The sequence below is a fragment of the Streptacidiphilus fuscans genome (assembly GCF_015690355.1).
In the GTDB taxonomy this organism is placed as follows: Bacteria; Actinomycetota; Actinomycetes; order Streptomycetales; family Streptomycetaceae; genus Streptacidiphilus; species Streptacidiphilus fuscans.
This window is the reverse complement of record NZ_JADPRT010000009.1, coordinates 304,374-361,889: the sequence shown is the minus strand read 5'-3', so window position 1 is coordinate 361,889 and position 57,516 is coordinate 304,374. Positions and strand designations below refer to the sequence as shown.

The following is a 57,516-nucleotide window of genomic DNA, read 5'->3' as shown; positions in this document are numbered from 1 at the left end:
GTCGGGGGCGGGGGTACCGGCGCGACACCCCACCGTGTGTGGTGTGTCGCTGAACGAGCAGGGCCATCCCGACGGGGTGGTTGCTCGCGCAGTTCCCCGCGCCCCTTGGTAGTGCGTGCTTGCTCGCCTGCAGAAGCTCCGCGCCCCTAAAGGTGGTGCAACCTCAGGCTGACGGGGACGCTGAGGGCGCGGCGCCCGGGGAGCGGGTGGGGATCAGGACCTTGCAGATGTTGAAGGCCGCGGACGTCTTCGGGTCCGCCGTGTTCAGGGCGCGCACGCCGCCCGTCGCGGGGAGGGTGACGCCGTGGTCCTTCATGCAGCTGGTGAACGCCGCCATCGCGGTCGAGTTGAACCCGCCGCGGCCGCCCTTGCCGCCGCCGCCGAACTTCGGGCGGAGCGAGGCGCAGGCCTGCATCGCCGCCGCCATCGTCGGGTTGGCCGACGCGCCGCCGCCGAAGCCGAAGCCCCCGCCACCGTTGCCGCCGCCGTAGCCGCCACCGCCGCCGCTCGGGCGGGCGGTCGGGCGGCCGGAGGGCATGGTCACGCCGTGCTGGCTGAGGCACTGCCGGTACGCAGCCATCGCCGCACCTCCGCGGCCGCCCGTCGAGGAGGCGGAGGCCTGGGAGGACGCGGAGGAACTGCTGGTGCTGCCCGAGGAGGCGCAGCCGGACAGCAGCAGCGCGCCGAGGCTGAGCAGACCTGCTGCGCAGGCCGTGCGAGGGCTGAGTGTCGTCATGGGTCAAGAAGGAACCGCACGGGGGTGTTGGTGCCCTGGGTGAATCCTTCGAATCCGCTGGGACCGGATTCGCCCGCAGGGGTGCCGGAACCGATGCGGAGTGCCACAAAAGACGGCAATGATGCCATCTGCCCGGAATGTCACATCAGCGAACTCCAAGGTTTCTCCCAGAGCCCGCCTTGAGCGCACGGCCAAGGTGTGCGGCATGAAGGTGCTTCCACGACGGCGCAAGTCCGTCCTGTTGAACTCCGTGCTCGCCGCGGTGGTGCTGGCGGTCGCCGGCGGTGCGTGGGCGACCGTGGCCGAGGGCTCAAGCAGCACCACGACGTCCACGACGACGCGCACCGCGACGGTCGCGCGCGGCAATGTCCTTGCGACGGTCTCCGGGTCGGGCACGCTGGCCTCGCCGTCGGACGCCGGGGTGAGCTTCACCACCGGCGGCACGCTCACCGAAGTCGATGTGACGGCTGGTCAGAAGGTTTCCGCCGGGCAGGTCCTGGCCAAGGTCGACCCCACCTCCGCACAGGAGACGCTGACCGCCGCCCAGTCGCAGCTGACCGCCGCGCAGGCCAACCTCACCCAGGTCGAGCAGGGACAGTCGTCCACCAGCTCCGGCTCGGGTGGCGGCAACTCAGGCTCCGGCGCGGGCACAGGCGGTGGCTCCGGCAGCGGTGCCGGCAGCGGCCAGGCCGCGTCGGCGCCCTCGTCGACCCCGACCGTCAACCCGGCCCAGCTGGCCAGCGCCCAGAACCAGGTCACCACCGCGCAGAACGCCGTCGACGCCGCCCAGCGCGCGCTCGACGGCACGGTGCTGAAGGCCCCCGTCTCCGGCACCGTCGCCTCCGTCGCCGGCAAGGTCGGTCAGTCGGTCTCCGGCACCGGCGGCAGCAGCTCCGGCGCAGGCGGCGGTTCGGGCAGCGGGTCCGGCGGTAGTGGGTCCGGCTCCGGCTCCAGCAGTTCCTCGTCCAACTCGTCCACCCTGTCCGGCTTCGCGGTGATCACCAACCCCACCGGGATGGAGGTCAACGCCGACTTCTCCGAGGGCGACGCCCTCAAGCTCAAGGCCGGTCAGGGTGCCACGGTGACCCTGAACGCGGACACCACCCAGGTGTTCAACGCCAAGGTGCTCTCCATCAGCTCGCTGCCGGTCTCCAGCTCCGGCTCGGGCGGCGGCAACTCCTCCAGCGCGGTGCAGTACGCCGCGGTGCTGGCGATCCTCGGCGACACGGCCAACCTGCGCACCGGCCTCAGCGCCAGCGTCCAGGTCTCGGTCGGTGACGCCTCCGACGCGCTCTACCTGCCGACCTCGGCGATCACCGGGACCGGCTCCAGCGCCAGCGTCCAGGTGGTCAACGCGAACGGCACCACCACGCGCACCCCGGTGACCCTGGGCGTCCAGGGCGACACCGACGACCAGATCCTCTCCGGCGTGACCCTCGGCCAGAAGGTCCAGATCACGGTGGTCTCCACCAGCGGCAGCAACGGCTTCCCGAGCACCGGATTCCCCGGCGGCTTCGGCGGTGGCGGTGGCGGCTTCGGGGGTGGCGGCGGTGGCCGTGGCGGCCGTGGTGGAGCGGGTGGCGGGGGTGGACTCGGATGAGCCCCGCTCCCGTCATCGCGGCCCGCAGCCTGGTGAAGACCTACGGCATGGGCGACGCGGTCGTACACGCCCTGGCCGGCGTCGACCTGACGGTCCATCAGGGCGACTACGTCGCCATCATGGGCAGCTCGGGGTCGGGCAAGTCGACCCTGATGAACATCCTCGGCTGCCTGGACGTGCCGACCACCGGCCGCTACCTGCTGGACGGGATCGACGTGGGCGGGCTGGACGAGCGGCAGCTGTCGCTGGTCCGCAACCGCAAGATCGGCTTCATCTTCCAGTCCTTCAACCTGGTCCCGCGCACCTCGGCGGTGGCCCAGGTCGAGCTGCCGCTCGCCTACGCGGGCGTCAAGGCCGCCGAGCGGCGTCGCCGCGCGATGGCCGCGCTGACCATGGTCGGCCTCGCCGAGCGTGCCGACCACAAGCCCAACGAGCTCTCCGGCGGCCAGCAGCAGCGCGTCGCCGTGGCCCGCGCGCTGGTCACCGCGCCGGCGATGCTGCTGGCCGACGAGCCCACCGGAAACCTGGACAGCCACAGCACCAAGGAGGTCCTCGGCATCGTGGACCGCCTCAACGCGACCGGTCGCACGGTCGTGCTGATCACCCACGAGGACGAGGTGGCCCACCACGCCAAGCGCGTGATCCGGCTGGTCGACGGCGTGATCGTGAGCGACGTCCGGCAGGCGCCGGTCGACGGCCCGCCGCCCGCGATGGCAGCGGCGGCGGAATCGTTCGGACAGGTGGCGGCCGAGGCGGAGACCTTGACCCAGGAGGCGATCCGGTGAACCCCTTGGAGACACTCCGCTTCGCCGTCCACGGCCTCTCCGCCAACAAGGTCCGCTCCGGGCTGACCATGTTGGGCATCCTGATCGGTGTGGCCGCGGTCATCCTGCTGCTGGCCGTCGGCAACGGCTCCTCGCAGGCGGTCACCAACTCGATCGACGCGCTCGGCACCAACTCGCTGACGATCTCGTCCGGTGCGGGCTTCGGCGCGCAGTCGACCGCGACCAGCACCAAGCCGCTGACCCTCACCGACGCCAAGGCGCTGGCCAACACGACGCAGGCCCCGGACATCAAGGGCGTCGCCCCCGAGGTGCAGACCTCGCAGACGGCGCTCTACGACGGAACCTCGCACACGGTCAGCTCGGTGATCGGCACCTACCCGGCCTACTTCGAGGCGTCCAACAGCAAGGTCGCCGAGGGCGACTACTTCAGCGACGACGACGTGCTGGCCTCACGCAAGGTCGCGGTGATCGGCTCGACCACGGCGTCGGACCTGTTCGGCACCGCGTCCCCGATCGGCAAGCAGATCATCCTGGGCGGCACGCCGCTCACGGTGGTCGGCGAGCTCGCCACCAAGGGGACCAGCACCAGCAGCTTCAACGACCCGGACGACGTGATCATCGCGCCGCTGCCGACGGTGCAGAACGCCTACACCGGTTTCGGTTCGCTGAGCCAGATCCTGGTCGAGGCGACCTCCGCCAACAGCACGACGCCGGCGCAGAACGAGATCACCACGGTCCTGATGGGCACTCACGGGATCAAGAGCGCGTCGGCGGTCGACTTCCGGGTCAGCAGCCAGGCCTCGCTGCTGAGCACGCGGAGCTCGACCACACAGACCTTCACCGTGCTGCTCGGCGCGGTGGCGGCGATCTCGCTGCTGGTCGGCGGCATCGGCATCACCAACATCATGCTGGTCACGGTCGCCGAGCGGACCCGTGAGATCGGCATCCGCAAGGCGATCGGGGCGCCCAAGGGCGTCATCCTCGGCCAGTTCCTGGCCGAGTCGACGCTGCTGTCCCTGGTCGGAGCAGGACTGGGTGTGGTGATCGCGCTGATCGGCGCGCACTTCACCATCGTCGGCATCAAGCCGGTGGTGATCCCGGCGTCGGTGTACGGAGCGTTCGGCATCGCGGTGGCCATCGGGCTGTTCTTCGGCAGCTACCCGGCGAGCCGGGCGGCCAGCCTGCGTCCGATCGAGGCGCTGCGCCATGAGTGATCTGCAGAAGGAGGACGTGCGCGTGGAACTCGTGGACGTGAACATGGACGGCGAGCCGACCGAGCAGCTGTCCCCCGAGGACATCCTGGCCGAGCCGCCGGACGCGCTGGACATCAGCGCGGAGCTGGCGGCCCCGCCACGGCGGAAGCTGCCGTGGCTGACGCTGGTGCTCGGCGCCGCGGTGATCGCCGGGCTCGGCTTCATCGGCGGCGTCCAGGTCGAGAAGGGCCAGGCCCCCACGGGCGGGGGCGGTGGCGGCTTCGGCGGTCGCAACTTCGCTGCGGCGGGGGCGTCCGGCTCCGGCGCGACGGGTTCCGGCCGGACCGGTGCGGGCGGCAGTGGCTTCGGCGGCGGCGGATTCGGTGGCGGTGGCGGCTTCGGCGGTGGTGGTGCGGGCGGCGGAGCGACCGTCGGTACGGTCAAGCTCGTCGACGGCAGCACGATCTACGTCTCCGACACGTCGGGCAACATCGTCAAGGTCACGACCAGCGGCAGCACCAAGGTCAGCCTCTCCGCGACGGGCACCGTCACTGACCTGAAGCCGGGCTCGACGGTCACCGTCCGCGGCACGACCGACTCCTCCGGCGACGTCTCCGCCTCCACGGTCACCCAGGTCGGCGGCTGACCCGCACTCTCAGACGAGGGGAAGTTGCACATTCCAGGGGCGCGGGGAACTGCGCGAGACACCACCGGCGTGCGGATGGCCCTGCGCGTTCGGTCTGCCACCTGCGTGAGTGGCTTGTCGCGCAGTTCCTCGCGCCCCTGAGGTAGTGCAACATCCCCCTTCGGAAAGAAAACTCTCACAGCGTTCACTCATGAAGTCCTCATCTAGTCCCGTTACTCTGCCGCAGCCAGACCTGAACTCACCGGGGGCGCCCATGGACACCGCCGAAGCAAGCCTGCTCGTCGTCGACGACGAGCCGAACATCCGCGAGCTGCTCTCTGCCTCGCTGCGGTTCGCAGGCTTCCGTGTGGCCTCCGCCGCGTCCGGCGCGGAGGCGGTCGCGCATGTGCAGCAGTCGCGGCCGGACCTCGTCGTGCTCGACGTGATGCTGCCGGACGTGGACGGCTTCTCCCTGGTGCGGCGGCTGCGGGACGACAGTGACCGGGACAAGATCCCGGTGATCTTCCTGACCGCCAAGGACGGCGTCGACGACAAGATCAACGGGCTGACCGCCGGTGGCGACGACTACGTCACCAAGCCGTTCAGCCTGGAGGAGCTGATCGCCCGGATCCGGGCCATTCTGCGCCGGACCGGTGGGCCCGCCGAGGACGGGCGGCTGGTGGTCGCGGACCTGGAGCTGGACCCGATCGGGCACCAGGTGACCCGTGGCGGACGCCCGGTCTCCCTGTCCCCGACCGAGTTCAAGCTGCTCGAGTACCTGATGACCAACACCGGCCGGGTCGTCTCCAAGATGCAGATCCTGGACCACGTCTGGGCCTACGACTTCGGCGGCGACCTCAGCATCGTCGAGTCCTACATCTCCTACCTGCGCCGCAAGATGGACTCCGGCGCGGACGGTGCGCCCAAGCTGATCCACACGGTGCGCGGGATCGGCTATGTCCTTCGTCGGCCGACTGCGTAGCCGGCTCGCCCTGCGGCGGCGGGCGCGGCAGCATCTGGTCGGCCGGATCTCGCTGCGGCTGCGGCTGCTGGCGCTGCTGGTGGCGCTGGTCGCGCTCGGGCTGACGGTCAGCGACACGCTCGTGCTGGGCAGCGTCCGCGACAACCAGATGCAGCGCGTCGACAGCCAACTCGCCCGGTTCGGGCAGCAGATGGAGCGAGTGGCGCTCAACCCGGTCCGGCGTCCGCTCACGCCCGGCATCCGACGCGGGGCCTGGCTGCCCAGCCAGTACGTGACGGTCCCGGTCGATGCGGACGGGTCCTACGGGCAGCTCCAGGCCCAGCAGTTGGACGCGGGGGACCCGAAGCCGGTGCTGCCGACGCTCGACCCGACGTCGCTGGCCGCCGCCATGGGCTCGCCGTTCACCGTGGGGGCGGACCACGGCGGTGGCCAGTGGCGGGTGCTGATCCTGCCGGTGGCCAAGCGACCGGGCTCGGGTGTGCTGGTCGCGACCTCGCTGGACGACACCGACGCGATGATCACCCGGCTCAACGAGGGCTTCCTCGCCGTCGGCGCCGCCGTCCTGCTGCTGCTGACGGTCGCGGGTTTCTTCGCGGTGCGGACCGGACTCAAGCCGCTGCGCCGGATCGAGGAGACCGCCGAGGCGATCGCCGCCGGGCATCCGCTCTCCCACCGCGTCCCCGACTCCGAGGCCGAACAGCACACCGAGGTCGGCCGGTTGGCCCGCTCGCTCAACTCGATGCTGGCGCAGATCGAGTCCGCCTTCGCGGAGCGGACCCGCTCCGAGGACCGGATGCGCCGCTTCGTCGCCGACGCCAGCCACGAGCTGCGTACACCGCTGGCGGGCATCCGCGGCTTCGCCGAGCTCTACCGGATGGGCGCGCTGGCCACCGACGCCGACGTCAAGCGGACGATGGAGCGGATCGAGTCCGAGGCGGTCCGGATGAGCGGACTGGTCGAGGACCTGCTGATGCTGGCGCGCCTCGACGAGCAGCGTCCGTTGCAGCTCGCGCCGATGGACCTGCGCACGCTGGCGATCGACGCGCTGCACGACACCACCGCGCTCGACCCGACCCGCGAGGTCAGCCTGACCGGCCCTGCCGGTGTGCCGACGCCCGGCGCGGCGCTGGTGCTGGGGGACGAGGCGCGGCTGCGCCAGGTGGTCACCAACCTGGTCGGCAACGCGGTCAAGCACACCCCGGCCGGAACCGCGGTGCGGATCGGCGTCGGCACGATCGACGGCGAGGGCGTGCTGGAGGTCGGCGACCAGGGACCGGGTCTGACGGAAGAACAGGCCGCCAAGGTCTTCGAGCGGTTCTACCGGGTGGACGCCTCGCGCAGCCGTCGTGACGGCGGGGGAGCGGGTCTCGGGCTGGCCATCGTCTCGGCCCTGACGACCGCCCACGGGGGACGCGTCGAACTCATGACCGCCCCTGGCGCGGGCGCCACCTTCCGGGTCTCCCTGCCCGGTGCCCCCGCCCCTGTCAGCCACCCCTGAGCCGCGGTGGGTTCGACCCGTCCGTCGAACCCACCGCCTGCCCCCGCTGACCCCGCCTGCCCCTATTTCTGAGCGTCTCTGAGTCGCACATCACATCTGACGGAGAGTGTGCGCGGCGACACATCCGGCAGGCCCCGACAACTGCCGAAGTGGCTTGTCTGCCCAGGTCAGCCTGTACGTAGTGGCTCTCACGACTCACCCCACCCCCCTGTCAGTCTCTGCGGAAACCCGTGGTGATAATAGCTTGTGATCGTGTTCACGTTCACAAGCTCACTAACATTCCGTGTTCAGTGGGGACGTCCCACCTATGTCGGATTAACCGTGCATAGATGGACATGATGCTCGGACGATCTGGAGGCAACCGCAGTGGATCTCGCGCTCGCGCACGAGACGATGGCGCGATGGCAGTTCGGTATCACCACCGTCTACCACTTCCTGTTCGTCCCCCTGACGATCGCTCTGTCGGCGCTGACGGCCGGCCTGCAGACCGCCTGGGTGCGGACCGGTCGTGAGAAGTACTTCAGGGCCACCAAGTTCTGGGGCAAGCTGTTCCTGATCAACATGGCCATGGGCGTGGTCACCGGCATCGTCCAGGAGTTCCAGTTCGGGATGAGCTGGTCGAACTACTCCCGGTTCGTCGGCGACATCTTCGGAGCGCCGTTGGCCTTCGAGGCGTTGATCGCCTTCTTCTTCGAGTCGACCTTCATCGGACTCTGGATCTTCGGCTGGGACCGGCTCCCCAAGAAGCTGCACCTGGCGGCGATCTGGATGGTCGCCATCGGCACCACCCTCTCCGCGTACTTCATCCTGGCCGCCAACTCCTGGATGCAGCACCCGGTCGGCTACAAGGTCGTCAACGGGCGCGCCACACTGACCGACTTCCCCAAGGTGCTCTTCCAGAACACCACGCTGGTGGTCGTCTTCCACACGCTGACCGCGGCCTTCCTGGTGGGCGGAGCGTTCATGATCGGCATCGCCGCCTACCAGTTGCGCAAGGCGTCCAAGCTGGCGCGCGGTGAGCAGGACCGGGTCAACGTCGCGGCGATGAAGACCTCGCTCCGTCTCGGTCTGGTGGTCTGCCTGATAGCAGGCCTCGGCACCGCGATCAGTGGTGACGCACTGGGCAAGGTCATGTTCGAGCAGCAGCCGATGAAGATGGCCGCCGCCGAAGCCCTGTGGAACACCGAGGCGCCCGCGCCCTTCTCGGTCTTCGCCTACGGCGACGTCTCCAAGGGCCACAACACCGTCGAGATCACCATCCCCGGCCTGCTCTCCTTCCTGGCCAAGGGCGACTTCTCCTCGCCGGTGCCCGGCATCAACAACACCAACGCCGCCGAGAAGGCCAAGTACGGCGACAAGGCGCCCGACTACAAGCCCAACATCCCGACGACCTTCTGGGCGTTCCGCTGGATGATCGGCTTCGGGATGACCTCGTTCGTCATCGCCGTCATCGGCCTGTGGCTGACCCGGCGCAGGTTCTGGCTGGCGCCGGAGTTCCGGCGGGCCGGTGACGAGGTGCCGCTCTTCATGCTGACGAAGAACAAGGAGCTCGGGCCCTTCCTCAACAAGTGGATGTGGCGCGGGTTCGTCTGGACCATGCTCTTCCCGCTGATCGCCTGCTCATGGGGCTGGATCTTCACCGAGATGGGCCGTCAGCCGTGGGTGGTCTACGGCCTGATGACCACCGCCGACGCGGTCTCCCCCGGCGTCTCCGTCGGCGAGCAGTGGACCTCGCTGATCGTCTTCACCCTGCTCTACGGAATCCTCGCCGTGATCGAGGTCAAGCTCATGGTCAAGTACGCCAAGGCCGGTCCCCAGGACGAGGAACCGCCGCGCCACGACCCGACCCTCGGCGGCCCTCCGGCCGGTTCCGAGGACGCCGACAAGCCGTTCGCGTTCGCGTACTGAGGGGACCTCGACCATGCATCTCCACGACGTCTGGTTCGTGATCATCGCGGTCCTGTGGATCGGTTACTTCTTCCTGGAGGGCTTCGACTTCGGGGTCGGCATCCTCACCAAGGTGCTGGCCAAGGACGAGCGGGAACGCCGCGTCCTGATCAACACCATCGGCCCGGTCTGGGACGGCAACGAGGTCTGGCTGCTGACCGCCGGCGGCGCGACCTTCGCGGCGTTCCCCGAGTGGTACGCGACCCTGTTCAGCGGCTTCTACCTGGCGCTGCTGCTCATCCTGGTCTGCCTGATCGTCCGCGGTGTGGCCTTCGAGTACCGCGGCAAGCGCCCCGACGCGCGCTGGAAGCGCAACTGGGACCACGCGATCTTCTGGTCCTCGCTGTTCCCGGCCTTCCTGTGGGGCGTGGCCTTCGGCAACATCGTCCACGGCACGAAGATCGGCGCCAACTTCGAGTACGTCGGCAACTTCCTCGACCTGCTCAACGGTTACGCGATTCTCGGCGGCCTGGTGACGCTCTTCCTGTTCACCTTCCACGGCGCGGTCTTCACCGCGCTGAAGACCGCCGGGGACATCCGGGAGCGCGCCCGTGCGCTGGCCCTGAAGCTGGGTGCGGTGACCGTGGTGCTGGCGCTGGCGTTCCTGATCTGGACCCAGGCGCACCACGGCGACAACTGGAGCCTGGCCGCCATGGTCGTGGCCGCGCTGGCACTGGTCGGCGCGATCGGCATGAACCAGGCCGGCCGCGAGGGCTGGGCGTTCCTGCTGTCCGGGGTGACCATCGTCGCCGCGGTGGCGATGCTCTTCCTGACCCTCTTCCCGGACGTCATGCCCTCCTCGATCAACCCGGCGCTGTCGCTGACCGTCAGCAACGCGTCGTCGTCGGCGTACACGCTGGGGATCATGACCTGGCTCGCCGGGATCGCCACCCCGGTCGTCCTGCTCTACCAGGGCTGGACCTACTGGGTGTTCCGCCGCCGCATCAGCGTCGCGAACATCCCGGCGTAGCACGCGCTCTGTCGTAACCCGCAGTATCCGCAGTACGAGCAGTTCGAGGAGTACCGCCGTGAAGCCCGTCGACCCGCGCCTGCTGCGGCACGCCCGTGCCACCCGGATGTTCCTGCTGGCCTCGGTCGGGCTGGGCGTGGTCGGCGCGGGGCTGGTGGTCGCGCAGGCGACGCTGGTGGCCGCGATCGTCGTCGGCTGCTTCCAGCACGGCCAGGGGCTGGGCCGGTTGGCCGGTCCGCTGGTCGGGCTGGCCGCAGTCTCGCTCGGCCGCGGCGTCGTCGCCTGGGCGACGGAGACGGTGGCGCACCGGGCCTCGGCGCGGGTCAAGTCCGAGCTGCGCGAGCAACTGCTGGAGCGGGCCGCGGCGTTGGGACCGTCCCGGCTGACGCCGCAGCGCAGCGGTGAGCTGGTCACCCTGGCCACCCGCGGCGTGGACGCGCTGGACGACTACTTCGCCCGCTACGTCCCGCAGTTGGCGCTGGCCGTGGTGGTCCCGGTCGCGGTGCTGGCCAGGATCGTCTTCGCCGACTGGGTCTCCGCCGCGATCATCGTCGCGACGCTGCCGCTGATCCCGGTCTTCATGGTGCTGATCGGGATGGCCACCCAGAGCCGGATGGACCGTCAGTGGCGGACGCTGGGACGGCTCTCGCACCACTTCCTCGACGTGGTCGCGGGCCTGCCGACGCTCAAGGTCTTCGGCCGGGCCAAGGCGCAGGCCGAGTCGATCAGGAAGATCACCGACCAGTACCGTCGCGCCACGCTGCGGACGCTGCGGGTCGCGTTCGTCTCCTCCTTCGCGCTGGAGCTGCTCTCCACGCTGTCGGTGGCGCTGGTCGCCGTCAGCATTGGCATGCGGCTGGTCAACGGCGACATGCCGCTCGAAACCGGCCTGGTGGTGCTGGTGCTGGCCCCGGAGGCGTACCTGCCGATTCGCCAGGTCGGCACCCACTACCACGCCAGCGTCGAGGGGCTGGCGGCGGCGGAGCAGATCTTCGAGGTGCTGGAGACGCCCGCGTCGCAGTCGGCCGTCCGCCCGTCCGAGGACGGCGGCGTCGAGGTGCGCGACCTGACGGTCCGCTACGAAGGCAGGGAGCGCCCGGCGTTGGACGGGCTGTCGCTGCGGGTCGCGCCGGGGGAGACCGTCGCGGTCACCGGCCCGTCGGGCGCGGGCAAGTCCTCGCTGCTGGGCGTGCTGCTCGGCTTCGTGCCGGTCGCCTCGGGCGAGGTGACCGCCCCCGCGCACGACCGGATCGCCTGGGTCCCGCAGCACCCCTACCTCTTCGCCGGGACCGTCGCCGACAACCTGAAGTTGGCGCGTCCCGACGCCAGCGACGCCGAGCTGTGCGCGGCGCTGACCGCCGCGCAGGCCTGGGAGTTCGTGACAGCACTCCCCCTCGGCACGCAGACCGTCCTCGGCGAGGACGGCAGCGGACTCTCCGCCGGACAGCGGCAGCGCCTGGCGCTGGCCCGCGCCTTCCTGGCCGACCGCCCGCTGGTCCTGCTGGACGAGCCGACGGCGGGGCTGGACAACGAGAACGAGGCGGCGGTCGTCGCCGCCATCCGCGAACTGGCCGTCGGCCGCACGGTCATCCTGACCGCACACCGCCCGGCGCTGCTGGCGCTGGCGGACCGCCGCGTCGACCTCGGTGCGGCGTCGGCGGCTCCGGATGAGGCGGTCGACGCGGTCGATACGCCTCTCGTTCCGGAGGCGCGCACCGCCGCCGCCACTCCCGAGCCCGTCAGTGAAGCTGCTGCCTCCCCCGACTCCCCCGCCGGCTCCGTAGGCAACTGGTCGCACTGGCCCAAGCCCAAGCTCGGCCTCGCCATCCTGCTCGGCGCGCTCGCGCTGGTCTGCGCCACCGCGCTGATGGGCACGTCCGGTTGGCTGATCTCGCGGGCCTCGCAGCAGCCTCCGGTGCTCTACCTGATGGTCGCCGTCACCGCCGTCCGCACCTTCGGCATCGGGCGCTCGGTGCTCCGCTACGGGGAGCGGCTGGTCAGCCACGACGCGGTGTTCCGCAGCCTCGGCGCGCTGCGCACCACCGTCTACACCCGGCTGGAGCGCCTCGCGCCTGCCGGGCTCGGGGCGACGTTCCGGCGCGGCGACCTGCTCTCCCGGATGGTCGCCGATGTCGACGCGATGCAGGACCACTGGCTGCGCTATCGCCTCCCGGTCGCGGTGGCCGCACTGGCCGGTGTGCTGACGGTGGGCGTGGTCGCGTGGCTGCTGCCGCTCGCCGGAGTGGTGCTCGCGTTCGGGCTGCTGCTCGCCGGGCTGCTGGTGCCGCGCCTCGCGCTGCTGCTCTCGCTCCGCGCCGAGCGCGCCCAGGCCGCCGCGCGTGGTCGGCTCAGCGGGGAGGTCGTCGGACTGCTCGACGGCGCCGCCGAACTGACCGTCAGCGGCGCGCTCCCCGCCCGGCTCACCGCGCTGCGCGCGACGGACGCCGAACTGACCGGCCTGCAACGGCGTTCCGCCGCCGGGCTCGGCCTCGGCGTCGGCCTGACCACCGCGCTGACCGGCCTGACCGCCGTGGCCTGCGGCGCGGTCGGCATCGCGGCCGTCGCCTCGGGGCAGCTCCACGGCGTCTATCTGGCGGTGCTGCTGCTCACGCCGCTGGCGGCGTTCGAGGGCGTCACCGGCCTGACCGCCGCCGCCCAGATCCGGCACCGCAGCGCGCGCTCGGCCGCGCGGCTCGCGGAGCTCTTCGACGCGCCCGAGCCGGTCCGCGAGCCGGAACACCCGGCCGCCGCGCCCACCGACCCGCTGCCGCTTCGGGTCCGCGGCCTGACCGCGACCTGGCCGGGGCGGACCAACCCCGCGCTGGCCGATGTCGACCTGGACCTGACGCCGGGCCGCCGCATCGCTGTCGTCGGCCCGAGCGGCTCGGGCAAGACCACGCTGGCCAACGTCCTGCTCCGGTTCCTGGACCCGGCGTCGGGCAGCGTCACCCTGGGCGGCACCGACGCCACCGCGCTGACCGGCGAGGACGTCCGCCGCGCGGTCGGTCTCTGCGCGCAGGACGCCCACGTCTTCGACAGCTCGCTGCGCGAGAACCTCCGGCTGGCCCGCCCGGACGCCTCCGACGCCGAGCTCTTCGCGGCCCTCGACGCCGCCCGGCTGGGCGCGTTCGTCCGCGAGCTGCCGGACGGCCTTGCCACCATGGTCGGCGAGCACGGCGCGAACCTCTCCGGCGGTCAGCGTCAACGGCTCGCGCTGGCACGGGCGTTGCTGGCGGATTTCCCGGTGCTGATCCTCGACGAGCCCGCCGAGCACCTCGACCTCCCGACGGCGGACGCCCTCACCGCAGACCTGCTGGCGGCGACCGAAGGCCGGGCGACGCTGCTGATCACCCACCGGCTGACCGGACTCGCCGCGGTCGACGAGGTGCTCGTGCTGGACCACGGCCGTGTGGTGCAGCGCGGCGCGTGGGACGAACTGGTCGCGGTGGAAGGCCCGTTGCGTGCGCTGTGGGCGCACGAGCAGGAGGCCGCGCCCGTCGCTGTTGGCTGAGCGGCGACCACGTCAGCAGCGTCCCCACTTCTTCGTCTTCTGGCCCTCGCGAACCGGCTGACCGCCGCCGTGCGGGTCGCGGCTGACTCAGCCGCCCAGCGTGGTGTTGCTGGTGATGGTTCCCGACGTGCCGTCGACGGTGACCAGGTGGCTGACGCCGTCCGGGCCGAGGACGACGGCCTGCCAGGCGCTGCCGCCGCCCTGCTCGGGAACGGACGTCAGGGACTCGACCTTGCCGCCGGTGACCGCCGCCGCGGCCTTGTCCGCGGCCTGGTCCGCCGGGAGGGACGGCAGCGGAGCCGGAGCCAGACCCTGAACCCCACCCGCCTGAGCCGCACCCGGCACCGCGACCGCCTGGCCGCCCTTGACCACGACGGCCTCCGAACCGGCGTCCCCGGCCGCTCCGCCGAGGACGACCTTGCCGGGGAGGCCGCCGGGGATGCCGGGGAGCCCGATCCCGCCCGGGGCGACTGAGACGGCCCGCACTGCGAAGCCACGATCGCCGTGGTTGACTACCGCCGCCGTCACCGCGGCAGTGCCGCCGACCAGCACGACGATCCCGACGCCGGTCAGCACCCAGCGGGCCGGGCGTCCGCCCATCCGCCGACGAACCCCGGACCCGGACCCGGAGCCGGACCCGGCGGACGCCGGCTCGGCAGCGGCAGCAGCAGGCGCATCGGCGGTGGGCGCGGGCTCCTTGGCCAGGTTCGGGGCCGGCTCGTGGTCCGGCTCCTGGCTCGGGGTGGGGTCCGGCTCGGGCGCGGACGAGGCGGGGAAGAAGGGGTCCACGGGGTCGGTCATCTCGGCTCCACAGGTCGCAGCAGGTCGTGTCGGGCCAGCCGAGAATGCCCGAGCACCGCTGAAGGGCTGCTGAAGATCTTGAAGATCTCTTCAGCTTCCCCGCAGAGCGCCGTGTCACCCTGAACCCGTGCGCGTACTGGTGGTGGAGGACGAACGGCGGCTGGCCGCCGCGCTGCAGCGTGGGCTGGAGACGGAGGGCTTCTCCGTCGACGTCGCCCACGACGGCCTCGCCGGACTGCGGCAGGCCACCCGTCAGCCCTACGACCTCATCGTGCTCGACATCATGCTGCCCGGTCTGAACGGCTACCGGGTCTGCTCCCGGCTCCGCGCCGCCGGGAACGACGCGGGCATCCTCATGCTCACCGCCAAGGACGGCGAGTGGGACGAGGCGGAGGCGCTCGACACCGGCGCGGACGACTTCCTCTCCAAGCCGTTCTCCTTCGTCGTCCTGGTCGCCAGGCTGCGCGCGCTCACGCGCCGGCTCGGCAGCAGGCCGCCGCAGGTGGTCCGGCTCGGGGACCTGGTCGTCGACATCGCCGCCCGGATCTGCTCCCGCGCGGGCACCCCGCTGCGGCTGACCGCCCGCGAGTTCGCCGTGCTGGAGCAACTCGCGCTGCGGGCAGGCGAGGTGGTCTCCAAGCGGGAGATCCTCGACCACGTCTGGGACGAGTTCTACGACGGCGACCCGAACGTCGTCGAGGTCCATGTCAGCGCACTGCGGCGGAAGATCGACGCGCCGTTCGGCCGGGCGGCCGTGCAGACGGTCCGCGGCTCCGGGTACCGGCTGGCGGTGGACGGTGGCTGAACCTCCCGCACAGGCATCACCTGCCACGCGGACACCGCTGCTGCGTCTGGTCCGCCGTCGTGCCCGCGCGTTCCGGGAGCGGGTGACGCCCGGTTCGGTGCGCGCTCGGGCCACCTTCGCGGCCTGCGCGGTGGTGGCCGTCGCGCTGACGGTCGCCTCGCTGTCGATGCTGTCCATGCTCCGCGCTGACCTGCACGGACGGGCGGCGACCAGCGCCCGCGCGCAGGCTGACGTGGTGGCGAGGCAGGTGACGAACGGCAAGCTGGGCCGACTGCTGCCGCTCGGCGACGGCACCGATTTCATCCAGGTGGTCGACGCCAACGGCGCGGTGGTGGCCGCCAGCCAGAACGTGGCCGGCCTCCCCGCGTTGAGTCCGCTCCCGCAGGTCAAGCAGCTCCCCGGCATGGGCGGCGCGGTGGAGGCCGTGCCCGGGCCGGACGGAGGGCTGGTCACCCCGCTCACCCGGTGGGACCTGAAGGTGCTCGGCCTGGAGGAGAACCAGCAGGTCACCAGCGTCGCCGCGATGACGCCCAAGGGCGACGAGGTCGTCATCCACACCGGCGTCTCGCTCGTCGCCGCCGACGCCGCCGAGTCGACCACCGCGCTCACCCTCGCGGTGGGCTGCCCGCTGCTGCTGCTCCTGGTCGCCTTCGTCACCTGGCGGGTGACCGGCCGGGCACTGCGCCCGGTGGAGGCGATCCGTACCGAGGTCGCCGCGATCGGCGAACAGGCGCTGCACCGCCGCGTCCCGATCCCGCGCGGGGGAGACGAGATCGCCAAGCTGGCGACGACGATGAACGCGATGCTGGACCGGCTCGACGTGGCCGGTCAGCGGCAGCGGCAGTTCATCGCCGACGCCTCCCACGAGCTGCGCAGCCCGATCGCGGTGCTGCGCACCCAGTTGGAGGTGGCGCTGGCCCACCCGGACCCGGACGTCAGGGTCGAGCTGGTCGAGGGCGCCCTGGAGGACACCGAGCGCCTCCAAGCCCTCGCCACCGACCTGCTCTTCCTGGCCCGGCTCAGCAGCAGCACCGGCCCGGGCATCGGCATCGGCTCCGGCGGGGTCGACCGGCCCGGCGACCCGGTCGACCTCGGCGAGCTGGTCGCCGCCACGGTGCGCACCCGCGGCACCGAACGCTGTCCCGTCGACCTGGACCTCGCCGATGAGGTCGTGGTCCCGGGGAATCACTTGTGGCTGACCCGGCTGGTGACCAACCTGCTGGACAACGCCCAGCGTCACGCCCGCAGTTCGGTCCATATCCGGGTCAGGCTGAGCGCGGCGGAGGACGAGGCGGTGCTGGAGGTCCGCAACGACGGTGCGGCGATCGACCCCGCCGACCGGGAGCGGATCTTCGAACGGTTCACCCGCCTCGACGACGCCCGCAGCCGCGACCACGGTGGCGCGGGCCTGGGCCTGCCGATCGCCCGCGACATCGCCCACCACCACGGCGGAACCCTCGCCGTCGTCGAATCCGAAATCGACGCGGAAGGAGCAACCTTCCAGGCGCGCCTGCCCCTCTGACCGATCCCCTCTGGCCAATCCGGAGCAGGTCAATCCGGACAAACTAGGCTCTGACCATGGCCATGGAACAGAGCGAGGGACACTTCAGCCCCGATCTCGGCTCGCTGGAGGTCGACGCCCTGGTGTCGGAGGTCGCCGAACGGCTGCACGCCGTCGCCGCCGTCAACGACCGGATGCGCGAGCTGCTGGAGGCCGTCGTCGCGGTCAGCTCCGGGCTGGACCTGCACGCGACGCTGCAGCGGATCGCCTCCGCCGCCGCGGATCTCGTCGACGCCGAGTACGCGGCCGTCGGCGTGCTCGCGCCGCACACCCACGGCCTGTCGGACTTCATCCAGGTGGGCATCAGCGCCGAGGAGGAGCTGGAGATCGGCGGACCGCCGTGCGGGCTCGGCCTGCTCGGCTACGTCACCGACCACCGCGAGCCGTTGCGGCTGGAGGACCTGACCCAGCACCCCAGCGCTGCGGGCTTCCCGCACGGCCATCCGCCGATGCACACCTTCCTCAGCGTGCCGATCCGGGTCCGCAACGACTTCTTCGGCACGCTCTACCTGACCGAGAAGCACCACGGACGGCACTTCAGCTCCGCCGACCAGCAGGTGGTCGAGGCGCTGGCGGCCGCGGCCGGCGTCGCCATCGAGAACGCCCGCCTCTACGAGGAGGGTCTGCGCCGCGAGCGCTGGATCGCCGCGTCCCGCGAGGTGACCACGGTGATGCTGACCGCCGAGGACGCGCAGATCGCGCTGATCACCACCGCGGAGCTGCTGCGCGACCTGGCCGACGCGGCGATCGGCATGATCCTGCTGCCGACCGGCGACGGCGGACTGCGGATCTCCCACGCCTCCGGCGAGGCCTCGGACTTCGTCACCGGCGAGCTGATCCCGCCGAGCGAGCGCACGGCCCGGCTGCTGGCCGGGGACAGCGTCATCATCGAGGACATGCGCGAGGACTCCGAGGTCCGCTCGACGGTCCGGGAGGCGTTCGGGCCGAGCATGACGCTGCCGCTGCGCAGCGCGGGCCGGGTGCTCGGCGCGGTCAGCGTCTGGCGTCGACGCGACCTGCCGCCGTTCACGGCGGACGAGCAGGCGTTGGCGGAGGGCTTCGCCGCCCAGGCCGCGCTGGCGCTTCGGCTGGCCGAGGGCCAGCACGACCAGCAGCGCCTCGCCGTCTACCAGGACCGCGACCGGATCGCCCGGGACCTGCACGACCTGGTCATCCAACGCCTCTTCGCCACCGGCATGATGCTGGAGAGCGCGGCCCGGCTGGCCGAGGTCCCCGAGGTGCGGACCCGGATCGGCAAAGCGGTCGACGAACTCGACGCCACCATCCAGGAGGTGCGCACCACCATCTACGCCCTCCAGCACGACGACACCCCGGAGGGTGACGAGGACCTGCGCAGCAAGCTGCTGCGCGAGGGCGCACAGGCGGTGGGACCGCTCGGATTCCGTCCGTCGATCGCGTTCGTGGGACCGATCGAGTCGATGATCGGCGAGACGACGGGTCGTCAGTTGACGGCAGCACTACGGGAGATGCTCTCCAACGCGGCACGCCACGCGCGGGCGTCGAAGGTCGAGGTCTGTGTGGACAGCACCGTCCACATCGACGCCGAGGGGCGTCTGACGCACAGCCCGGTCGCGGTGGAGACCGCCGTCGACAGCAAGGACTCCGACTCGGCCCTGCGCGCGGCCGGTCGGCCCGCGGTGCTGCTCACGGTGACCGACGACGGCGTCGGCATCCCGGAGGGTGGTCGCCGCAGCGGGCTGCGCAACCTGCGTCAGCGGGCCGAGGCCCTCGCCGGCTCCGCCTGGCACGAGCCGGGCCCGAACGGCAAGGGCACCACGGTCTCCTGGACCGCCGTGCTCTGAGCGTTGCGATCCGTTGCGGTCCGTCGCGGTCCGTCGCGGTCCGGCGCGGACCGTGCGGACCGGCCCGGCCGACGACCACCAGTCTCAGGCGCTGCCGTCCAGCAGCAGTTCCACGACCCGGGCCACGCCGTCCTCGTCGTGGTCGGCGGCATGTCGCGGGGTCGCGGCCAGCACCTCGGGGTGGGCGTTGGCGACCGCGTAGGACGTGCCCGCCCAGGCGAGCATCGGCAGGTCGTTGGGCATGTCGCCGAAGGCCACCACCCGCTCGGCGGGGATGTCGCGCTCCGCGCACCAGCGGGCCAGCGCGGTGGCCTTGCTGACGCCAACCGCGCCGATCTCCAGCATCGCCACCGACGCCGAACGCGTCACCTCGCCGAAGCCGCCGACCGCCTCGCGGCCCAGGCGCAGGAAGGCGTCCGGGTCCAGGGTCGGGTGCTTGGCCAGCAGCTTGAAGACCTGGTCCCCGGCCGGACCGGCCAGGATCTCTTCCGCCGGGGCGACCTGCTCGGCCGCGTCCATGTCCCACAGGGTGCGCGGATACTGCGGCTCGTGCGAGAAGCCCGCCGGGTACTCGAAGGCGAAGCTGACCTCGGGCAGCGCCGCGCGCAGCGCCGCCACCGTGGCCAGCGCGTCCTCGCGGCGCATCGGGGAGGTGGACAGCAGCTCCTTGCGCCGGACGTCGTAGAGCGCGCCGCCGTTCGAGCAGATGGCCACGCCGTGCGGGCCGATGGCGGAGCTGACCCCGCCCATCCAGCGCGGTGGGCGGCCGGTGACGAAGACGATGCAGATCCCCGCCTCCTCGGCGCGACGCAGCGCGTCCTCGGTGCGGGCCGAGACCGTGCCGTCGCTGCGCAGCAGGGTGCCGTCGAGATCGGTGGCGATGAGGGAGGGGATCACCCCTCCATCCTCACATCCTCCGATGTGGGTCTTCCGCCGGAACCTCGCTCCCGACACTCCTGGCGCTCCCGAGCTGTGGCCGATGCGACAGAATCACCGGGTGAGGTTCGGCATTCTCGGCACGACCGCGGCGTGGACCGGCGACGGCGCAGAACTCGCGCTCGGCGGTCCCGGCCGGCGCGCGCTGCTCGCGCTGCTGTTGCTGGACGCCGGACGGACGGTCGGCACCGACCGGCTGGTCGACGGCCTCTACGGCGAGGCGCCGCCGAACAACGTCGCCAACGCGCTGCAGTCGCAGGTCTCCCGGCTGCGCGGGGTGCTCGCGCAGGTCGGGGCCACGGTCGAGGGCGGGCCCGGCGGCTACCGGCTGTCGGTGTCGCCGGACGAGGTGGACGCGCACGTCTTCGAGCGGCTGGCGGCCGAGGGCCGGTCGGCGTTGGCCGCCGGAGCGGCGGCGGAGGCGCATGCGGCGCTCACCGAGGCGCTCGGGCTGTGGCGTGGCGAGCCGCTCTCCGACGTCGGCGGCGCGCCTTTCGCCGCCGGACAGGTGGTCCGGCTGACCGAACTGCGGCTGGGCGCGGTCGAGACCCGGGCCGAGGCCGCGCTGGCCCTGGGTCGCCATGCCGAGGTGATCGCCGGGCTGCGTCAGGCCGTCGCGGCGGACCCGCTGCGCGAGCGGCTGACCACGCTGCTGATGCGCGCCCTCTACGCCGCCGGACGCCAGGCCGACGCGCTCGCGGCGTACGCGGCACTGCGCGCGGCCCTGGCGGACGCGCTGGGCGCGGACCCCGGTCCGGAGACGGCCGAGCTGCACCTGGCCATCCTCCGCGCGGACCCGGCGCTGCGGCAGGCTTCGGCTGCGGCCGAACCCGCAGGCCCGGCCGCGGTGGCCGCTGCGCCTGCACCCGCACCCGCGCCCGAACCCGTACCCGCGTCCGTTCTGCCGCTGCCGCCCGTCCCGCGTCCGCTGACCACCTTCGTCGGTCGCGAACCCGAGCTGGCCGCGCTCGACGCCACGCTCCGCGCCGCGCGCCTGGTGACCCTGACCGGCCCCGGTGGGACCGGCAAGACCCGGCTCGCCCTCGAACTCGCCGCACGTAGGTCCGCCTCCGAGGAGGAGGGCGGCGCGTGCTTCGCCGACCTCTCCCGGGTCGGCGACGGCAGCGGGCTCGCGCAGGCGCTGCTGGGCGCGCTCGGGGTGCGCGAGGCGGGCGTTCTCGGTCCCACCGCGCCGACTGGCGACGCCGTCGCGCGACTCGCTCCCGCGCTCGCCCGGCGCGGGGACCTGCTGCTGGTGCTGGACAACTGCGAGCAGATCGTCGCCGAGGTGGCCCAGCTCGCCGAGAGCCTGCTGAACGCCTGCCCGGAGCTGCGGATCCTCGCCACCAGCCGGGAGCCCCTGGCCGTCCCCGGCGAGCACGTCCGCCCGCTGGAGCCGCTGCCGGACGCCGAGGCGCTGCGCCTCTTCGCCGAGCGCGCCGCTGCTGTCCGCCCCGGCTTCGCGCTGGAGGGGCTGCCCGCCGCCGACGCGTCGGCCGTCGCGGAGATCTGCCGCCGCCTCGACGGCCTGCCGCTCGCCATCGAGCTGGCCGCCGCCCGGCTGCGAATGTTGACGCCTCGTCAGATCGCGGACCGGCTCGACGACCGGTTCCGTCTGCTCACCGGCGGCAGCCGCACCGCCCAGCCCCGTCAGCAGACCCTGCGCGCGGTGGTGGACTGGAGTTGGGACCTGCTCCCGGAGCCGGAGCGCGAACTCCTGCGCCGGGTCTCGGTCTTCAGCGGCGGCTGGACCTTGGACGCCGCCGAGGCCGTCTGCGGCGGTGGCGAGGTCGCCGCTGACCACACGCTGGACCTGCTGGGCGCGCTGGTCGACAAGTCCCTGGTCGTGGCCCACCAGGCCCCGGATTCCGGCGGCATGCGCTACCGGATGCTGGAGACCGTCCGCGCCTACGCCGCCGAGCGGCTCGACGCGGCCGACGAACAGCGGCACTACGCCGACGCGCACCTGGCCCACTTCGCCGCGCTCGCCCTGAAGGCGGAACCGCAGCTCCGCACCGCCGCCCAACTCGACTGGCTGGCACGCCTGGCCGCCGACCACAGCAACCTCACGGCCGCTCTGCGGCACGCCGTCGCCACCGACCCCGAGCAGCAGGCGCTGGACCTGCTTGCCGCGCTCTCGGGCTACTGGATGCTGCGTGGCCTCCGCACCGAGGGCCGCGCCCTGGCCGTCCGGCTGCTCGACGCGCTCGGCGGCGCGATCCCGCCGGGCCGGGAGGAACAGTTCGTGCTGGCCGTGATGACGGCGATCTCCGGCGGCATGGACACCCCGGAGCTCGTCGCCGCGGTCGACCTGTGCCGCCCGGTCATGGACCGGCTGATGTTCGCGCATCCGCTGCGTTTCCCGTTCCTGATCGTGCAGTGGGCGCCCTTCGTCGGCGTCCCGGACGACGTCTCGACGGCCGCGCAGAACGCGGCCATCGCGAGCCTGGCCGACGACCCCTGGTACCGCGGCCTGCTGCACACCGGGATGGGGTTCCAGCACTGGTACCTCCGCGCCGATCTGGCCGAGACGGAGCGCGAGTTCGGCGAGGCGCTGGACTGCTTCGAGCAGCAGGGCGAACGCTGGGGCATGGTGATGGCCCTGATGGAGCTCGCCCGCGCGCGGGGACGGCGCGGCGACCGGGCCGCGTCCGCGGCCTGCACCGACCGCGCGCTGTCCCTCGCGGGCGAGCTCCAGTCGGTCGAGGACATGGCCGAACTACTGTGGAGCCGCGCTGACTTCAGCATCCGCGCGGACGACCTGGACGCGGCCGAGGCTGACCTGCTGCGCGCCGTCCGCCTGGTCGAGCCGCTCGGCGTCAGCGACAACCTGGCCCAGGCCCGCCTCGGCCTGGCCGAGGTGGCTCTCAGCCGGGGCGAGACCGCGCGGGCCCGCGAGCTGTGCGCATCGGCCATGGCCAGCAGGCTTGTCGGGTGGACGAGTGGCGAACTCATGGAGTCGGCCGTCCATATGACGGAGGCTCGGATCGCCCTCCACGAGGGCGACCGCGAAGCTGCGGCGGCTGGACTTCGGGCCGCTTTCTCTGTCGTCTCCCGGACCCGCAACCTGCCTGCGTACGGCGAACTCGCGGGGACGGCAGCCGCGTTGGAGTCGGTCTCGGGACGGCCCGGCACGGCGGCCGAACTCTGCGGGGTGGCCGAGTCGTTGTCGCTCCCTGGCACCCGACGGCACCCCGCCGGGCTCACCGAGTCGCTCCGGGAGGCGCTGGGCGCGACCGCCTACGAGGCCGCGTTCGCGCGCGGCCAGGCCGGAGCGCGACGCGACCCGAAGGACGCGGTGGCGTTCCTGGCGGGGCTACTCCGCACCGACTGACTGCGCAGACTCCCGCACAGCCTCCTGCGCGGCCTCCTCGTCGCGGCGTCGTTGCACCGCGCGGACGAGGTCCTCACCTGTGTGCTGGAGGAAGACCGCGGCCGTGTCGAGCCGTGCTCCGGCCGGTGTGGCGGGACCCAGCAACTCGGCGCCGTTGCGCGCGAACTCGGCAAGCATCGCGTTGCGGCGGGCGCTGGCCAGCATCGCCTGGTACCAGATGTCGTCGTCGATGACGTAGCGCTCGCGGCGTCCGTGCTCGCCCTGCTCGAACCGCTCCCGTCGTACCAGCGCCTGGCCCTCCAGATAGCCGATGGCCTTGGACACCGACGCCGGGCTGACCTGCAGTCGCTGCACCAGCTCGGCGGAGGTCAGGCTGCCGCTGTCGGTGACGTAGAGGCAGGTCAGCACCCGGGCCACCATCCGTGGCAGGCCGGTGTGCACCAGCAGCTCCGCGAGTTGGGCCGCGAACTCCTGGACGGCTGCCGGGTCGCGGCCGTCCGCCTGGCTCACGCCGCCGTCGCGGGTCCGCTGCGGTGCGGGCCTGCCGCGTCGCGAGCGCTGTGTGGTGGCGCGCTGAGCGCTCTCCGCGCGGTAGCCGGACGGGCCGCCGTTGCGGGCGATCTCGCGGGTGACCGTCGAGGTGGGGCGCGCCAACTGGCGGGCGATCTCCCCGTAGCCGAGGCCCTCGGCCATCCCGACGGCGATCCTGCGGCGCTCCTCCTGGGTCAGCCGGGCTCCTGGCATTCGACGCTCCTTCTCCTGCATCTCGCTCCGGCCGAGTATGCGTTCAGCTTCAGGCCATTGCAACAGTTGCACGGAATCCATTGCATTAATCGGCAGGCTCATTGCAAGGATTGTGCGTCATCTACCTGCAATAACAGCCATGTTGGGCATGCGGCTGATTGCCGGATCGGCGAAGACCGGTCTACCGTTTTTCCCAGAACGCGAAGCAAAACCACACATCAGGGGGAACCACCATGAAGAACACGGTCCGCGCCGCCGTCACGGCCGTCGTCGCCGGAGCCATGCTCGCGACCGCTCCCGCGGCCTTCGCCCAGGGGACGTCGGACACCTCGCACGCCGGAGTCCAGTCCGTGCTCGCACGCGCCGTCACCGAGGGCGGTCTGCCCGGTGCGACGGCCCAGATCCAGGACGGTGACTCGACCTGGTTCGGTCAGGCGGGCAGCGCGGACCTGGCCACCGGCCGCATGTTCCAGCCGCAGGACCGGTTCCGGATCGGCAGCACCACCAAGACCTTCATCGCCACCCTCGTCCTCCAGTTGGAGGCCGAGCACAAGCTCAGCCTGAACGACACGGTCGAGCACTGGCTGCCGGGTCTGGTGGACGGCAACGGCTACGACGGCTCCGCGATCACGCTCCGCGAGCTGCTGAACATGACGAGCGGCATCGCCAACTACGCCGACTCGCCGCTGCTGTATGACGAGTTCGTCGGGCCGGCGTTCCTGACGAACCGTTTCGACAGCTTCACCCCGCAGCAACTCGTCGGGATCGCCCTCGCGGCGAAGCCGAGCTTCGCCCCCGGGGCCGGCTGGGAGTACTCCGACACCAACTACGTGCTGGCCGGGCTGATCGTGGAGAAGGCCACCGGGCACACCCTGGCCCAGGAGCTCGCCGAGCGCATCACCGAGCCGCTGCACCTGAAGAGCACCTACGAGCCGACGGGCGACGACACGGGCATCCACGGCCCGCACGGCCGCTTCTACTCCAAGCTGATGGAGCAGGACCCCAGCGCCCCGTTCTACGACGTGACGGACCTCAACCCCTCCTGGGGCTTCGGCGCGGGAGACATGATCTCCACTGACGGCGACCTGATCACCTTCTTCCGCGCCCTGCTTCAGGGGCGGCTGCTGCCGCCCACCCAGCAGCGCGAGATGTTCACCATGCTGTACCCGGGGGACAAGAAGTGGATCCCGGCCGCCGACTACGGCCTGGGTGTCGCCTCGGTGAAGCTTTCCTGCGGCACGGTGTGGGGCATGGGCGGCGCGATCGACGGCTCGTGGTCCTACACCTTCGGGACCCGCGACGGCCGCCACCTCCTCTCGACCGAGGTCAACGGCGACTGGGCGAACGGCTCCTTCGCCACCCCGGTCGGCGTCTTCACCGCCGAGCTCGAATCGGAGTTCTGCGCGCCCGCGCCGACAGCAACCGCGCACTGACCGCCACGGACAGCCTCTTCCTGCGCGCCGCCCGGGAAGTGCTGGGCCTTGACCGGGAAGCCTCCAGAGCCCTCTGGCGATGGCTCACCGGGCAGACCACCGACGCCGAGCTCCGGGCGGCTCTCGCTGCTCGGCCGGGTTGAAGCGCACACCACCCTTATGGGTGACGCCACGCCGGTCGGCGGTAGCAGCAGATCGCCGAGCACTGCGATCGGGCCGTGGCCTTACGGCGGGACGCCGACCGCGGCGGCCTGCGCGACGGAGCGGCTGCGGCTCGGGACGCTCGTGAGCTCAGCCAAGCCTCGTTCACTCATCTGAGTGTGATCTGCGGCGGAATCCCGCCTCCCGGGGATATATGCATTACGCGCACGATATTCTGCGGCCAATGAAGATTTCTGCGCCGTCGCTGCTCCCGCTCTTCCGGTCCCGGTTGCAGGGGGACCTGCTGGCGCTCGTTCTTCTGCACCCGGACCATCGATGGACGCTCACCGCCCTCGCCCAGGAGCTCGGAGTTTCCCACACCGCTGTTCTACGAGAAGCGGACCGGCTGGTTGGTGCGGAGATCCTCTCCGAGGAGCGGGTCGGTCGGACCCGAGTCGTTTCCGCTCGGACTGACACCGTCCTGTATCGACCGCTGTGCGACCTGCTGTTGGTGACGTATGGGCCGATGCCTCGCCTGAGTGCCCTGCTGTCCGACCTGGGTGGTGTTCAGGAGGCGTACATCTACGGATCGTGGGCAGCGCGCTACCAGGGAGAGCCTGGTCCGATCCCGGCCGACATCGATGTGCTGGTGATCGGACGACCCGATCCGGACGAACTCTTCGACCTTGCCGAGCGCGCGTCCCGGGAACTGCACCGGGAGGTCAATGCCCATCGGGTCACTCCGGAGGTTTGGGCGTCGCCGAGTGACGAACCGTTCCTCGTCTCGGTCCGCGAGCGACCCCTGGTTCGCCTGTCCCTGCACGAGGAGAAGGACCAATGAACCGTTGGAACCAGGGTCGGACCGTAGTGGATGAGCTGATCCAGCGACGGGACATTGAGAGGGTCCCGGCGTCGGCGGAGCACGCCGAGGCGGAACTGGCGCAGGCGCGCCAGCACTTGGCCTCCGCAGGGCTGGTCCTCGATCTTGACCCGGTTGGTGCGTACAGCCTTGCGTATGACGCCGCACGCAAGGCGCTCGCGGCCATCCTGATGAACCAGGGGCTCCGTGCCACGAGCAGAGGAGGCCATGTCGCGGTCTACGAGACCGTCAGAGCCCAGTTGGACCCGCCACTCGGGAACGTCCTGCGCCCGTTCAGTCGCATGCGCGCCAGGCGGAACGAGAGCGAGTACCGGTCAGCGGAAGCGCCGCCGGTGACCCCCGATGAGGTCAGGGACGATCTGCTGAAGGCACAGGCGATCATCGAGCTGGCGGAGAAGACGATCCCTCACATGAGCCGGTACTGACCAGATGCGGGGCGAGTCGGCACCAGGCGTTCGGCGTGCTGGAACCGGCCCAGCTGTGACGTCCTGCCTTGTCATCTCGATCACCGAGCCGGTCGCGCCAGTGGCTCTCGTTCTCTGCGCAACTACGCCGAGGGTCGCTGGCTTCGCTTGGTGGACGGGTGGGAAGCCGTCCGAGACCGCCTGTCCCGTCGTGGCTGGCCCGGTCCTTCGCGGGCGACAACTGGGCCCGGCCTCCACGATGGGCAACGGCGGCACGCCCCTGCGGCCGCAGCCTCCCGTAAGGTCGGGGACATGCGTCTGAGCACGGTGATCCTCCCCATCCACCGGTGGAGCGAGGGACAGAAGATCTGGCGTCGGGCCGAGGAACTCGGATTCCACGCCGCGTACACCTACGACCACCTGTCGTGGCGGTCGTTCCGTGACGAGCCCTGGTTCGGGGCCGTTCCGACGCTGACCGCGGCGGCCTGCGCGACGGAGCGGCTGCGGCTCGGGACGCTCGTGACCTCGCCCAACTTCCGGCATCCGGTGACGTTGGCCAAGGAGCTGATGTCGGTCGACGACATCTCCGGTGGCCGGCTCACCGTCGGCATCGGGGTCGGTGGCGCCGGGTTCGACGCCACCGCGTTCGGCCAGGAGGAGTGGACGCCGAAGGAGCGGGCGGACCGGTTCGACGAGTTCCTGCCGCTGCTGGACAAGCTGCTGACGCAGGACGCGACCACCGACGAGGGCCGCTTCTACTCCGCGGTCGAGGCGCGCAACATCCCCGGCTGCGTCCAGCGGCCGCGCGTGCCGTTCTACGTCGCCGCGACCGGGCCGCGCGGGCTCAAGCTGGCCGCGAAGTACGGCCAGGGCTGGGTCACCTACGGGGACCCGCGTGGGCCCGGCGACGTGCCGGTGGAGCAGGCGCCGGCCGTGATCGAGGCACAGCTCGGCAAGCTCCGCGCCGCGTGCGAGGCGCAGGGGCGCGACTTCGGCAGCATCGACAAGATGCTGCTCCAGGGTTCGACGGCGGAGCGGCCGCTCGCCTCCGTCGACGCGTTCGTCGACTGGGCGGGCACCTACCGCGACCTTGGCATCGACGAGGTCGTCGTGCACTGGCCGGTGCCGGACTCGATCTTCGAGAACGACCTCGCGGTCTTCGAGCGCATCGCCACCGACGGTCTGGCGCAGCTCGGCTGATCGCAGCCCCTCGTACGCGGGCCCCGCTTTTCGGCGGGGCCCGCGTTTTTGTTCTCCCAACGTCAAAGAAGGGACTGCTGCGGATAATTGGGACGTATCCGGGAGAGCAGCTGCACGGCCGGTATCGATCGCATAAAGAAGTTGGGCAGCTCCTGTGCGGCGCGGCATACTCGCAGCTCGCAAGGGTCGTGGCGCCAGCCTCCGTGACGTGACGGGAGGTGCGCCGCTCCGACCCGACTGCCCCGTATCGCATCGTTGGGGAATTTCCTTGGGACCTGAAAGCCAGCCGTCCGGATATCCGACGGTTCCACCTGCTCCGGTGCCGACCGGGTCGTCCGGGAAGAAGACCTCGCGACGCGGCGCGTACATCGCGCTGGGTGTCGCGGGCTGGTTGGTGCTCGCCGCTGGTACGGCGGGTGCGGTCGTCGCTGCCGGAGGCAGCGGTAGCGGTAGCGGTGGGACTACGGCCGCCGCGGCGAGTCCCAGCCCGGTCGCCTCCGCCGACGCCAAGGCGACCCCGTCGCCCAAGGCCGCCCCCACCACGGCCGCTCCGGCCTCCCCGACGCCGACCCCCGGCCCGACGGTCAAGGGCTCCGTCAGCGGCAGCGTCCACAGCGGCGACCTGCGCTACTTCCTGCTGCCCGTCCCCGACGGCGCGCAGGTCTACAACGACGTGAACGGCGCGAGCGAGAGCTGCGGCGACATCGCCAAGGTGATGAGCGACCCCTCCACCAGCCGTTCCGTCCTCGACCAGCTCGGCTGCCAGGGCGGCGCCACGCGCAGCTTCCTGACCAACGACGGGGTCTGGACCGTCAAGGTCGAGCTCATCCACTTCGACGGTCCGGGGCACGCCTCCGACTGGGTCAGCGGGCTGTCCTTCAGCCAGGGCGACTCCTTCAGCGTCTCCGGGATCTCGGATGCCAAGGGCCAGTCGTTCGCGCCGAGCAGCAGCACCGGCGGCAACGGTCAGGTCATCGGCGTCTCGCATGTCGGCGACGTGGAGTACGAGATCGACATCACCGGCTCGGGCACGCCCAGCCGATCCCTTCTGACGCAGTTGATGCAGCGTCAGGAGCAGCGCCTGAGCACGGGCCAGTGAGTCAGTCACCGACGACGACGCATCGACCAGGAGAAGAAGTGAGCACTCCCGTGCCCGGGCCGTCGGCCGTCGACCCCGACGACGTCCCTGCCGTCCCTGCCAGTACCCCCAGTGAGGTCACCGGCGCGGCCGAACCGCCGAAGCCGCCCAAGCAGCGCCGTCGTTGGACGCGCGGGCAGCTCGCCGCGCTGATCACGGGCGCGCTGGTGCTGGGCATCGCCGGAGGCGGCGGCATCGGCTACGCGATCCAGGCGGGTCGTCCCGCGACGCCGCTGCCGCCGCTGGTCGGCGCCGCACCCCAGTACCCCGCCGCGCGCGGCGCCGCGCCCGCCCTTTCCGCGAGCGAGGACGACGCGGTGCGGACCGACGGCGACCTGACCGCCCTGCTGGTTCCGCCGCCTTCCGGCAGCAAGCCGTGGGACGTCCCGGACACTCCGGACGGCTGGCTGTCCCTCAGCTCCTACGCGATCAACTACACGAACCCTGGAAGCGAGTTCCGCTACCTGATCACCAACGGCTTCCGCCGCGCGGCGGAGGTGCAGTGGGTCCAGAACGGCGACCAGAACGTCAGCGTCCGGCTGATGCAGTTCCAGAAGAGCGACGAGGCCCAGCTCAAGACCGCCATGGAAGGCCAGTTGAGCTACTCCACGACCGACACCGGGGTGAGCGCCGCGATCGTGCCCGGCACGTCCGACAGCGGCGTGTATGCCGGGACGAAGTCCCACAGCGACGGGAACGGCGGCAGCTACTACCAGGGCGTGGGCTACGCCATCCACGGCGACATCATGGTCGAGATCTTCGCGGACAGCCCGAACTCCGTCCCGCAGTCGGTGGTCATGTCCATCATGCAGAGCCAGTTGGAGCGCCTGTGAGCACCGAGGCATTCCCCCCGCCCGCCGAGACGGCCGCGTCCGCGGGGCCCGTCGTGCCCGCCGTGCCCGGCGAGCCCGGCCCGGCCGGCGCGGTCGGCGCGACCGACGGGCAGCCGCGCCGCCGTGGGCGGCTGGTGGCGCTGGCCGCCGCGTTCGTGCTGTCCGCGGTCGCGGTCGGCGGCGGCACAGGCGCGCTGATCCTGGCGACCAGGTCGTCGTCCACCACGTCCTCGGCGGCGGCGTCCTCCGCCGCCTCCCCCGCCGCGCCGACCTACGGCGTCCGCGCGGACGGCAGCCACTTCGGCACGCTCGACCAGCTGTTGCTGCCGGTGCCGACCTCCGACCAGCCGGGGCCCGACGACCGGACCTTCGGCAACGACACCGTGCTGACGCCGTCCCAGTACGCGTCTGCGTTCACCGCCGAGTACCGGTTCCTGAGCGCGGGCAACCGCAGCACCCTCGGCTCGGAGCTCGGCCTGTCCGGCCTCCAGGGCTACGCGCTGCGCAGCTACGCGGACCCGGACGACGGGCTGTCCGCCGAGATCACCCTGATCCAGGAGAAGCCGGGCAGCAGCGCCGCGTCCACGGCGCTGACCACCCTGCGCGGCGCCACCGCCGGTGACGGCGGCGGCCCGAGCGTGTCCGGCTTCCCGCACGCGCACTGCTATCTGCCGCCCGACCCGTACGGCTCCTCGTTCGGCGTGCTGCGCTGCGACGATGCCGAGGGCGACCTGCTGATCACCATGCAGGTCGAGGGCGTGGCCCCGCTGGCCCAGGCGGCGGCAGCGGACCTCTTCCGCCAGCAACTGTCCCGACTCGCGACCCCGGCGGCCCAGGTATGACGACGACCGATCCCGACGAGCTCCACCAGCCCGAGACCGAGCCCGAGACCGAGCCCCAGCCCGAGGCAGAGGTGGCGGACGCAAAGGCACCGGCGGAGCCCGACGTTGCGCAGACGGAGCAGCCTGCCGACGCGCCGACGGCTCCGCACCCGCAGCCGCCCGCGCCGACCCCGCCGCCCGCGCTCCACCCCGGCGTCGCCGCGCCGCTGCCGCTGCCGCAACCGCTGCCGCAGCCGCTGCCCGCCACTGCATGGGCGCTGCCCGCCGAGCTCGCGCCCAAGCCGCGCAAGGAGCGGCCGTGGCTGCGGACCCTGGCGCGGTGGAGCAGTGCGACCGCCGTGCTGCTGGTGGCCGGTGCGGTGACCGCCGCGCTGGTGACGGTGCCGGCGCGGACCGACCTCCCGGGACTGCGGACCCCCGCCGACGGTCGCTGGACCTTCCCGGCGCTGAGCCTGCCGGAGCTGCCCTCGGGAGCCCCGGCCCCGGCCGGGAACGGCCACGTCCACAGCGTCGACCTGCGTGAACTGCTGGTGCCCGCACCGGACGGCGCGAGCCCGGACGCCACCCTCCCCGGCCGGAACGGCTGGTACCCGACCGCGTCGTTCCTGAAGCTGTACACCACCAGCGCCTCGCTGCTCGGCGCGTTCGACGACGCGGGCCTGCGGCACATCGCGGCGACCGGCTGGTCCATGCCCGACGGCACGCACACGCAGATCTACCTGCAGCAGTTCCGCTCCAACAGCACCGCGAGCAACGTCGACTCGGCCGAGGCCGACGGGGTGTACCTGACCTCGGCCGCGGACGCGCAGGACGCCACCGGGGTGGACCTCGGGTCGATCACCGCGACCGTGCGCTCGCTCGACGCGGGCGGCGGGCACGGTGCCGTGATCTACGCCTACCTCACCGTGGGCGACACGGAGGCGCTGATCGAGATGACCAACCCCCGGCAGATCCCCACGGTCGACTTTCGCCAGGTCGTGGAGCTGCAGAACCAGTTGCTCTCCGCCTGAGCGGTCCCGCGGTGCCACGGAACGGGGTCGTCCCCTAGGGGACGACCCCCGCCGCGTACATCCCAGGGCTAAGGGCAGGACCAGGGAAAAGTCAGCCGTCGACCTGATGTGACGGGGCCGACATTCTGACTAGCCTCATCCTGTGTCTGTCATCACTACGGACAACCTCACCAAGAGGTTCCCCCGGGTCACTGCTCTGGACCACCTCACCGTCGAGGTGCAGTCCGGAGTGGTCGGGCTGGTCGGAGCGAACGGCGCGGGTAAGTCCACACTCATCAAGATCCTGCTGGGCCTCTCCCCGGCCACCGAGGGCACCGCGCGCGTGCTCGGGCTGGACGTCGCCACGGAGGGCGGCGCCATCCGCGAGCGCGTCGGCTACATGCCGGAGCACGACTGCCTCCCCCCTGACGTCACCGCGACCGAGTTCGTCGTCCACATGGCCCGGATGTCCGGCCTACCGGCCACGGCGGCGCGTGAGCGCACCGCCGACATCCTGCGCCACGTCGGGCTGTACGAGGAGCGCTACCGCCCGATCGGCACCTACTCGACGGGCATGAAGCAGCGCGTCAAGCTGGCCCAGGCGCTGGTCCACGACCCGCAGTTGGTGCTGCTCGACGAGCCGACCAACGGCCTCGACCCGGTCGGCCGCGACGACATGCTCGGGCTGATCCGCCGCGTGCACAGCGAGTTCGGCATCTCGGTGCTGGTCACCTCGCACCTGCTCGGCGAGCTGGAGCGCACCTGCGACCACGTCGTCGTCATCGACGGCGGCAAGCTGCTGCGCAGCTCCTCGACCGCCGACATGACGGCCTACACGGCCATGCTCGCCGTCGAGGTGACGGAGCGTCAGGGCGAGCCGGAGTTCGACGCGGACGCCGCGCTGCTGGCGCGGCTCGCCGAGGCGGGCCTGACCGCCACGGTCGACGGCGGCCACGTCGTGCTGGTCGAGCTGACCGGCGACGAGGTCTACGACGTGATCCGCGATGCCGTCGCGGACCTGGGCGTCGGCCTGGTCCGGCTGGAGCAGCGCCGCCACCACATCTCCGAGGTCTTCGCCGTGAACCCCGCCGTCGAGGAGGAGGTGGCCCATGTCTGACACCCTCAACCACGCCCCGAACGGCGCCCCCGAGGGCGCGCGCGCCGACGTCATCCACGACATCGGCTACCGCCACTACGAGGGCCCGCGCCTCGGCCCCGGCTACGCCACCCGCTCGCTCTACACCTCCAGCCTGCGCGGCGCGTTCGGCCTGGGGCGGTCCGGCAAGTCGAAGATCCTGCCGATGGCCATGTGCGTGATCATGGCGCTGCCCGCGGTGATCATGGTCGCGGTCTCGGTCTACCTCAAGTCCGGCAAGCTGCCGATCGAGTACACCTACTACCTCACGATCATGCAGTTCGTGATCGCCGTCTTCACCGCCGCACAGGCGCCGGTCCTCTTCTCCAGAGACCTGCGCTTCATGACGGTGCCGCTCTACTTCTCCCGCCCGCTGCGCTCCTCCGACTACGTGCGGGCCAAGTTCGCGGCGATGGCCTCGGCGGTCTTCATCCTGACCATGCTGCCGATGCTGATCATGTGGATCGGCTCGCTGCTGGGCTCGATGGCGTTCACCTACAACCTGGAGCACTTCAGCTACGGCGTGCTGGCCGCCGCGTTCTACGCCCTGGTCTACGCCGGCATCGGCTCGCTGCTCGCCTCGCTGACACCGCGTCGCGGCTTCGGCGTCGCGGCGATCATCGCCACCTTCATGGTCTCCCAGGGCCTGGCCCAGGCGATCTTCGGCGTGATGCGCTTCAAGGGCCATGTGACGTCCGGCCACTGGGTGGCGATGCTCAACCCGGGCATGCTGATCGACTCCACGGTCCAGTGGATCTTCAACGTGCCCAACGACCGCCCGAACATCGGCGTGCCGAGCACGCTGGGCGGCGTGGTCTTCCTGGTGTGGATCGGCGTCCTCGTCGTCGGCACCTTCGCCCTGCTGGTCCGTCGCTACCGGAAGATCTGAGGAGGCAGAACCATGACCACCATCAGCATCGACCGGGCGTCCCGCTGGTTCGGCAACGTCGTCGCGGTCAACGACGTCACCATGACGATCGAGCCGGGCGTCACCGGCCTGCTCGGGCCGAACGGCGCGGGCAAGTCCACGCTGATCCACATGATGAGCGGCTTCCTGCCGCCGTCCTCGGGCAGCGTCGTCCTCGACGGCAAGCCGATCTGGAAGAACCAGGAGGCCTACCGGCAGATCGGCCTGGTGCCCGAGCGCGAGGCCATGTACGACTTCCTCACCGGCTGGGAGTTCGTGCTGGCCAACGCCGAGCTCCACGGCCTGCCCTCTCCGGGCGAGGCGGCCAAGCGCGCGCTGGCCACCGTCGAGATGGAGTACGCGCAGGACCGCCAGGTCTCCACGTACAGCAAGGGCATGAAGCAGCGCGTCAAGATGGCCTCGGCCCTGGTCCACGACCCGGCCGTGCTGCTCCTCGACGAGCCCTTCAACGGCATGGACCCGCGCCAGCGGATGCACCTGATGGAACTGCTGCGCCGCTTCGGCAGCGAGGGCCGCACGGTCCTCTTCTCCTCCCACATCCTGGAGGAGGTCGAGCAGTTGGCCCGCCACATCGAGGTCGTCGTGGCCGGTCGCCACGCCGCCTCGGGTGACTTCCGCAAGATCCGCCGCCTGATGACGGACCGTCCGCACCGCTACACCGTCCGCTCCAGCGACGACCGCGCCCTCGCGGCGGCGCTGATCGCGGACGGCTCGACGGCCGGCATCGAACTGGACTGGAAGGAGCGGGCGCTGCAGATCCAGGCGATCGACTTCTACCGGTTCACCGAGCTGGTCCCGCGCGTCGCCAAGGAGGCAGGCATCCGCCTGCTGACCGTCTCCCCGGCCGACGAGTCGTTGGAGAGCGTCTTCTCCTACCTCGTCGCCGCCAAGTAACGGAAGGCCGAGACCTCATCATGAACGTCACAGTCGCCCGGCTGACCGTCCGCGGCCTGCTCGGCCGCCGCCGGGGCCTGCTGCTGTTGGGTCTGCCCCTGCTGCTGATCGTCCTCTCGGTCGTCATCCGCGCGGTCGCAGGCCAGGACGAGAGCACCGCGTCCAACATCCTGGGCACGCTCGCCCTCGGCACGATGGTCCCGCTTGTCGGCCTGGTCGCCGGAACCGGCGCCATCGGCCCGGAGATCGACGACGGCTCGATCATCTACCTGTTGGCGAAGCCGCAGCCGCGGTGGAAGATCATCATCTCCAAGTTGGTCGTCGCCATCGGCTGCTCGGTGGTGTTCGCGGCGCTGCCCACGTACATCGCGGGGCTGATCCTCTTCGGCACGTACCAGAGCCTGACGCTGGGCTTCACGATCGCGGCGCTGATCGCGGGCATCGCCTACAGCGCGATCTTCCTGCTCCTCGGCGTGGTCTCCCGCCACGCCGTGGTCTGGGGCCTGATGTACGCGCTGCTGTGGGAGACGATCGTCGGCCAGTACGTCCCGGGCGCGCGGACGCTGAGCGTGCACCAGTGGGCGCTGAGCATCGCGGAGAAGATCGCGGACCCGGGCGTCATCACGTCCTCGGTCCAGCTCTCGACAGCGGTCCCGCTGCTGCTTGTCGCAACGCTGGGCGGCGCGGCGTTCGCCGCGGCGCGGCTCAGTCGGCTGACGCTGGCGGGCGAGGAGTAGAACCTTTTCTCGCGAGGGGGAGTTGCAACTTCCTGAGGGGCGCGGGGCTCTGCTGATATGCGGCTCCGCCGCGTGGGCGCGACAAGCCACCCAATGTGGTGAGTCGCCGAACGAGCAGGGCCATCCGCACAGGGTGGTTGCTCGCGCAGTTCCCCGCGCCCCTGACGTGCTGCAACTTCCCTCTCTGCAAAGAGTTACGCAGAGAGAACGAGCTTGCGTCCCGCGCCGAGTCCCGCAGTGACGCCCACCGCGCACGCGGCCAGCAGGACCGCGAGGGGCAGTGTCCACCCGCCGGTGGCCTGGTGGAGCGCACCGAAGCCCACCGGGCCGCTCGCGGCGATGAAGTAGCCCACCAGCTGCGACATCCCGGACAGCTGCGCGGCAACCTGCGCGCTCCCGCTGCGCAGCACGATCATCGCCATGGCGAGCCCGAAGCCGCCGCCCTGGGCGACGCCGATCAGCGTCGCCCAGACCCACGCGCCCGCCGTCGGGGCGACCAGGAGGCCCGCCACGCCGGTCGCCATCGAGCCGACCATCAGGACCACCAGCATCCGCTGGTTGTTGGTGCGTCCGGCCGCCAGCGGGATCAGGAACGCGGCGGGGATCTGCACCAGCGAGCTGACCGCGAAGACGATCCCGGCCGTGCCGCGGTCCATGCCCTGCGTGGTCAGGACCGTTGGGAGCCAGGCGATCAGGGTGTAGGAGAGCAGCGACTGGATGCCCATGAAGACGGCCAACTGCCAGGCCAACGGGTGCTTCCACAACCCGGGGACCTTCCCCGCGGACGGCGCGGACGCAGCCGCGCCCGCCCCCACCCCCCGCGTCTTCGACGCGGACAGCTGCGGGAGCCACGCCGCGAAGGCGATGACCGCGAGGACGGACCAGGACGCCATCGAGCCCTGCCAGCCGCCGAAGGCGTGCTCGAAGGGGACGCTCAGCGCCGCGGCCAGCGTCGCGCCGAAGATCATCGACGTGGTGTAGACGCCGGTCATCGCCGCCGCGCGGTCCGGAAAGTCGCGCTTGACGAGGCCCGGCATGGTGACGTTGAGCAGGGCGATCGCCGCGCCCAGCACCATGCTGCCCGCGAAGAGCGCCCAGGCGCCCGGCGCGATCCGCAGCAGCACGCCGGCGACGAGCACCACCAGTGCCAGGCCGACCACCCGCTCCGCGCCGAAGCGGCGGACCAGGCGGGCGGCGACGGGCGCGATCGCGCCCATCATCAGCACCGGGATGGTGGTCAGCAGCCCGCCCGCCGTCGAGGACAGGTGGTAGCTGCTGCTGATGTCACCGAGCAGCGGCGAGACCGCCGAGACGGCGGCGCGCATGTTGAGGGAGACCAGCAGGATGCCGGCGAGCGCGGTCGCGGGGTGCGCGAGGACGCGCGTCAGCCGCGAGGCAGAAGGGGCAGGGGCATACGAAACGGGCGTCTCAAGGACGGAGCGGGACATGCGTCACTCTCAAGCGAAGAAAGAAAGTGTGGGCGGGAGAAAGGAGTCGAACGGCGCTCGGAAGCGCGCGACGTCAGCTCTCCGGTCGCTTGATGTTCGCGTCGATGAGCTCGGCCAGCAGACCGCGGCAGGCTGCGTGCAGCTCCACTCCGCGCATCGTCCGCTTGCCCTTTCGCTCAGACATGTCCGGCTTAAATCGGACCTAACCGGCGTCTATGGTAACAACTAATCGAGCTCGAACATGCCCTCGATGGCGACGGCGACGCCGTCCTCCTCGTTGCTGAGGGTGGTCTCGTCCGCGACGGCCTTCAGGTCGGCGTGCGCGTTGGCCATCGCCACCGCATGCCCGACCCAGCGGAACATCGGGATGTCGTTGGGCATGTCGCCGAACGCCACCGTCCGGTCCTTCTTCGTCCCCAGGCGCGCGGAGGCGAGCGCCAGCCCGGTCGCCTTGGAGAGGCCGAGCGGCAGCAGCTCGACAAAGCCCCGTCCGGACACCACGACGGTGACCAGCGCACCCGCGACCTCCTGGGTCGCCGCCGCCAACTCGTCGTCACCGAGCGCCGGGTGCTGTATCAGCACCCGGCTCAGCGGCTTGGCCCACAGCGCGGCGGGGTCGTCGACCGGGTCGGACAGCTCCGTCCCGGACGAGGGCATGTCGTAGTCGCGGGAGAAGAGCACCTCGCCGTCGAGGCCGTCCTGGACGACGGCCACGGCGAGCGGGCCGACCTCCGCCTCCGCCTTGGCGAGGGCGAGGGCGGCCACCTGCCGGTCCAGGGTCACGGACGTCACCAGCCGGTGCTCGCCCGCGTCGTAGAGCTGGCCGCCCTGACTGCAGACGGCCAGCCCGGTGTAGCCGATGGCGTCCAGCGTCGGCTTGGTCCACATCGCCGAGCGGCCGGTGACCACGATGTGCTGCGCCCCGGTGGCCTTCGCGGCCTCCAAGGTGCGCTGCGTGCGCGGCGAGACGGTGTGGTCGTCGCGCAGCAGCGTCCCGTCCAGGTCGGTCGCGATCAGGTCGAACGGCCGTGGGGCGGAGCTCACGTGGTCTGACTTTCTCTCAGGTGGTGCGGGCGGGCGGACCGGACTACTTGCCGACCGGCTCCAGCACCTCGCGTCCGCCCAGGTACGGGCGGAGCGCCTCCGGCACGACGACGGAGCCGTCGGCCAGCTGGTGCGTCTCCAGGAGCGCCACGATGGTGCGCGGCACCGCGCACAGCGTGCCGTTCAGCGTGGCCAGCGGGCGGTTGCCCTCCTCGCCGCGCATCCGGATGCCGAGGCGACGGGCCTGGAACTCACCGCAGTTGGAGGTCGAGGTCAGCTCGCGGTACTTGCCCTGGGTGGGGATCCACGCCTCGATGTCGTACTTGCGCATCGCCGACGCGCCCAGGTCGCCCGAGGCCACGTCGATGACGCGGTAGGCGAGGCCGAGCTTGTCCAGGAAGTCCCGCTCCCACTGCAGCAGGCGCTTGTGCTCCGCCTCCGCGTCCTCCGGCGCGACGTAGGAGAACATCTCCACCTTGTCGAACTGGTGGACGCGGATGATGCCGCGGGTGTCCTTGCCGTAGGTGCCCGCCTCGCGGCGGAAGCAGGGCGAGAACCCGGCGTAGCGCAGCGGAAGCTGGTCCGCGTCGAGGATCTCGTCCATGTGGTAGCCGGCGAGCGGGACCTCGGAGGTGCCGACCAGGTAGAAGTCGTCCTTCTCCAGGTGGAACACGTTCTCCGCGGCCTGGCCGAGGAAGCCGGTGCCCTCCATCGCGCGCGGCTTGACCAGCGCGGGCGTGATCATCGGGATGAACCCGGCCTCGGTGGCCTGCGCGATCGCCATGTTGACCAGGGCGAGCTCCAGCAGCGCGCCGACGCCGGTCAGGTAGTAGAAGCGCGAGCCGGAGACCTTGGCGGCCCGCTCGGTGTCGATCGCGCCGAGGATCTTGCCCAACTCGACGTGGTCGCGCGGCTCGAAGCCCTCCGCGGCGAAGTCGCGCGGAGTGCCGACCTCCTCGAGGGTGACGAAGTCCTCCTCGCCGCCGATGGGCGCGTCCGGGTCGAGCAGGTTGGCCAACCCGCCCAGCAGCCGCTGCACCTCGGCCTCGGCCTCGGTCTGCGCCGTGTTGGCGGCCTTGACCTCGGCGGCGATTTCCTTGGTGCGCTCCAGCAGCGCGGCCTTCTCGTCGCCCTTGGCCTGCGCGACCTGCTTGCCCATCTGACGCTGCTCGTTGCGCAGCTCGTCGTAACGGGAACTGGACGATCGCTGCCGCTCGTCGGCGGCGAGCAGGGCGTCGACGAGCTCGACGTCCTCTCCTCGGGCGCGCTGGGAGGCGCGCACACGGTCCGGGTCTACGCGAAGCAGGCGAAGGTCAATCACGCTACGAGGGTACCGGTCCGCGAGCCGTGACCCCGCGCATTAAGGGGCCTCCGCGCCTCGTTCGGCCCTCGGCTCCACCGGCAAAACGTCCACTGCCGAGCATTTTGTGTCACATCTTCGTCCCGAGGATTTCCCAAGGCTGTCAGATCCGTAAGAACCGGCTGTACGGGCTGCGAAAGTGAACGGGCAGGCAGGGACCAGAAGGTGGGGACAGTATGAAGAAGAGCATGGTGGCGGTCGCGGGTTCGGTCCTGGCGGCGGTGCTGGCACTCAGCGGATGCGGCGGGAGCAGCGGCACGAACCAGAACGCGAACGGCGGCTCTTCTTCCGCTTCGCCCAACCCGAAGAGCACCTCGGGCGACACCATTCCGAACGGCGGGACGAAGTCGGCCGACAAGACCCTTGAGTACTACATCGCCCACCCCGGTGGGGAGAAGACGGTGGCGCTCACCTTCGACGACGGGCCGAGCGGGGTGTGGACGCCGAAGATCCTCGCGGTTCTGGCGAAGTACGGGGTCCACGCGACGTTCTGTGAAATAGGCCCGAACGCCACCGCCAATCCCTCGGCGACGCGCGCGGTCATCGCTGCGGGCGACCGGCTCTGCGACCACTCGGTCCACCACAACGAGGCCATGTCCAGCCGTGGCACCGCCTACGAGACCAGTGAAATAGTCGACGCCAAGCGCATGATCGAGCAGGCCGGCGGCCCGGGGACCCAGGTCTCCTGGTTCCGGGCCCCCGGTGGGGATTTCACTCCGGAGATCCGGCAGATATCCGCGGACAACGGATTGCGTCCCTTGGCGTGGAGCGTCGACACCAATGACTGGCAGCGGCCGGGTGTCGCCACCATCGTCTCGACCGTGAAGAAGGAACTCCGGCCGGGGTCGATCATTCTGATGCACGACGGCGGCGGGGACCGGAGCGAGACCGTGGCGGCGCTGAACCAGATCGTGCCGTGGCTGCAGCAGCAGGGATACACGATCGACTTCCCGGACATGTGATCCGGAGAGTCCACAGATCCACGGCTGTGGATATCCCCATGTGCAGATAGTTATCCACAGGGGTGCGGAGGTCCCTGTGGATTGCCAACAATCACGCCTCTGAGCTCGTCAAACCTCGGGTTTGCGGCAGGAGGCGTGATTTTTTGGGTCCCGGAAGCGGACTTTGGGGAAACAGAGCAGCTGAATCCCTATATGTCCGTCTTGTCTTGTCTGCACGATTTGCGGGACTAATGCATGAATGGACCGGTCCTCTGGTCCATGCACACCGATCCCCAGCCTGTGGAAAACTCGCTCCCCTGTGGATAACCCGCAGGGGCCTGTGTACTACTGCTCTCCGCGCCCGTCCAGGCAGCGCGACAGCCAGTCCGCGGCACCGGTGAACTCGGCGTCCGAGGTGCCGGGGCGGACCGTCGCCGGAACCGCGTCCGCCCGCGGATACGAGCCGAGGAAGCGCACCTGCGGGCAGATCCGGTGCAGGCCCATCAGCGCCTCGGAGACCCGGCGGTCGGTGATGTGCCCCTCCGCGTCCACCGCGAAGCAGTACTTGCCGAGGCCCTCCCCGGTCGGGCGGGACTCGATCCGCATCAGGTTGACGCCGCGCACCGCGAACTCCTGGAGCAGTTCCAGCAGCGCGCCGGGGTGGTCGTCCTCCAGCCAGAAGACCGCCGAGGTCTTGTCCGCACCCGTCGGCGCGGAGGGCCGGCCCGGTCGGCCGACCAGCACGAAGCGGGTGGTCGCGTTGGCGGCGTCGTGGATCTCGGCCGCCAGCGGCTCCAGGTGGTACAGCGGCCCGGCGAACTCGCCCGCGAACGCGCCGTCGTAGCGGCCCTCCTGGACCAGGCGGGCGCCGTCGGCGTTGGACGCCGCCGACTCCCAGTCCGCGTTCGGCAGATGCTGCGCGAGCCAGTGCCGGACCTGCGGCTGCGCGGCCGGGTGGCCGGTGACCGTCTTCACGTCGGCCAGCGTGGTGCCGGGGCGGACCAGCAGGGCGAACGCGATCGGCAGCAGCACCTCGCGGTAGATCATCAACGGCTCGCCCTGGGCCAGCTCGTCCATGGTCTGCCGGATGCCGCCCTCGACGGAGTTCTCGATCGGCACCAGCGCGGCCGAGGCCTCGCCGGTGCGCACCGCGTCCAGCGCGGCCGGGACGGACACGGACGGCACCAGCTCGCGCGTCGCCGCCTCCGGAAGGGTCCGCAGCGCCGCCTCGGTAAAGGTGCCCTCGGGACCGAGGTAGGTGTATCGGTTCGGGGACACGGTGACCTCCAAAGGTGCACGCCTGGTTGCTCGCTGCACGGACGTAACGTTAACGACTCCGCGCCGCCGGGGACTCGTGGTCTTGCGGGCTGGACGCGGGCCAAGGTGGGGACGCGGGCCACGGTAAAGCGACCCCGGGTCTCTCCAGGGTCCCAGGATTCGCCGGGACCCTGGAGTTCCGCTGGGCTCCGGGGGTCAGGACTCCAAGAGTGCCTGGCCGACGTACCCGGCGGCGCTCGCCCCGCCCGGCACCGCGTAGAGGCCGCTCGACTCGTGCACCAGGAACCGCGACAGCGCGTCGCCGCGCGCCAACTTCCGCTGCACCGGGACGAAGCCGTTCATCGGGTCGGCCTGGAACGCGATGAAGAGCAGCCCCGCGTCCGGCGCGCCGTCCGGGCGGTAGCCGTCGTGGTACGAGTAGCCGCGCCGCAGCATGGCCGCGCCCTGGTTGGACGCGGCGGCGGCGACCCGGATGTGCGCGTCGCCCGGGATCGCCAGCGAGCCGTCGGAGTTGAACGCGTCGAGGTCGACGGTCGTGGTCTCGGTGCTGCCCGGCCCGCCGGAGAGCGGCGCGCCGTTGTCCTTGCGCCGTCCGACCGTGCGCTGCTGCAGGTCCAGCGACTGCTGGTCCCAGGTGTCGAGCAGCATCCGGATCCGCCGGAAGACCGCGTAGCTGCCGCCCGCCATCCAGGACGGCTGTCCGGCGGCCGTGGCGTTCCCCGGGACGAAGACCGTCGTGTCGAAGCCGGAGCTGCCCGGCTTGGGGTTGTTGGTCCCGTCGATCTGGCCCATCAGGTTGCGGGCGGTCATCGGCTTGGGTGTCGCGCCGGGCGCGCGGCTGAACCCGGTCATCTGCCAGCGCGGTGCGGCCTGGCCTGCCGCGAGCCGCTGCAGCGTCCGCATCGCGTGGTAGGCCACCAGCGGATCGTCGGCGCAGACCTGCACCCACAGGTCCCCGTCGCAGCGCGCCCGGTCCAGCCGGTCCTCCGGGAACGGCGGCAACGGTGCGAGCTGGGACGGGAGTTGGGCGGTCAGTCCGGCCTTGGCGAAGACCGAAGCGCCGAAGCCGAAGGTGACCGTCAGCGAGCTCGGGCCCGCGTCCAGGGCGACCTGATCGTCCGTCAGGCCGGGCGGCTTCCGGCCCTCCGCCATCGCCCCGGCCGCGGCGGACCAGCGCTTCATCAGCGACACCAGCCCGGGGCGGCCGGTCCCGGCGGTGAGGTCGAACGCCGTGGCGTGCAGCGTCGACTGCATCGGCTCGACGATGCCCGCCTGGTGCGTGCCGTGGAACGGCACGGCGTCGGCGCCCAGGCTGGTCAGCGCCGCGCGGCCACTGCCACTGCCGCCTTGCGTGGCAGCGGAGTTGCTCCGGGCGTCGGCCAGCGCGTAGCCGCCGACCCCGAGCGCGATCCCGGCCGCGCCGCCGACTCCCGCGGCGCCGAGCAGGCGACGCCGGGAGACGGTGCGCGGACCGGTCGTGCTGTCTTCGTCAGTCATTGCTCTGGATGTGCTCTCGTACGTGCGGTTCGGACGCCTGCGGCTCAACCGACCGTGACCGGTGTGGTCACGGTGGTCTCGTCGATGGCGTCCGAGCGGATGGTGACCGCGAGGGTCCAGGTGCCGGGGAGCGGGAGCTCCACGTCCGCCGCGCCCCAGTGGCCGATGTCGAGGTGGTCCACCTTGACCGGCATCGGCCCCAGGCTGCGGGCGGCCAGAGTGACCGTCACGTCGACCTCGGGGACGTCGACCGGCTTGCCGGTCGAGTCGTAGAGGTAGGCGTGCATGGTGTTGGTCCCGGTTCGGGCCGGGTCGATGTCGAGGGTGATCTTTCCCTTGGCGGACGCGGTGCTGCCGCCGGTGTCGTAGGGGAGCGTCACGTCGACCGGGCCCTGGTTGGCGGCGGCGGTCGCGGCCTGCTGTTCGGCCACGGCCCGGCCCGGCGCGGAGTTGGTGAGCAGCGTGGTCACGCCCAGCACGACGACGGCGAACGCGGCCTCCACGGCCACCGACCGCAGCAGCATGCCCCGGGCGGGGGCGGCCTGGTGCGCCTTGCGCACGCTGGCCTGCTGCCGCGCCTTGGCCTGCCGCGCCAACTGCGCGGCCCGCGCCGGGTCCACCTCGGACCCGCCGTCCGCACCGTCCCCGGACGCAGCCCCGGACGCGGACTCGACGTCCGCACCGGCCTCGGCCTCACCCCCAGCCTCGGCCTCCGCCTCAACGGCCGGTGCGCCGACGGCGACCAGCGCCTCCGCCGCGTCGGCCTGCTGCTCCGGCGTGTCGGCGCGCAGCAGGCCGAGCCAGCGACGGGACATCCACGCGGCGCCCAGGATCACCGCGACCGCGCCGATCTTGACCAGCAGCAGCTGCCCGTAGGTGGTCGAGGTCAGCGCGGACCAGGAGCCGAGGCCGCGCCACGCCTGGTACACACCGGTGACCGCGAGCGCGCTGACCGCGCCGAGCGCCAGCGTGGAGAACCGCCGCACGCCCGCGACCCCGATGCCGCCGTCGGCCGTGGAGCGGCGCAGGCCGACCAGGACGGTCGCCAGCCCGCCGAGCCAGAGGCCCATGGCCAGCACGTGCACGGTGTCCGAGGTGATCGCCAGCGGGACCTGCATCCCGACCGAGGCGTGGTCGCCGAGCGGCCACGTCAGCGCGATCGCGACGGCCAGCACCGCGCCGCCGACGCTGAGCCAGATCCGTCGCCGCCGCTCGACGGCCGGGGCGTCGTTCGCGGCCTCAGCCGCCGGGTCGCTCGCGCCCGCGTGTCCCGAGAGCAGGGCCAGGTAGACGCCCGCGCCCGCGAGCAGCAGCACCCGCACCGCCAGCAGCACGCCGAGCTTCTCGCCCAGCACCTGCCGGAGCAGGGTCAGGTCGAAGACCTTGCCGAGCCCGGTCCCGGCCTCGTAGGTCCCGCGCAGCGCCAGCTCGGCCAGGGTCGACAGCAGCAGCCCGGCCCAGCCGGTGAGCATCAGCCGCTGCACCGAGCGCAGCCGCAGCCCGCCCGGCCAGCCGAGCAGCACCAGCGCCACCGATCCGGCCAGCAGCGCGAACGTCCCGTACTGGACCGAGCGCGAGAGGCCGTAGAGGAACCCGGTGGCGGCCGATCCCGAGTTGGTCTCGACCCCCGACAGCGCGGCCGGTGACGTGGTGCGGCCGATGGAGAAGGTGAACGCCCCGGCCACCGGGTGGGTGTCGGCGGAGATCACCCGCCAGGCGACGGTGTAGGTGCCCTGGGTCTGGTCCAGGGCGGGGTTGAGCGACACGCTCGCGGTCGACGGGTCGTTGCCCGCGTGCCCGGCGGTGCCGGTGTCGACCTGCTTGCCGTTGGGGTCGAAGACGCGGACGGCACCGGTCTCCAGCGTCACCGACTCGCTGAAGTGCAGCGTCACCGTGCCCGGCGCGACGGCCAGCACGGTCCCCTGCGAGGGGGTGGTCGACAGCAGCGCGGCGTGCGCGGAAGCCACTCCGGCGCTTCCCAGCAGCAGCGTCGCCAGCAGGCAGAACAGCGCCGCGGCGGAGCGGACGGCGCGCCTCATCGGTGCGTCCTCATCGGTGCGTCCTCACTGTCCCGGCTGGTACGTCAGCGGTTGGACGGTGGCCTCGACGTCGAGCGGAGCCGCGTCGTCGAAGCGCAGGGTCAGCGTGATGTGCTGACCGACCTTGGGCTGGGCGGCCAGCCCCATGAGCATCAGATGCCTGCCGTCCCGGGCGAACGCGACCTGGCCGTGCGCGGGGACGGTGACCGAGGGTAGGTCGACCATGGTGGTCGCGGTGCTCTGGTGCATCGACACACTCTGCGCCTGCGGGCTGCTGACGCCGGTCAGCCGTGCCGCCCTGTCGCCCGCGTTGGTGAGCACGAAGTAGCCCGCGGCCATGTCCGGCGCGGACGGCAGCGGTATGTACGCGCCGGAGACGCTCAGCTTGGGCGTGCCGGTCCCCGCGTCCGCCGTGGCGGACGACGCCGCGGACGAGCCCGCGGACGAGGCGGCCGGGGACGACGTTCCCGCCGACGAGCAGCCCGCCACCAGCAGCGGCGCGGCGACGGCCAGCGCGACCAGCGCGCGGTGACGGCCCGTCATGCCGTCACGCCCTTGATCAGGTACGGCAGGTCGTGCGCGAAGACGGCCGAGGTGGTGCCGCTGGTGTAGAGCAGGTGCGCCTTGTTGTCGGTCGGCAGGAAGCCGAGCGTCTGCGCGCCGTGGACGGGCTCCTGGCCCTTGGCCGGAGCGGCCACGTAGACGCCGACCGAGCCGGCGGCCGCGATGATCGTCTTGATGTCGCCGGTCAGGCCGATGAAGTTCGGGTTGAACGCGTTGAGCCAGCTGCGGATCACGCTCGGGGTGTCGTGCTCCGGGTCGGTGGACACGAAGACCACGTCGATCTGGCTCTGCTGCGCCTTCGGCAGCTTGGAGACGGCGACGGCGATGTCGCCCATGGTGGTCGGGCAGACGTCGGGGCACTGCGTGTAGCCGAAGTACAGCAGCGTCGCCCTGCCCGCCGTGCCGGTGGCCAGGTTGAAGGGCTTGCCGCTGGTGTCGGTCAGCGTGACGGACGGCTTGTCGAAGGTCCGCGGCATGAAGTCGCCCTGGTAGGGGCCACTCTGCTGCGAGGTGTCGATCTGCGGCTCCCCGGACCCGGAGGCCGACGAGCCGGACGAGGACGAGCCGCACGCCGCCAGCAGCAGTGCGGCGGCGCCGCCGACCGAGCCGAGCAGCACGGAACGACGGGTGGGCGCGGAGAAGTTGTGGGAGGCCATGCGGAGAACTCGCTCTCTGGCGATCACGGGGATCGGCAGCGGTAAGACGAAGGGACGTCAGGCGGAAGCGGTCAGGCGGAGGCGGACTCGGCGGAGGAGGGGCAGGGCCGGGGTGCGCCCCCGCCCCTCCGATCAGTACCGGATCAGGCGGCGCTGTCGCGGCGTCCGCCACGACGCCAGCCGAGGAAGCCGAAGGCGACGCCGGCCACGCCGACGACCAGGCCGACACCGGCCAGCACCCGCGCGGCCGTGTCGGTCGCCGAGCCGCTGCCGGACGTGGTGGACGCCGCCGTCTGCGTGGTGCCGCCGGTGCTGCCGCTCGCGGCGCCGCCCGTGCTGTCGCTGGACGCGGTGGTCAGGTTCAGCGTCGGGGCCGGGTGCGCGGGCTCGGGCTGCCCGGCGGCGGCGGGGGTGTCGATCCAGCGGACGATCGTGCCGTCGGAGTAGGTCTGCAGCGTCTTGAAACTCAGCTGCTTGGTGTCGGTGGGCAGCTGGCCGAAGTCGACGGTGAAGTCCTGGTACTGGCCGGGGGCGATCTTGCCGCCGGTCCAGGTGATCTCCGAGACGGCGTTGGTGACCGGGCCGTCGTCCGTCTGGATCGGGGTGGTCAGCTTGGCCGTCTGGACCGTGGCCGTCCAGCCGGGCACCTGCTCGACCAGCGCGGACGCGATCGGGTGGTCGGTCGGGAAGAAGACGTCGACCTTGACCGTCGAGGCGGTGTCCGACTCGTTCGGCACGCGGAACGCGAAGACCTGGTCCGCCGCACCTGCGGCGGCGGAGCCCGGCTGCACGGTGACGTGGGCCGAGGCGGGCACGGCCAGCAGCAGGACGCCGGCGGCGGCCAGTGCGGCGGGCACCGCGACGCGGGCGGAGCGCACGGAACGGAGCGAGCGGACGGATGAGCGGGCAGAGAAGGCGCTCAGACGCATGGGTGGTCTCTCCTGGAGATCCTGAAAACCTGTGGCCGCCGGTGGACCGGTTGTCCACGGCGGGCGGAACGGAGTCGCCGCCACGGGCGGGACTCGGCAGGAATCACAGGGCCCGACCGGTCACCCCGCCGAACCGTCGTCCGTACACCGACTGGACAGGCGAGTCGGGGAGGCGGACGGGCACGGCGGCAGACGGACGGTCAGGCCAGGAGAGCGCGCGGGGGACCGCGCCGGACCAGCTGGTGGCGCAGCAGCGCGTGTGCGGGCAGCCGCCAGGCGTCGGCGGACCAGCGCCGCACGGGGCGAAGGGCGCCCGTGGTGGTGAGCCCGGCGAGCAGCGCCAGTGCCATGCGGAGCAGCTGGCCGAGCGGTGCGAGGGCCAGGCCCAGCAGCCGCCAGACCGCGGCCTCGCCGCCCCGCAGCCACCAGCCCGCGACCAGCGCGGCCAGCAGGTGGCCGAGCACCATCAGCGGGCTCAGCCCGAGCATGGCGCAGAAAGCGCCCACGCCGTGGGCCGCCGGAGCGGTCGAGATCGAGGCGAGATACAGGTGTGGGTCGATACCGGCCTGGCTGACGATCTGGCTCGCCGTGGTGCCGGGAGGCAGGGCAAGCGAGCCGTCGGGGCCGGGCCCGCAGAGCAGGCGTGCCGCGAGCTGCAGCAGCGCGGACGGCGTTCCGCCGCCCGTCCCGCTCATCCCCGGCATGCCGCTCATCCCGGCCATGCCCGTCATGCCGCTCATCCCCGGCATCCCGCTCATCCCCGCCATGCCGGAGGCACCGGCGCACAGGTGGAACAGGGCGTGCAGCCCGAGCTCGCCGACGGCGAGCGCCGACGCGATCGCGGGCAGGCTGCGTTCGCGACCGGCCAGGGCGGTCCCCGCGAGGAGCACCAGCACCAGTCCGACCAGCAGCGTCGGCAGCGGCACCGGGCCGCCGCCGGCCAGCGCGTGCCCGAGCGCGGACACCAGGACGCAGACCGTCGCGAAGGGCAGAGCCCGCAGCAGGCGAAGGTCCAGGCTGGCGGCGCGCGGAGCGCGGAAGGCGGTCATGACGCGGGACAGTCTCTCATTGGGGTGTACGCGCGAGGCTCGTGGGGGCAGAAATGGCCGGAGTTCTCCCCTTTCCGAGGAACCGAGGAAACGCGCGGCCGAATCCTGACCGAGCGTGCGACCCTCGTGCGCTCCGGCGTGCGCCGGGCGGTGCGCGTCCGTCCGGACGAGACCCGGACCGCTTCCTCGCCTCCGCAATCCGCCAAGAGAGCGACAAGATCCGCCCGATGCGGTTCATTCTTCGGCGGGTCGGCAATACCTACTGGTATGTGGAGCCGGAGCCAGAAGGAGCCTGCCGTGGACATCTGGTGGTCTCTCCACCTCCGACGCGAACCTGCCAGCGTTCCGCTGGCCCGTCGCATCCTCCTCGGCACCATGGCCACCGCGGGCGTGGACCCTGACGTCTCCTACGAGGTCGGCGTCGCGCTGACCGAGGCGTGCGCCAACGCCGTCGAGCACGCGTGTCCCGGCACGGCCGCCGGTGAGGACGACGGTTTCCAGGTGACCGCGACGATCGAGGGCAACCGCCTGCGGATCGAGGTGACCGACTCCGGTCCCGGCTTCGCCGCCCGGATGGGACGCCACTCTCTCGGCCACAGTCAGAGCCACGGCCAGGGCCTGGGTCAGGGCCACGGGCGGGCACGCGGGTCGCGTCCCCGCCCTTCGGCTGTCGGGAGCGCGGCGGTCGGCAACGCTGCCGTCGGCAGCGCCGCGGTCGCGATCTCGGCGGTGCCCGACTCGTCCGAGAGCGGGCGCGGCCTGCTGCTGATCCGGGCGCTCTCCGACGACGTGCAGTTCCGCAACCACCCGAGACGCGGCGCGGTCGTCCGTTTCGACAAGACCCTCACCTACCGGGACCGCCCGTTCGCCCAGGCGTCCTGACCGAGGCGTCCCGACCGAGGCGTCCCTCCCCGGTGATATCCCGCTTGACCCTCACGTGACGTGAGGCCGCAGGCTGGGAGCACGAGGGAGAGGAAAGGGCCCCATGAGCTACTCGGTCGGTCAGGTCTCGCGGTTCGCCAAGGTGACCGTGCGAACCCTGCACCACTACGACGAGATCAAGCTGCTCCAGCCCAGCGGTCGCACGGCGTCCGGCTACCGCCGCTACGACGACGCGGACCTGGACCGGCTGCAGCAGATCCTCTTCTACCGGGAGCTCGGCTTCTCCCTCGACGACATCGCGACCATCCTGGACGACCAGGGCGTCAGTCCGAGCGAGCACCTGCGCCGCCAGCGCAGTCTGCTGCTGGGGCGGATCGAACGGCTCCAGGAGATGGTCGCGTCCGTGGAACACGCACTGGAGGCGAGGAAGATGGGGATCCAACTGACCCCCGAGGAGAAGTTCGAGGTCTTCGGCGACGACTACGTCGACCACCAGGAGGAGGCGGAGGCGCGCTGGGGCGACACCGACGCCTGGAAGCAGTCGCAGCAGCGCGCGGCGCAGTACTCCAAGGAGGACTGGGTCGAGATCAAGGCCGAGGGCGACGCGCTCAACGACCGCATCGCCGAGGCGATCGGAGCCGGCGTCGCGTCGGACAGCGAGCAGGCGATGGCGATCGCGGAGGACCACCGGCAGCACATCACCCGGCGGTTCTACGACGTCTCGTTCGGCTTCCACCGCTGCATGGCCGAGATGTACATCTCGGACCCGCGCTTCACCGAGTACTACGAGAAGGTCGCGCCGGACGCCGCCGTCTGGTTCCGCCAGGCCATCCTGGCCAACGCGGAGCGCGGCGAGGCCGCGGCAGGCTGATCCCCTCACGGGGACCGGCACGGGCGAAAACTGACACGGGGAAACTGACGCGGGGTCACGGAGCGGCAGTCCGCCGCTCCGTGACCCCGTCACACATGCCTTGCGGTGTCAGCCCTTGAGGCTCGCCATCCAGCTCTCGACGTCCTCGACCGTGCGCGGCAGAGCGGCGGAGAGGTTGCGGTTGCCGTCGGCCGTCACCAGGATGTCGTCCTCGATCCGGACGCCGATGCCGCGGTACTCCTCCGGGACCAGCTCGTCGTCGGCCTGGAAGTACAGACCCGGCTCGACGGTCAGCACGACGCCCGGCTCCAGCACGCAGTCCACGTAGGACTCGACGCGGGCGTGGGCGCAGTCGTGCACGTCCAGGCCGAGCATGTGGCCGGTGCCGTGCAGGGTCCAGCGACGCTGCAGCCCGAGCTCCAGCACGCGCTCGACCGGGCCCTCCAGCAGGCCCCACTCGACCAGCCGCTCGGCCAGCACCTGCTGGGAGGCCTCGTGGAAGTCGCGGTAGCGGGCACCCGGCTTGACGGCCGCGATACCGGCCTCCTGGGCGTCCAGGACGGCCTGGTAGATCTTCCGCTGCAGCTCGTTGAAGGTGCCGTCGATCGGCAGGGTGCGGGTGATGTCGGCGGTGTAGAGCGACTGCATCTCCACGCCCGCGTCCAGCAGCAGCAGCTCGCCCGGACGGACCGGGCCGTCGTTGCGGACCCAGTGCAGCGTGGTCGCGTGCGGACCCGCGGCGCAGATCGAGCCGTAGCCGATGTCGTTGCCCTCGACCCGGGCACGACGGAAGAAGGTGCCCTCGATCCAGCGCTCCGAGGTGGCCACCGCCTGCGCCAGCTCGCGCACCACGTCGGTGAAGCCCTTGGCGGTCGCGTCGCAGGCGGCCTGCAGCTGGCCGATCTCCCACTCGTCCTTGACCAGACGCAGCTCGCTGAGGAAGACGCGGAGCTCGTCGTCACCGTGCTTGGTGGTGTGCGGGGCCAGCGCGGCCTCGATCGCGGCGTCGTGCCCGCGCAGCACACGGGTCGTCGCCGGCCGCTCGTCGGCCTGCTCGGCCAGCTCCTCCGCGGCCTTGCGCACGTCTTTGGCGGGCAGCCCGAGCAGCGCCTCGGCCTCGGTCAGGCTGTGCCGACGGCCGACCCACAGCTCACCCTGGCCGCTCAGCCAGAACTCGCCGTTCTCCCGGTCGGAGCGGGGGAGCAGGTACAGGTACGCGTCGTGGCCCTCGTCGCCCTCGCCGCGCGGCTCCATGACCAGGACGGCGTCCTCGGTCTGGTCACCGGTGAGGTGCACGTACTCCGTGGCGGCACGGAAGCTGTACTCGGTGTCGTTGGACCGGGTCTTCAGGTTCCCGGCCGGCACGACGATCCGGTCCCCGGGGAAACGCGCGGACAGCGCGGCCCGTCGCTTGGCCGCGTACGCGGACTGCTCGGCGGGGACGAGGTCGCGCAGCTCGGTGTCGGCCCAGCCGCTCTTCATGACGGCGGTCAGCTCGTCCGAGATGGCGGGGTAGAGACCGTTCTTCCGCTGCTTGATCGGCGCTTCTTCGGTCGAAGCGTCCTCGGTCAGCTCGTCGGTCTCGGGAGCGAGATCGTCCTCGGTCACGCTGTGTCGCCTCCTCGTGGTACGGGGAACGCAAGGCCGCTGTCAGGGGTGTCAGCGGCCTGCAGTCCGTACAAGAGTACGGCCGCCCGAGAGTCGCAGGACAGGTGTTGCACTATCCAGCCGCACAACAGCAGAGCCCCGCGCCCCCAGACAGTGCAACTTCCCTCAGTCGAAGCGTGCAGCCAGGAGCACCACGTCGTCCGCGCCCGGCAGCGGCTCCGAAGACCCCAGACAGGCGTCGAGCAAGTACGCGCAGAAACGTTCCGGGTCCTGGCGGACATCCCGCGGCGCCTCCGCCGCGGCCGCGCGGAGGCGGGTCTGGCCCGCGTGGAGGGACTCCTCGCCGCAGCGACGGGCCAGCCCGTCCGTGTACAGGAGGAGCACGTCGCCGCGGTCGGCCCGCAGCTCCACGCCCGGCGCTTCCCAGCAGCTCAGCATGCCCAGCGGCGCGCTCAGCGAGGTCTCCACGAACGAGGCGCCGAACGAGGTCACCAGCAGCGGCGGGCACTGGCCCGCCCCGGCGAGGGAGAGCCGACGGGCGGAGGGCTCGACGAACGCGTACAGCGCCGTCGCGGTCCGGGCCGGTTCCGTGCTCTTCAGCAGCAGCTCCAGATCGCCGAGCACGGCGACCGGGTCCTCGCCCTCCAGCACCGCGTACGCGCGCAACGCCGCGCGCAGGCGGCCCATCGCGGCGGCGGAGTCCGCGCCGCCGCCGGTGACGCTGCCGACGCTCAGCGCGAGGGCGCCCTCCGGGAGGGAGATCGCGTCGTACCAGTCGCAGCCGCCCGCGTTCTCCAGCCCGGCGGCGACGCAGCGCGCGGCCAGCTGCATGCCGCCGACGCGCGGCAGCGCGCCGGGGAGCAGGCCGCGCCGGAGCGCGTCGGCCGTGCGGCGCAGGCGGTCGCGTTCGAGCTCCTTGGCCAGCAGCCGGGCGGCGGACGCGCAGTAGAGACCGGCGAGGCGCTGTTCGCGCTCGCTCGGCTGGGTGGGGGTGTCGTAGAACCAGACGACCGAGCCCAGGTCGGCCAGCGGCTGGGCGTAGGACGCGCCGATGCCGAGCTGGAGGGCGACCTCCCGGAACCGGTCCCCGGTCGGCTCGCCCCCGGCGGCGCGCAGGATCTGCGCGGCGGGGACGGTCTCCAGCGCGCCGAGGGCGGAGCGGTCCAGGCCGAGGCCGAGGGTGGTGCTCGGCTGGGTCAGCAGCAGCATCCCGCGCCGGGCGCCGATCAGCGCCGCGCCGTCGGCCAGGAGACCGGTGAGGGCCGCCTCCAGGTCGGGTGCGCCGCTGAGCCGGTCGGTCAGGTCGTACAGGGTGGTCAAATCAGCCAGGGGGTCGTCAGCGGAGCGCTCACGGAGGGCAGCGATGGGCTCTCCGCTGATCGTTTCAGCAGGGCTCGTGGGCGCGGGGAGGCCGAGGGTGGTGGGGTGCTCAGCCATGGTCCGCACCTGCGATAACTACAAAGAGTGATGCTGGATTCTTAAAGTTTTGTCTGAATTGAATCACTATGCACCCCCATGTCATGCCATACGGCAATTAATGAGTCTCTTCTACACACACCGATCGGGTGATGTCCAGAACTGTCAGCTGCCATGTGGTTGGTGTCTTTGCCCGAATATTTGGCCGAAAAACATCGGTGCGAATGATCGTTTCTACTGTCGATTTATGCGCTCCCTCCGGTCACGGAACGTCGTCCCCGCAGCGCACGGGCCACCTCCCGGCGCTCGCGCAGACCCATCGGACGCCGCAGTCGCGGCGGTTCGAGCCGGACCGGCGTCACCCGCAGCCCGGCCCGGAGCAGGTCCGCCGCCCGGCCGACCAGCTCCCCCGTGCCGACCGCCGGCGGCCAGGTCGCGGCGAAGGCCGCGCTGGTCAGGCAGTATTCGCCGGTCAGCAGCCCGGGAACCGCCAGCCCCGCGCGGGCCAGACCGCGCCTTTCCAGCCGTTCGGCGGCACGGCCCCGACCCTCGGGCACGCACCACCCGAGTGCCATGTCCGCCGCGCCGGAGACGACCGGATCCACCAGCGGCAGCACCTCGTCGAGCGCGTGTGTCGCGCCGCCCTCCCGGCTGGGGCGGATGCACAGCAGCGGCAGGGGCGTGTATCCGGCCAGATCGGCCTCGTCCGCGAGCAGTGTGGCCCCGCTGTCCAGGGCGACCCGCCGGGTGGAGTCCGTCGACCCCGATTCCAGCACCAGTACGGCGCGCACCTGGGGCAGTCGGCGCGCCGCCAGCACGGTCAGGGCGATCCGCGACGCGTCGTTGTGTGCACGGATCACCAGGACGAACGCGTTCGCGTCCGGCCCCGTTCCGTGCTTCTGCTCCGCAGCCCCGTCGGGGTGGGGAATTGATGAGGTGTCAGCCTCGTGGGCCGACGCGAAATCCGGGTCCATCCGGGGATCGTACGGTCGGATGCCCCCTAGCAGACCCCTCCGTACCAGACACGGTGAATACCCCGAACGGAGGAACCATCGTCGCTCGTCGTGCGTCAATCCGGACGATGCGTCAGTCTCGTCAGAGAACGTGCTCGTGCATGCCTTTGCTGGGTACAGAACCGTTACGGGGCGGCAGTGTTGCGGTCGGTCGATCCGGCCGGGCGAGCATGCGCCACCCTGGCGACACCTCCCGCCGAGAAACCGCAGGCGCGGTGGGCGTGGTGCGCTTCTCGATGCGCGAGGTCACGTACCGATCCTTGACCGTCACGGAAAGGAACGAGTGCTCATGCGCGGGGTGTCAACACTCGTCGGTAAGGCCGTCGGTGAGGTTGTGGGCAGAGCCGTCCGCGAGGCCGGGCGGCTGCGGACCAGGGGCCGGTTTCTCGGCGCGGCAAGAACGGCGGCCAGGGGTTGGGGGTGGCCGGTGCTGCCGGGCGTCGGCGCGCTGCCGGGAGGCGGCTGCCGCTGCGCCCGTCCGGACTGCCAGGTGCCAGGGGCCCATCCGGACGAACCGAAGCTGCTCGCGGCGACGACGGACGACCGGATGATCCGCTGGTGGTGGTCCCGCCGCCCCGAGGCGCCGGTGCTGGTGGCGACCGGCGGCCAGGTCTGCGCGCTCAGCCTGCCCGCCGAGGCGGGCGAGCGGGTGCTCGACTACTTCGACGCGCTGCGCGTGCCGATCGGTCCGGTGATCGCCACGCCGACCCGCTACGTGCTGCTTGTCGCGCCCTACTCGTTCCCGGAGTTGGGCGACCTGCTGGTGGCCCAGGAGTGGGTGCCGACCAGCCTGCGCTACCACGGTCCCGGCGGCTACGTCGTGCTGCCGCCCTCCCGGACCGGCGCGGGGGCGATGCGGTGGGTGCGGCGTCCGCTCTCGACGCGGGAGCGGCCGTGGCTGCCGTCGGTGAGCGATCTGGTGGAGGCCCTGGTCGCGGCGAGCGTCGCCGCGCCGGACGGCGCGACTCTGGCGCCGTGAGGTCCCTCGGAGGGTGGTGTTGCCAACCCTCCGGGTAGCAAGCAAAGGCCCGGCCGCTGGCGACGGGGGATGCACCAGCGACCGGGCTGTTTAAACCGTAACAAATTCCGGGCCGCAAGCAAATTCCCTGGGGCGAAGTCTTTCCCCGGAATTTCCGGCTTCGTCCAAGGTATGTGACGCAGATCACGGTATTCCGGAGCGGACTGACGGGCAGTCCGCTCCGGTCGCCGTTACCTGTGTAGCAATAGGTGACGCTAATTCAGCTGAGGGTGACCTGGCGGTTCACCAGACCGGCGCGCGCCTTCCGCTCCTCCACGCTGAGTGCGCCCCCGCGCTCCAGCGTGGCGGCCAGTCGCTCGGCGAACGCGGCGGCCGGCTTCTCGCAGTCCGCTGGGGTCATCGACTGCGGCAGGTCCCAGACCGGCACGACCAGACCGTGCGCCCGGAACGAGCCGACCAGCTTGGTCCCCTCGCCCAGCGAGGCCTCGCCCGAGGCGGCCAGCTTGGCCAGCGCGTCCAGCAGCGCCTCCTCCTCGTGCAGCATCACCCAGCGCAGGTGGTTCCGGTCCGGCGCGGCGCACCAGTACGCCTGCGGCACCGACTCCAGCTTCTCGGTCGGGATGACGGCGGCGTTGGCCTGCTCCAGCGAGGCGGCGACCTCGCCGGTCGCGGCCGAGGCGTCCTCCAGCCAGTACTCGAACCCGGTGTGCACGGTCGGCTCGAACGGCGCGTCCAGGTCCAGCAGTTGCTGCAGACGCGGCCCCTCGGGCGCGGGACGCCGCGGCGGCACGGGGCTGCCCGGCTCGGTGGCGAGCGCCTGGACCAGCGCGTCCGCGAGGTCCCGGCTCAGGTCGCCGGAGGAGGTCTGGGTCTGGAGCCCGAGCATGATGCTGCCGTCCTGCCGACGCATGGCCGGCCAGGCCATCGGGAGCACGGTCACCAGCGTCACTGACGGAACGTCACCCTCGGCCGTCGCCAGCGTCTCGGCGTTCACCGTCAGCGGCACGGTCGCGGCGGGGACCAGCTCGCGCAGGGCGACCCAGTCGCCCTCCCCGGGCAGCCCCTCGAACGGCCGCTGCACCAGCTCCGCGACGGCGTGCGCGGCGGCACGCCCGTGGCACGCCTTGTACCGCCGCCCCGACCCGCAGGGGCACGCCTCGCGCGCGCCGACAACGGGCACGGGCCCGTCGGTGACGGGGGTGGTGGTGAGCGGGGCCTTCTTCTTGGCCATGGTGCGTACTCCCGATGGAACGGACGGAACTGATTCCCTCCGGGAGAGCGTACGGGTCTGACGGTGGGCCCGGGGTACGTCTACTGAGGCCGCCGCGTGCGGTTGCACTATCAGGGGCGCGGGGAACTGCGCGAGACACCACTGACGTGCGGATGGCCCTGCTCGATCGGCCGGCCAGCTGCGTGGGTGGCTTGTCGCGCAGTTCCCCGCGCCCCTGATAGTGCAACTTCCCCGCGCGCCGTCGGGTTCAGCTCGCTGCCGCCGCGGTCTCCGCCTCCGCGTCCCTGCGTGCGTGGCGTGCGCGCACGCGCAGCACCGCCCACACCGTCACCTCGCCGGGCGCGTCGCGGACGCCCCACTCCGAGGCGAGTTGGCCGACGATCCCGAGGCCGCGCCCACCCCTCGCGGTGAGCGACGGCGCCGCGCGCCGCGGGCGGGTCGGGCCGCCGCCGTCCGTCACAGCGACGGTCAGCAGACCGTCGCTGTGCAGTTCCCAGCCGACCAGGACCTCTTCCTGCTCCTCCGCCAGCGTCCCCACGAGCCCCGTCACGGGCCCGTGTTCCCGCTCCAGCGGTCTCGCGTGCCGACACGCGTTGCTCAGCAGTTCCGAGAGGATCAGTACCGCGTCGTCTATCACGCCCTCGGGCACCAAGTGCTCACCGAGATCCTCGCGCAGCCTACGACGCGCCGTCCGTACGCTCTCCGGACCATGTGGCACTGCCATGGTCGACGAAGAAGTCGGCACCTCATGCGCCACCACCACGGCCACCCCCGGACCTCCTCCTTCGTCTTGCGCCAGGGTGTGAATGCCCGGTAAGGGCAAGTCGAAAACGGAAAACTCCGCACCTTGGCGCGCTTTCCGGGGGCTCGAAGAGGGCGCGCGCAGCGCATTTCACAGCGCGTCACCAAATAGTGACGCTACGCATTCGATCGGGGGTTCGGAATGGCTTTCCAGCCACGATCCAGAGGAATTTCCAGCCATTCCGGAGTGACCTGTGCATCCATCGGCCGGGATGGGTCCTATCTCCCGAGTTGGTCCAACACCCGCCGCGGATGGTTGGTGATGATCGCCTCGACGCCCAGGCGCAGGCAGAGCTCGACGTCCTCCGGCTCGTCCACCGTCCAGACGTGGACCCGGTGTCCGGCCCGGTGCAGGGCCGCCACGTAGCCGGGGTTGGCGCGGATCAGGTCGATGCCGGGACCCGCGATCCGCGCCCCGTGCGGAAGCGAGCCGTCGCGCAGCCACGGCAGCACCCGCTCCATCAGGAAGACCGTCGGCAGCTCCGGCGCCATCTGCCGGATCCGC

At 71.5% G+C, this 57,516-nt stretch carries 49 protein-coding genes (1 of these 49 cut by a window edge); 29 read left to right on the top strand and 20 right to left on the bottom strand.

From position 1 onward, the window contains the following. Positions 1-163: 163 nt before the first annotated feature. Positions 164-736 (bottom strand): hypothetical protein, encoded by a 573-nt coding sequence (locus tag I2501_RS22885; protein ID WP_196196015.1) that lies wholly within the window; start codon positions 734-736, stop codon positions 164-166. Between the two features lie 205 nt (positions 737-941). On the opposite strand from I2501_RS22885, the gene I2501_RS22880 reads away from it, so the two are divergent. The 9 genes from I2501_RS22880 (at position 942) to cydD (ending at position 13,847) form a co-directional block, all read left to right on the top strand. Continuing rightward, complete coding sequence (locus I2501_RS22880) at positions 942-2,336, top strand: efflux RND transporter periplasmic adaptor subunit (protein ID WP_196196014.1); 1,395 nt, start codon at positions 942-944, stop codon at positions 2,334-2,336. After that, complete coding sequence (locus I2501_RS22875; RefSeq protein WP_196196013.1) at positions 2,333-3,121, top strand: ABC transporter ATP-binding protein; 789 nt, start codon at positions 2,333-2,335, stop codon at positions 3,119-3,121. Before I2501_RS22880 ends, I2501_RS22875 begins: the two co-directional genes overlap by 4 nt. After that, positions 3,118-4,335 carry an ABC transporter permease gene (locus tag I2501_RS22870; protein ID WP_196196012.1) on the top strand — a complete coding sequence of 406 codons (1,218 nt, stop codon included), beginning with the start codon at positions 3,118-3,120 and terminating at the stop codon, positions 4,333-4,335. The genes I2501_RS22875 and I2501_RS22870 overlap by 4 nt, the downstream gene beginning before the upstream one ends. Continuing rightward, positions 4,328-4,960 carry a hypothetical protein gene (locus I2501_RS22865; RefSeq protein ID WP_196196011.1) on the top strand — a complete coding sequence of 211 codons (633 nt, stop codon included), beginning with the start codon at positions 4,328-4,330 and terminating at the stop codon, positions 4,958-4,960. Before I2501_RS22870 ends, I2501_RS22865 begins: the two co-directional genes overlap by 8 nt. Positions 4,961-5,213: 253 nt before the next feature. Continuing rightward, positions 5,214-5,921, top strand: a complete 708-nt coding sequence (locus I2501_RS22860) for a response regulator transcription factor (RefSeq protein ID WP_196196010.1) — start codon at positions 5,214-5,216, stop codon at positions 5,919-5,921. Beyond that, positions 5,896-7,419 carry a sensor histidine kinase gene (locus I2501_RS22855; protein ID WP_196196009.1) on the top strand — a complete coding sequence of 508 codons (1,524 nt, stop codon included), beginning with the start codon at positions 5,896-5,898 and terminating at the stop codon, positions 7,417-7,419. Before I2501_RS22860 ends, I2501_RS22855 begins: the two co-directional genes overlap by 26 nt. Positions 7,420-7,785: 366 nt before the next feature. Continuing rightward, a complete protein-coding gene (locus tag I2501_RS22850; RefSeq protein ID WP_196196008.1) occupies positions 7,786-9,327 on the top strand; it encodes a cytochrome ubiquinol oxidase subunit I in 1,542 nt (513 codons plus the stop codon). Between the two features lie 13 nt (positions 9,328-9,340). After that, complete coding sequence (gene cydB / locus I2501_RS22845) at positions 9,341-10,336, top strand: cytochrome d ubiquinol oxidase subunit II (protein ID WP_196196007.1); 996 nt, start codon at positions 9,341-9,343, stop codon at positions 10,334-10,336. 58 nt (positions 10,337-10,394) lie between these two features. Then, positions 10,395-13,847 carry a thiol reductant ABC exporter subunit CydD gene (cydD, locus tag I2501_RS22840; RefSeq protein WP_196196006.1) on the top strand — a complete coding sequence of 1,151 codons (3,453 nt, stop codon included), beginning with the start codon at positions 10,395-10,397 and terminating at the stop codon, positions 13,845-13,847. A gap of 87 nt (positions 13,848-13,934) precedes the next feature. On the opposite strand, the gene I2501_RS40315 is transcribed toward cydD, so the two are convergent. Next, positions 13,935-14,648 (bottom strand): hypothetical protein, encoded by a 714-nt coding sequence (locus I2501_RS40315; protein ID WP_196196005.1) that lies wholly within the window; start codon positions 14,646-14,648, stop codon positions 13,935-13,937. 127 nt (positions 14,649-14,775) lie between these two features. Here I2501_RS40315 and I2501_RS22830 point away from each other — a divergent pair, with 127 nt between their 5' ends. Genes I2501_RS22830 through I2501_RS22820 form a run of 3 tightly spaced genes read left to right on the top strand, consistent with a single transcriptional unit; the run spans position 14,776 to position 18,837 of the window. Next, positions 14,776-15,453: a response regulator transcription factor gene (locus I2501_RS22830; RefSeq protein WP_196196004.1), complete on the top strand. Its 678-nt coding sequence runs from the start codon at positions 14,776-14,778 to the stop codon at positions 15,451-15,453. Then, on the top strand, positions 15,446-16,975 hold the full coding sequence (locus tag I2501_RS22825; protein ID WP_328806536.1) for a sensor histidine kinase: 1,530 nt from the start codon (positions 15,446-15,448) through the stop codon (positions 16,973-16,975). The genes I2501_RS22830 and I2501_RS22825 overlap by 8 nt, the downstream gene beginning before the upstream one ends. A gap of 56 nt (positions 16,976-17,031) precedes the next feature. Continuing rightward, positions 17,032-18,837 (top strand): GAF domain-containing sensor histidine kinase, encoded by a 1,806-nt coding sequence (locus I2501_RS22820; protein WP_236046911.1) that lies wholly within the window; start codon positions 17,032-17,034, stop codon positions 18,835-18,837. Between the two features lie 84 nt (positions 18,838-18,921). On the opposite strand, the gene I2501_RS22815 is transcribed toward I2501_RS22820, so the two are convergent. Further along, positions 18,922-19,734, bottom strand: coding sequence for an HAD family hydrolase (locus I2501_RS22815; RefSeq protein ID WP_328806535.1), 813 nt, complete (start codon positions 19,732-19,734; stop codon positions 18,922-18,924). Positions 19,735-19,834: 100 nt separating this feature from the next. Here I2501_RS22815 and I2501_RS22810 point away from each other — a divergent pair, with 100 nt between their 5' ends. Next, positions 19,835-23,107 carry an AfsR/SARP family transcriptional regulator gene (locus I2501_RS22810; RefSeq protein WP_196196003.1) on the top strand — a complete coding sequence of 1,091 codons (3,273 nt, stop codon included), beginning with the start codon at positions 19,835-19,837 and terminating at the stop codon, positions 23,105-23,107. Here the strand turns inward: I2501_RS22810 and I2501_RS22805 are convergent. Next, positions 23,090-23,851 carry a GbsR/MarR family transcriptional regulator gene (locus I2501_RS22805; RefSeq protein ID WP_196196002.1) on the bottom strand — a complete coding sequence of 254 codons (762 nt, stop codon included), beginning with the start codon at positions 23,849-23,851 and terminating at the stop codon, positions 23,090-23,092. The genes I2501_RS22810 and I2501_RS22805 overlap by 18 nt on opposite strands. 233 nt (positions 23,852-24,084) lie before the next feature. On the opposite strand from I2501_RS22805, the gene I2501_RS22800 reads away from it, so the two are divergent. The 12 genes from I2501_RS22800 (at position 24,085) to I2501_RS22745 (ending at position 35,405) form a co-directional block, all read left to right on the top strand. Continuing rightward, a complete protein-coding gene (locus I2501_RS22800) occupies positions 24,085-25,284 on the top strand; it encodes a serine hydrolase domain-containing protein (protein ID WP_196196001.1) in 1,200 nt (399 codons plus the stop codon). A gap of 385 nt (positions 25,285-25,669) precedes the next feature. Next, entirely contained in the window at positions 25,670-26,266 is a 597-nt protein-coding gene (locus I2501_RS22795) for a nucleotidyltransferase domain-containing protein (protein WP_196196000.1), read from the top strand. Next, a complete protein-coding gene (locus tag I2501_RS22790) occupies positions 26,263-26,730 on the top strand; it encodes a HEPN domain-containing protein (RefSeq protein ID WP_196195999.1) in 468 nt (155 codons plus the stop codon). The genes I2501_RS22795 and I2501_RS22790 overlap by 4 nt, the downstream gene beginning before the upstream one ends. Before the next feature lie 291 nt (positions 26,731-27,021). Further along, a complete protein-coding gene (locus tag I2501_RS22785) occupies positions 27,022-27,909 on the top strand; it encodes an LLM class flavin-dependent oxidoreductase (protein ID WP_196195998.1) in 888 nt (295 codons plus the stop codon). A gap of 319 nt (positions 27,910-28,228) precedes the next feature. After that, positions 28,229-29,008, top strand: a complete 780-nt coding sequence (locus I2501_RS22780; protein WP_196195997.1) for a hypothetical protein — start codon at positions 28,229-28,231, stop codon at positions 29,006-29,008. A 38-nt stretch (positions 29,009-29,046) separates the two neighbouring features. Further along, a complete protein-coding gene (locus tag I2501_RS22775; RefSeq protein WP_196195996.1) occupies positions 29,047-29,880 on the top strand; it encodes a hypothetical protein in 834 nt (277 codons plus the stop codon). Then, a complete protein-coding gene (locus tag I2501_RS22770) occupies positions 29,877-30,722 on the top strand; it encodes a hypothetical protein (protein WP_196195995.1) in 846 nt (281 codons plus the stop codon). Before I2501_RS22775 ends, I2501_RS22770 begins: the two co-directional genes overlap by 4 nt. Continuing rightward, positions 30,719-31,732 carry a hypothetical protein gene (locus tag I2501_RS22765; RefSeq protein WP_196195994.1) on the top strand — a complete coding sequence of 338 codons (1,014 nt, stop codon included), beginning with the start codon at positions 30,719-30,721 and terminating at the stop codon, positions 31,730-31,732. Before I2501_RS22770 ends, I2501_RS22765 begins: the two co-directional genes overlap by 4 nt. Positions 31,733-31,874: 142 nt before the next feature. Further along, complete coding sequence (locus tag I2501_RS22760) at positions 31,875-32,828, top strand: ABC transporter ATP-binding protein (RefSeq protein WP_196195993.1); 954 nt, start codon at positions 31,875-31,877, stop codon at positions 32,826-32,828. Next, complete coding sequence (locus tag I2501_RS22755; protein ID WP_196195992.1) at positions 32,821-33,735, top strand: ABC transporter permease; 915 nt, start codon at positions 32,821-32,823, stop codon at positions 33,733-33,735. Before I2501_RS22760 ends, I2501_RS22755 begins: the two co-directional genes overlap by 8 nt. Before the next feature lie 12 nt (positions 33,736-33,747). Continuing rightward, a complete protein-coding gene (locus I2501_RS22750) occupies positions 33,748-34,668 on the top strand; it encodes an ABC transporter ATP-binding protein (protein WP_196195991.1) in 921 nt (306 codons plus the stop codon). A gap of 17 nt (positions 34,669-34,685) precedes the next feature. Continuing rightward, on the top strand, positions 34,686-35,405 hold the full coding sequence (locus tag I2501_RS22745) for an ABC transporter permease subunit (RefSeq protein ID WP_196196048.1): 720 nt from the start codon (positions 34,686-34,688) through the stop codon (positions 35,403-35,405). Positions 35,406-35,599: 194 nt separating this feature from the next. On the opposite strand, the gene I2501_RS22740 is transcribed toward I2501_RS22745, so the two are convergent. The 3 genes from I2501_RS22740 to serS all read right to left on the bottom strand — a co-directional run bounded on the left by I2501_RS22740 (position 35,600) and on the right by serS (position 39,218). After that, positions 35,600-36,853, bottom strand: a complete 1,254-nt coding sequence (locus I2501_RS22740; RefSeq protein WP_196195990.1) for a CynX/NimT family MFS transporter — start codon at positions 36,851-36,853, stop codon at positions 35,600-35,602. 225 nt (positions 36,854-37,078) lie between these two features. Continuing rightward, on the bottom strand, positions 37,079-37,897 hold the full coding sequence (locus I2501_RS22735; RefSeq protein WP_196195989.1) for an HAD family hydrolase: 819 nt from the start codon (positions 37,895-37,897) through the stop codon (positions 37,079-37,081). Between the two features lie 43 nt (positions 37,898-37,940). After that, entirely contained in the window at positions 37,941-39,218 is a 1,278-nt protein-coding gene (gene serS, locus I2501_RS22730) for a serine--tRNA ligase (RefSeq protein WP_196195988.1), read from the bottom strand. A gap of 215 nt (positions 39,219-39,433) precedes the next feature. Between serS and I2501_RS22725 the strand changes: the two genes are divergently transcribed. After that, complete coding sequence (locus tag I2501_RS22725) at positions 39,434-40,219, top strand: polysaccharide deacetylase family protein (protein ID WP_196195987.1); 786 nt, start codon at positions 39,434-39,436, stop codon at positions 40,217-40,219. Positions 40,220-40,543: 324 nt separating this feature from the next. Here I2501_RS22725 and pheA read toward each other — a convergent pair whose 3' ends face one another. From pheA to I2501_RS22690, 7 genes are all read right to left on the bottom strand, one after another. Further along, positions 40,544-41,476 carry a prephenate dehydratase gene (gene pheA, locus I2501_RS22720; protein ID WP_196195986.1) on the bottom strand — a complete coding sequence of 311 codons (933 nt, stop codon included), beginning with the start codon at positions 41,474-41,476 and terminating at the stop codon, positions 40,544-40,546. Between the two features lie 195 nt (positions 41,477-41,671). Next, positions 41,672-42,973 (bottom strand): iron uptake transporter deferrochelatase/peroxidase subunit, encoded by a 1,302-nt coding sequence (gene efeB / locus I2501_RS22715; RefSeq protein ID WP_196195985.1) that lies wholly within the window; start codon positions 42,971-42,973, stop codon positions 41,672-41,674. A gap of 44 nt (positions 42,974-43,017) precedes the next feature. Further along, positions 43,018-45,012, bottom strand: a complete 1,995-nt coding sequence (locus tag I2501_RS22710; RefSeq protein WP_196195984.1) for a copper resistance protein CopC — start codon at positions 45,010-45,012, stop codon at positions 43,018-43,020. A gap of 24 nt (positions 45,013-45,036) precedes the next feature. After that, the gene (locus tag I2501_RS22705) at positions 45,037-45,555 is read right to left on the bottom strand and encodes a copper chaperone PCu(A)C (protein WP_196195983.1); all 519 of its coding nucleotides are present in this window, start codon (positions 45,553-45,555) and stop codon (positions 45,037-45,039) included. After that, positions 45,552-46,232, bottom strand: a complete 681-nt coding sequence (locus I2501_RS22700; RefSeq protein ID WP_196195982.1) for an SCO family protein — start codon at positions 46,230-46,232, stop codon at positions 45,552-45,554. Before I2501_RS22700 ends, I2501_RS22705 begins: the two co-directional genes overlap by 4 nt. A 143-nt stretch (positions 46,233-46,375) precedes the next feature. Next, entirely contained in the window at positions 46,376-47,161 is a 786-nt protein-coding gene (locus I2501_RS22695; protein WP_196195981.1) for a YcnI family copper-binding membrane protein, read from the bottom strand. A gap of 200 nt (positions 47,162-47,361) precedes the next feature. Next, complete coding sequence (locus I2501_RS22690) at positions 47,362-48,210, bottom strand: hypothetical protein (RefSeq protein WP_196195980.1); 849 nt, start codon at positions 48,208-48,210, stop codon at positions 47,362-47,364. A 297-nt stretch (positions 48,211-48,507) separates the two neighbouring features. Here I2501_RS22690 and I2501_RS22685 point away from each other — a divergent pair, with 297 nt between their 5' ends. Continuing rightward, positions 48,508-49,092, top strand: a complete 585-nt coding sequence (locus tag I2501_RS22685) for an ATP-binding protein (protein ID WP_196195979.1) — start codon at positions 48,508-48,510, stop codon at positions 49,090-49,092. Positions 49,093-49,195: 103 nt separating this feature from the next. Further along, positions 49,196-49,963: a MerR family transcriptional regulator gene (locus I2501_RS22680; RefSeq protein WP_196195978.1), complete on the top strand. Its 768-nt coding sequence runs from the start codon at positions 49,196-49,198 to the stop codon at positions 49,961-49,963. A gap of 108 nt (positions 49,964-50,071) precedes the next feature. On the opposite strand, the gene I2501_RS22675 is transcribed toward I2501_RS22680, so the two are convergent. From I2501_RS22675 to I2501_RS22665, 3 genes are all read right to left on the bottom strand, one after another. Then, positions 50,072-51,571, bottom strand: a complete 1,500-nt coding sequence (locus tag I2501_RS22675; RefSeq protein WP_408022768.1) for an aminopeptidase P family protein — start codon at positions 51,569-51,571, stop codon at positions 50,072-50,074. A gap of 165 nt (positions 51,572-51,736) precedes the next feature. Beyond that, positions 51,737-53,008 (bottom strand): PP2C family protein-serine/threonine phosphatase, encoded by a 1,272-nt coding sequence (locus I2501_RS22670; protein WP_196195977.1) that lies wholly within the window; start codon positions 53,006-53,008, stop codon positions 51,737-51,739. 224 nt (positions 53,009-53,232) lie between these two features. Continuing rightward, the gene (locus tag I2501_RS22665; RefSeq protein ID WP_196195976.1) at positions 53,233-53,961 is read right to left on the bottom strand and encodes a glycosyltransferase family protein; all 729 of its coding nucleotides are present in this window, start codon (positions 53,959-53,961) and stop codon (positions 53,233-53,235) included. Positions 53,962-54,289: 328 nt separating this feature from the next. On the opposite strand from I2501_RS22665, the gene I2501_RS22660 reads away from it, so the two are divergent. After that, a complete protein-coding gene (locus I2501_RS22660; protein WP_196195975.1) occupies positions 54,290-54,979 on the top strand; it encodes a bifunctional DNA primase/polymerase in 690 nt (229 codons plus the stop codon). Between the two features lie 259 nt (positions 54,980-55,238). Here the strand turns inward: I2501_RS22660 and I2501_RS22655 are convergent, their stop codons facing one another. The 3 genes from I2501_RS22655 to I2501_RS22645 form a co-directional block, all read right to left on the bottom strand. Beyond that, entirely contained in the window at positions 55,239-56,210 is a 972-nt protein-coding gene (locus I2501_RS22655; RefSeq protein WP_196195974.1) for a DUF5926 family protein, read from the bottom strand. Between the two features lie 247 nt (positions 56,211-56,457). After that, complete coding sequence (locus I2501_RS22650) at positions 56,458-56,979, bottom strand: ATP-binding protein (RefSeq protein ID WP_408022767.1); 522 nt, start codon at positions 56,977-56,979, stop codon at positions 56,458-56,460. Positions 56,980-57,230: 251 nt separating this feature from the next. Further along, on the bottom strand, positions 57,231-57,516 hold the 3' portion of the coding sequence (locus tag I2501_RS22645) for a glycerophosphodiester phosphodiesterase (RefSeq protein WP_196195972.1). The gene runs 539 nt beyond the window's last position; the window shows 286 of its 825 coding nt (coding positions 540-825); the start codon falls outside the window, past its right edge — the gene reads right to left on this strand; it ends in the stop codon at positions 57,231-57,233.

Coding starts and splice junctions, on each gene's coding strand:
- I2501_RS22855 (WP_196196009.1), top strand. CDS start 5,896: ATGTCCTTCGTCGGCCGACTGCGTAGCCGGCTCGCCCTGCGGCGGCGG.
- I2501_RS22740 (WP_196195990.1), bottom strand. CDS start 36,853: ATGTCCCGCTCCGTCCTTGAGACGCCCGTTTCGTATGCCCCTGCCCCT.
- I2501_RS22660 (WP_196195975.1), top strand. CDS start 54,290: ATGCGCGGGGTGTCAACACTCGTCGGTAAGGCCGTCGGTGAGGTTGTG.
- I2501_RS22860 (WP_196196010.1), top strand. CDS start 5,214: ATGGACACCGCCGAAGCAAGCCTGCTCGTCGTCGACGACGAGCCGAAC.
- I2501_RS22790 (WP_196195999.1), top strand. CDS start 26,263: ATGAACCGTTGGAACCAGGGTCGGACCGTAGTGGATGAGCTGATCCAG.
- I2501_RS22705 (WP_196195983.1), bottom strand. CDS start 45,555: ATGACGGGCCGTCACCGCGCGCTGGTCGCGCTGGCCGTCGCCGCGCCG.
- I2501_RS22725 (WP_196195987.1), top strand. CDS start 39,434: ATGAAGAAGAGCATGGTGGCGGTCGCGGGTTCGGTCCTGGCGGCGGTG.
- efeB (WP_196195985.1), bottom strand. CDS start 42,973: ATGACTGACGAAGACAGCACGACCGGTCCGCGCACCGTCTCCCGGCGT.
- I2501_RS22765 (WP_196195994.1), top strand. CDS start 30,719: ATGACGACGACCGATCCCGACGAGCTCCACCAGCCCGAGACCGAGCCC.
- I2501_RS22885 (WP_196196015.1), bottom strand. CDS start 736: ATGACGACACTCAGCCCTCGCACGGCCTGCGCAGCAGGTCTGCTCAGC.
- I2501_RS22805 (WP_196196002.1), bottom strand. CDS start 23,851: ATGCCAGGAGCCCGGCTGACCCAGGAGGAGCGCCGCAGGATCGCCGTC.
- I2501_RS22820 (WP_236046911.1), top strand. CDS start 17,032: ATGGCCATGGAACAGAGCGAGGGACACTTCAGCCCCGATCTCGGCTCG.
- I2501_RS22700 (WP_196195982.1), bottom strand. CDS start 46,232: ATGGCCTCCCACAACTTCTCCGCGCCCACCCGTCGTTCCGTGCTGCTC.
- I2501_RS22800 (WP_196196001.1), top strand. CDS start 24,085: ATGAAGAACACGGTCCGCGCCGCCGTCACGGCCGTCGTCGCCGGAGCC.
- I2501_RS22710 (WP_196195984.1), bottom strand. CDS start 45,012: ATGAGGCGCGCCGTCCGCTCCGCCGCGGCGCTGTTCTGCCTGCTGGCG.
- I2501_RS22795 (WP_196196000.1), top strand. CDS start 25,670: ATGAAGATTTCTGCGCCGTCGCTGCTCCCGCTCTTCCGGTCCCGGTTG.
- I2501_RS22690 (WP_196195980.1), bottom strand. CDS start 48,210: ATGACCGCCTTCCGCGCTCCGCGCGCCGCCAGCCTGGACCTTCGCCTG.
- I2501_RS22865 (WP_196196011.1), top strand. CDS start 4,328: ATGAGTGATCTGCAGAAGGAGGACGTGCGCGTGGAACTCGTGGACGTG.
- cydB (WP_196196007.1), top strand. CDS start 9,341: ATGCATCTCCACGACGTCTGGTTCGTGATCATCGCGGTCCTGTGGATC.
- I2501_RS22750 (WP_196195991.1), top strand. CDS start 33,748: ATGACCACCATCAGCATCGACCGGGCGTCCCGCTGGTTCGGCAACGTC.
- I2501_RS22880 (WP_196196014.1), top strand. CDS start 942: ATGAAGGTGCTTCCACGACGGCGCAAGTCCGTCCTGTTGAACTCCGTG.
- I2501_RS22665 (WP_196195976.1), bottom strand. CDS start 53,961: ATGGACCCGGATTTCGCGTCGGCCCACGAGGCTGACACCTCATCAATT.
- I2501_RS22785 (WP_196195998.1), top strand. CDS start 27,022: ATGCGTCTGAGCACGGTGATCCTCCCCATCCACCGGTGGAGCGAGGGA.
- I2501_RS22755 (WP_196195992.1), top strand. CDS start 32,821: ATGTCTGACACCCTCAACCACGCCCCGAACGGCGCCCCCGAGGGCGCG.
- I2501_RS22680 (WP_196195978.1), top strand. CDS start 49,196: ATGAGCTACTCGGTCGGTCAGGTCTCGCGGTTCGCCAAGGTGACCGTG.
- I2501_RS22655 (WP_196195974.1), bottom strand. CDS start 56,210: ATGGCCAAGAAGAAGGCCCCGCTCACCACCACCCCCGTCACCGACGGG.
- I2501_RS22875 (WP_196196013.1), top strand. CDS start 2,333: ATGAGCCCCGCTCCCGTCATCGCGGCCCGCAGCCTGGTGAAGACCTAC.
- I2501_RS22695 (WP_196195981.1), bottom strand. CDS start 47,161: ATGCGTCTGAGCGCCTTCTCTGCCCGCTCATCCGTCCGCTCGCTCCGT.
- I2501_RS40315 (WP_196196005.1), bottom strand. CDS start 14,648: ATGACCGACCCCGTGGACCCCTTCTTCCCCGCCTCGTCCGCGCCCGAG.
- I2501_RS22670 (WP_196195977.1), bottom strand. CDS start 53,008: ATGGCTGAGCACCCCACCACCCTCGGCCTCCCCGCGCCCACGAGCCCT.